The organism is Fictibacillus nanhaiensis (assembly GCF_023715445.1).
GTDB classification, from domain to species: Bacteria; Bacillota; Bacilli; order Bacillales; family Fictibacillaceae; genus Fictibacillus; species Fictibacillus nanhaiensis_D.
This window is the reverse complement of sequence record NZ_JAMBOD010000013.1, coordinates 1-49033: the sequence shown is the minus strand read 5'-3', so window position 1 is coordinate 49033 and position 49033 is coordinate 1. Positions and strand designations below refer to the sequence as shown.

Below are 49033 nucleotides of genomic sequence, written 5' to 3'. Positions count from 1 at the left end.
CTTTCAATATCAAAGGACAATCATTTAGACTTCGTGAAAAGCAAAAAGCCGGCATACAACCGGCAGTTAATTAGTAATAGGGAATTTTGGACCGTTGAAAATAGGGAAAATTAAACCGCTGTTGACACACCAAACCATATCAAAAAAACAACCTCATTCCTTAAACCAATTGAAGGCTAAGAATAAGGGTGCTTTTTTTTGCAGGCTAGTTTGTGGTTTTAGTTCAGTTAAAAAACGGGTTATAGTCGGTAAAATACTCGCGTTTCCATTTCCACATATCGTTAAATATTTATCAATTAAATTCTTAGCGTTTTCTTGTGCTTTTTCTAAGTTTGTATAACTAAGTGTATAAAGAATGTTTTGCAATTCAGCTTGTAAACCAATCACCATCAAATGATAGATTGTTTTATTTGCTTTAGTTGTATAACGGGTTTCATAGGAAGTCAGCAACTTTTTAATTTCTTTATTGTTAGCATTCATTTCTTTTCTCAACATTTTTGAATCTTTATGGTGCAGATCAAGTTCTATAATTGTATTTAAGACACCATCACCTAAAGATTGTTCCAGTACCTCTAGATCCTGTTCTATTACTGTAAAATCTACTGCATTAGGGAACTTTTCAATTAGTTCTTTAATTCCAACTGATTCACTTTTAAACTTTGCAGCAGCTTTTTTCAACTTCGTTATTTCCTTGTTTACTTTGTCTAGTTGTTCTTCAGTTTTCCTCGTTTCTTCTTCCATTTTTTCTTTTTCGTTAATTAAATCAGTTAAATCTCTTTCTGCATTAATTTTAATTTGTCCAGCTTCTTCTATTGCTGATTTTATTAATTGTTCTGATTCAGATTTAATAGATTCCCTTGCCTCAGTAATTGTATCCGCGTATAGTTTTTCTTTATCCTTTGTTTTTTCCTCCATCTCTTCCAAATATTTTTCTTTTTCATGAATAGTTTTATTCAAATTAAGTAGTTTCTTTATTTTACCAAACAAAATTACCGCCCCAATTTCCAATTTTATTTCATCAATTAAAATTATACCAAAATAGTCACTTTGTAGTAATATGTAAACTGTTCTCATTTTTCCTTCACGTGAGCTGCAATAAAAAAAGACCTTTAAACAGGTCTCGTGAAATTACTTCCCTATAAATTGTGCTTCTCTTTTTTCTAAAAAAGCTGTTGTCCCTTCTATTTTATCTTGAGTACTGAATAGAATTGCCTGTAACGATTTTTCAAGTGCCAATCCTGCATTTAAATCAGTTGTCACACTTTCATTTAATGCAATCTTAGCCAACATCAATGCTACAGGAGGCTTACTAGCTAGTGACTTAGCAAACTCCTTAATTCTGTCCTTGAAATTTTCTTTTGATGTTATCTCATTGATTAATCCATATTCATAAGCTTGCTGTGCATTAATTATTTTACCAGTTAAAATTAATTCTTTTGCTCTTGGAAGTCCAATCAATCTCGTTAATTGTTGAGTTCCTCCACCTGCTGGCAAGATACCTAGGGTGATCTCAGGCTGGCCAAATTTTGCATGCTCACTAGCGATCCTAAAGTCACATGCTGTTGCAAGCTCACAGCCCCCACCTAATGCATATCCATTTATAGCTGCAATAACTGGTTTTTTCGATTGATAGACACTAAGCAGGACATCTTGGACAGCAGATCCATAAATATCTAGAGGCTGACGATCTCTTAACCACTCAATATCAGCACCAGAAACAAATGACTGGTCACCTGCTCCTGTGATTACAATTACCCTTACTTCTTGCATCCTATTAAAATAACTCACTGCATCGCGAAGTTCAATCCAGCTTTCTGAATTCATCGCGTTTCTTTTTTCTGGTCGATTTACTGTGATCGTTCCAATATGATCTTCAACATTTAATAACAAATATTCAAAGTTCATAGACGTTCTCCTTCACATTATGTGTAATTATAAACGCCCTTTCCTGATTTTCTTCCTAGCCTTCCTGCCTTCACATATTTCACTAAAAGCGGGCTTGGTCTGTATTTTTCACCAAGAGTTTTATGAAGGTATTCCAGATTTTTCAGTCGCGTATCAAGACCTACTAAGTCTCCTAACTTAAATGGTCCCATTGGATAATTCAATCCAAGTTCGATGGCTTTATCAATTTCTTCTGGTGAACCTACCCCCTCCATCAGCATGTTAAAAGCTTCATTACCTACTAAACTGCTAATACGGCTTGTAACAAAACCGGGAAACTCATTTACACCAACGGTTTCTTTTCCCATTGCATGGGCTACTTCTTGAGTAACCCGCAGAGTTTCTTCACTTGTTTCAAGTCCTTTAATGATTTCAACAAGCTTCATCTTATGAACCGGGTTAAAAAAATGCATAGCGATTGTTTTGTCAGCCCTGTTCGTATAAGAACCTATTTCGGTTGGACTCATAGTGGAAGTATTGGTAGCCAAAATCGTCTCAGTCGACGTGTATTGATCTAACTTTTCAAAGATATCTTTCTTAATTGACATAACTTCCGGCACGGCTTCTATAACAAAATTTGCAGAAGATGCACTCTTTTCAAGTTCAGTAGAATAGTTTAATTTACTTGAAAAATGTTCTGCTTTTTCCGAGGTAAGCCTTTCGCTATCCACCGCCTTTAAAAATAAATGTCCAATTTCACTCTTTGCTTTTTCTATAGCGCTTTGAGAAATATCGCATAATGTTACTTGATATCCTCCTAATGCAGCTGAATAAGCAATACCCCTTCCCATTACACCTGATCCGACCACCAATATATGATTTACGTTCATATAGCCTTTTCCTCTTCATTCACTTTTAATACGATTTTTCCAATGTGTCTTTGTTCTTCCATCACTTGGTGTGCATCTCTAACTTCATCAAGACTATACGTCTTCCAAATGTAAGGTAAGTTTTCATTCACTTCAATAAATTGAACAACTTCTTTAAAATCATTCATGTCTCCCATCCATGATCCATGAATCGTTAACTGTTTACCTAAGATATAACGCAGGTCAGTAACAGCTTGATGACCAGTTGTCACTCCACAAAAGGCCAATCGTCCTCCACGCTTTAACATCTTCAAGCTTTCTTTCCATGTCTCTTGTCCTACATGGTCAAGAACGATATCAACACCCTGATTATCTGTTAGTTCCCTAATCTCTTTTTGTAAGTTCTCTGACCTTACAACGATATGTCCTTTATATCCTCTTTCTCTTAAAAACAGTTCCTTTTCTTTTGATCCGACTATCCCTATCGTTTTTGCACTGAATCCTTCAGCAATGGTTAGGGCTGCATATCCTAATCCGCCAGTAGCACCCCAAACAACTACTGTATCAAACATAGTTAGATTCCCTTTCGTCACTAAACCATTCCAGGCAGTTATATACGAAACGGGTACGGCAGCCCATGCGTCTAGATTTTGAGCTTCAATTTTAACTACGTTTTTTGCAGGAACATTTATATAGTCGGAATAACCGCCATCTATGTGATAACCGATTATCTTAAACTCCTTACAAAGAGTCTCTCTTCCTTTTTGACAGTACGTGCAATCCCCGCAAGATGTACCTGGATAAACTAATACCGTATCTCCTTTAGATAAATTAAAAACGCCTTCACCTTTCGACTCAATAATTCCGACGATATCACTTCCGGGTATACGAGGCAGCGTTATCTTATCCCCTGTTCCCCCTTTTCGAAGCCATAAGTCTAAATGATTCAAACCACAATACATAATCTTTAGTCTTATCTCTCCATATTGGAGGTCTTGTAAAGATTGGTCATTTGAAATGTTTAAATGTTCAATTGGTCCATGTGAGTTAAGTACAATGGCTTTCATACACCCATCCCCTCTTTTCGGCGATCCTCGAACCGTTTTAATTTTGCTCTATGGCCATGTCCCGTTAATTCCATTAATGAATCCGTATCTACAATTTGAACATGAATTTTTACACCAATTTTTCTTTTTAAGATCTCTTCTAAATCTTGTTTTAATGACTCATCATGTTGATCAACACTTCTTTTTTCAACCAATATCGTCATTTCGTCTTTTGCTGGTTTTCCATCTTGTATAACCTTTTCTACATAACAGTAATATTCACCATTTGTTCTGCTATCTTCAGAAACGATTTTCCCGCATGCTTCCGGCCATACATTAATACCGCGCAGTTTCACCATGGTGTCACTTCGACCTTGGAAATATTCCATCCGTTTATGCAGACTGCCGCAGGCACAAGGCACCATTTCATAGAGAGCAGAGATGTCTTGAATGTTATAACGGATCTGCTGGGTTCCTGTCTTATAAAGAGCTGTTACCACGATGTTTCCTCTATGACCTGGCGGAAGCGGTTTACCTGTCTCAAAATCAACGACTTCAACGATAAAGGAATCTTCAAAAATATGCAGTCCTTGTTTAGCTGGACATTCCGCTGCCACATATTGAACTTCATGAAACGCATATGAATCATAAACAGGGATTCCGAATGCTTCTTCTACTGGCACCGTATTCCCAAATGCGGATAGTGTTCTTAAATTAAAATCTGTCTTCGGGTCATACCCCATTTTCTTTGCAGTTTCAGCGATGTGTAATAAATAATCTGATGTTGCAATGATCGCTGAAGCACCAAAAGTCTTTGCAAATTCAACCTGTTTTTCAGTAGGCGTTACATTCCCTGTTCCTGTCGTTATGGGAGTACATCCTAACCAATGCCACAATGCATGATCCATTATCCAAGCTGCATTATGAGTTGAATAAGACCAAGCATTGATAACGGCATCACCAGGTTTAATACCCTGAAGGTAGAATGTTCGAGCACTTAGGATAGCCCCCACCTCTCTATCCCACTGGGAATAAATGGTCGGTCTAGGTGTACCAGTAGTTCCACCACTTGTAAAGAATCTCAAGGGTGTGTGAGTTCCATCAGAAAAATGATATTTTTGATAATCACCAAATGGCGGTTTTCGTTCGATGCTATCTCGAATATCTTCTATTGTATAAATGGGGATTTTGTACATATCATCAAGAGACTGTACATCTTCTGGGGAGAAACCATGTTTCTCCCACAGAATTTGATAAAAAGGAATCTCACTGCCTTTATTTAATGTTTCTTTTAACCGTTGGAGCTGTGTATACTCAATTCTGTCACGGCTCCATTTCCAAGTTCCCTCCATAAACTCGAGAGGAGGTTCATACTCAGAGACGAGCTTATTCCAGTCAATCGTTTTATGGTAGTACGGAAAACTCACTTTATAACCACCTTTCAACTATTGCTATTAACTAAATAGGAAGGAACATTAAAGCTACAATCCAAATTACACCTACAGCCAATAAGATGGGCAAACAGTATCCTAAGAAATCTCTTACCTGCAATCTAGTACCTGCAGCTAATATAGGGAAATATAACAATGTCCAAAATGGCTGAACTAAGTTCGTCCATATGTCTCCGTAAGTGATTGCCATAACTGCTCTAGGCATTTCTACTCCTAATGCTTGCGCAGCAGGAATAAAGAATGGAGCAGTTGCAGTAAACTGAGATCCTGCTGATGGAATGAATAAGTTTATAAACCCTGTTACAAGGAATGTCAGTATCGGAAAAGTGGTTTCTGTGGAAACGCTTACAATATAGTCTGTAAGTTTACCAGCTAAGCCTGATACCATCAGCACAGAAGCTATTCCTCCATATAGAGGGAATTGAAGTCCAATTGAACCCGTTGAAATTAAGTTTTTCGAGAAAGATTTCGAATAACTTACAGCATCTTTTTGTACAAGCAACCCCATCACAAGGGCAATAAAAGCAACTGTATTTAAATTTAAGCCAGCCATCCCTTTTTGTGAGAAGTAATAAAAAAGGTAAACGAATCCAATAAGACCTATTACTAAGATTGTTGGTCTAAAATCATTAATTTTGTCTGCAAATGATTTATCTGTTTTCAAAGTATTGGATATTTCCGGTTCGATACTGCTTGCGATTTCTTCATTCTCAATTGCCAGGTCTTGAAACGATGTAATCTTCTTTTTATTCTTTGCCACAAAATAATAGATTAGAGTTGTAACCGTAACAATCGCTAGACATGATACAATATTTAATGTAGAAAACGTAGTCTTGTCGAGGGAAATGATACCTCCAAATAATTGATTGTTCAGCTCACCCTCAGTTGAAACAAATAACGGAATCGTACCTGAAATACCTGTTAATGAAATAGTGAAAGATGAGTAAGCAATTGAAGCAAGAAGTGGATAGTCTACTCCTTTAATCTGCTTTCCGACCGTACGGGCAAATATAGAAGTAACAACTGGTCCGATATACCATCCTAAAAACGATGTTAATGCTCCAACCACTCCAGTAATTAAATAAGCCGCTGTCGGAGTTTTAATTGTTTTAGCAGCTTTTATAATCCACCGTTGAACAACCGGAGTGTCAACTAGCACTAATGCAGCTGCATAAGTAAACATGAGCTGAAAAGCGAAAGTAAATAACATGGGAATACCATTAAACCAAGCATCCAATACTTCTCCAATAGAACTTGCAGTAAATGCATATGCGCTGAGAATAGCTAAAAGGGTCAAAATTATTGCGAAAATAAAATCATGAGGAAAATACCTGCTGTACCAACTAGCAATTCTTTCTGATAAAGAAAGCCTCATTCATATAACCCCCTATACATTAATTGGTAATATTTACTACATTACTTTGTTAACGGACTTCCACATTTCCCACAATGATTAAAGTGTTCTGGCAGATCCTTTGTTCCGCACTCATGACACTCAACCATTGGTGCACCCCATAAATGTTCAGAAGAATCTCCATTGGCAGCTCTGTTTCTTAACATCATGTAATCAGGCTTTCTTTTCTCATTGAAGGCTCTCATTGCTTCATGTGTTTCAAATGCACTTGTATGAACCGTTAGCCAGTCACGGGCATGTCCTACCGTCTGGTTCAAAGACATCTTCTTCCAATAATTTGTTTGTTCTTTTGTATAACGAACACACTCAGGCAATTTATTTAATAATTTCTTCGCCATTCTATCTACCGCTTCATCCAGTTGACTCATAGGAACTACTTCATTCACTAATCCCCATTCAAGAGCTTTGTCTGCACTTATTTCTTCATTCAACCAAAGAATCTCTCTTGCTCTGCGATCCCCCACCATAATTGGCAACCACTGTGTTGCTCCACCAGCTGCTACACTTCCATGAGAGTTTCCAACTTGTCTGATGTAAGCATGATCTGCCATAACAGCTAAATCACAGTTCATGTTAAATTCATTTCCGCCACCTACAGTAATCCCATTAAGTCTAGCTATTGTAGGTTTTCCAATGTTCATAAGTTTTTCATGTGCTTCAATGAATACTCCCATCCATTTCCAATAGTTCCTTGGACGTTCCAAAATATCATTGTTTTGTTCCTTCATATCTGCACCCGTACAAAATGCTTTATCCCCAGCACCTGTTAATACAACTACTCCGACTTCATCATCCCAAGATGCTAGTTCGAATGCTCTTGTCATTTCTCTTAATGTCTGGAAGTTTAAACAGTTATAAACTTCCGGACGGTTGATTGTAATGGTGGCAACCATATCCTTTTTTTCATACTTTACTTTCTCAAAGTTAGCTTCGCCTGGCTGTGTTGGATGTAAAAAGTGATCTGAATTCATTAAAATCCCTCCATTTTTTTTAATACACTTATTTCATATGCAAGTTCTATGCCAACTTAAAAATCGCTTAAAAAAGCCTTCTCAAATGAGAAGACTTTTGTGATGTTAATTTTCGGAACATTCTGTGTTTATATAATGAACGTGATGTTTAAAAAGTTAACAAAAGTTACAGAATGTCTAATTTTTTGATTTTTTTCCAAAGTGTTGTGCGACTTAATCCTAGTTTTTCAGCCATTTCTTGCTTGTTTCCTTGATATGACTTTTGGAAATGATAAATAATCTGGTTCTCCATTTCTTCTAAAGTGCCTAATGTTAATTCTATACTTTCATTCCCATGATATTTCTTTTCTGTCTGTTTTAGAGTACCGATTGGATGGTCTAGTAATATCTTTTTCATATCATTTGAAACTTTTCCTACTGTTGTTATTCTTTCAATAACATTTTCTAATTCCCTGACGTTACCTGGCCAATCGTAACTTTTAATAAAATCAAGAAAGTCATCATCATATATATAATCCACTTCACCATTTTTGTGTAAAAAATGATTAACTAGCACAAAGAGATCTTCTTTTCGGTCTCTAAGCGGAGGTATAATAACTCGTAATATATTTAATCTAAAGTATAAATCTTCCCGAAAAGCATTCTCTTTTATAGAAGATTTAAGGTCTTTATTGGTAGCCGAAATAATTCGGACATTAATAGGTATTATTTTTTCTCCGCCGATTCTCATTACTTCTCTTTCTTGAAGTACACGAAGAAGCCTAGCTTGTAAATCAATTGGCAACTCTCCAATTTCATCTAAAAATAATGTTCCTTCATGTGCCATCTCAAAAAGCCCTGGCTTCCCACCTTTTTTTGCCCCAGTAAATGCTCCATCTTCATATCCAAACAATTCACTTTCAAGAAGATCTTTTGGAAGTGCTGCACAATTTATTGCAACAAAAGGTCCATTATTCCGCTTACTTTCATTATGGATACTTTGGGCGAACAATTCTTTTCCTGTCCCACTTTCTCCCGTAATTAACACACTCTTATCCGTTTTGCTGTAGAATCTTGCTATTTCAATCACTTGTTCCATTTCCGCGCTTTGATAAAGAATATCTGAAAAAGTGTATTTCGCGTAAAACCTTCTATTATGGAGGTTTCTTCTTAACTGTGAATCTTGCTCAATAACTTTATTGGTTTCTTGAAATGTAATCACTATGCTTTCGCCTTCTAAAGGAATTCTGTTAACTACATATCTTTGATTTCCGAAACTTGAAATCTTCTTTCTAACTTCAGAACCATCTCCATATAACTTTTTTAGCTTTGGATGATGTAACTTCCTCAATTCTCTTCCGATTAGTTCATTTGCTTTAACATCCAGCAGCTCGCTTGCAACATTATTAAACACACTTATGTTACCCTGGACATCTGTTGCAATAACACCATCAAATGCATGAGAAATAATAGTTTGAAGATGATTTTGTCTTAGTTTCTCTCTCTCATAAAGACGCGCAGTTTCAAATGCTCTATGTAAAGCATCTATCATAACTTCTTTAGTAGATTTAATAACAAAACACGACAATTCTAATTTCTTTGCTGTTCTTTCCATACAATGCGCTGTACCGACAATTACTTTGTGCTGTCCTTGATGTTTCATCTGATGCATTATATCAGAAATTTCTTGTTCGTCTTGGTATTGTTTTAATACTATTTTTACAGAATATAACTTCTCAATAAACGAAATATCATACAATGAATAATTCTCATAATGGTCGATAAAAACGATTTGGGATGAAATTTGTTTAGCAGCTTGGAAGGTTTTAAGTAGGTCAAAATTATTAACTGTTATTTTGATGATTGGAATTCTTAACTTACTCTCTAATAAATCGGCTGTGGCTCCTCTGGCAATAATAACACTTACATTCTCTTTCTCTATCATAAGATTTGCTGCTGCTAAACCGCGCTGTAACGCACCTTCTTTGACTATTAATGGAACGTCCATATCAACTGAAATATCTTTTACCAAATTTGTGAATTCTGGATATGGTGATATTACTCCTACTTTCATATCGATCCCCCCTAAAAGTCCTATATCGACTTCTCATCCACCCTAGTAAATACTTCTCTCTTTTTTATAACAAAACCTTTTTTACTAAAATATCTTTAAACCTCCTCCTAAATAGATCAATTTACCTATCATTTTTATTCAATGGATTTTTAGTATAGTTTTACAAATAAAGACAAAATCCTCTATTTTTCGAAAATAGAGGATTAAAGTCATATACATTTAAAATTAACTTCTATACAAACCTTGAAACTCTTTCCAACCATTCACTAATATGTCCATTGACTAATTCTGCCTGCTCAATCTGCAAGTTATGCCCTGCAGTGTCTAATACAGTATAAGTAGCTCTCGGATACTTCTTTAATATGTTAAAGGCATCACTATATCCTGTGACATTATCTTGTCTTCCAACTAAAAACAGACTCGGCTTTTCGAAAGTCCCTTCATCTATTGCAAAAGAATAACCATATGCTTTTTGGATCTTTTCAAGGAAAGATTGATCGGCTACTTTCATTCCTACCACGAGTTCATCCTTCGCTCTGTTCCAGTTGTTTTGATTCAACATCACAAAAGAGTTCTCATAGAATTCCTTCTCTTCAGCATTAAGAGTAGCTATAAACTCTTCATCCCTATGCATGACCTTATGCTCTGGTAAGGATCTCTTGGTTTTATCGGCTATAATGACCGGGCAAATAAACGCTGCGCCTAACACTCGTTCAGGCATATTTGCAATTACACCTCTTGTCAGATATCCACCATAAGAATAGCCTATGATTAAGAACGGTTGATCCGGTAATATGACATCAATAAAATCAGTGACCGTTTTCAACATGTCATCTGTGTTTCCTACTTCATCATAATCCTTTGTCAGACCCATCCCAGGGAGGTCAAGATAAATTCTTCTGTATCCTGTCCTTTCTTGGAATATCGGCTCCATACACCCTTTCATCGCACGGTGGTCCAAAGTGAATCCGTGAATCATAACAACCGGTGTCCCAGATCCGATTACTTCATAATAGATGTTTGCTTTTTTAACACGACAATATGGCATTATCTATCACTCCTTTTTCTACGGTTATTCGTTCGATAAAATGATCGCATACCCTGCAAGAATATGTATGTAAAAATGAATGCACAAATTAAGGAGCGACTATTTTGAAAGATTATCTGAATTAAAGAAGGAACTCAATCGAGTCCCTTCTACTTAGTTCATTTCTTAATTAGCGGTCACAGTAAATTCTCGAATTTGCGCCCAACTGGTCTGGTCAACTGTAACTCGAAATCTTACAAAACGCCCATCGATTGCTTCTGTGGGCTCAAAGTGGATTTCGGCCTGGTTCATGTATTCTGACAGCTTCGTCCATTTGGTACCATCCATTGAAACTTCCAGGCTGCCATTGTATATATAATCGTTCGGCCTTGCGACTGGTCCGGTTGTCGAAGCCATTAATAGGTCGATATTCTGTACTTTTTTCACCACTCCTAGATCAACTCCAATGTAATCACCTTCTTTTGCACCACTATTGGTCCAATAAAGCGTGGAAGGGTCACCATCTGTCATTTTTTCAAGGGTATATTCACTCCATGCTCCCAATGTGGAGAATGGTCCGGCTCCTTCTCTTTTTCCCAGCCAAAGATCATTTGTTTTAATTGCTTTATTAATGAAGGCTCTCATTACACCAGAACCCATTTCTTTTAGATTAGGAACTGTATATTCACCTTTATCAATATAAATGGTTACAACCTGATCCTTGATTTCTACCCTTGCGCCAACAAGTGAGTTATTCTCCAGCCACTTGCCGTCCCCTCCTGAATGGACACTTAACACATATCCATTTTCGGGGATTACAGAATTGTTGCCACCAACCGAAATAACCCTGCCATCCACAACCGTTATTTCGTAGCCCCATATATTTGTGCCTGTACGCTGTCCAAACTCAGTTGTATATTGAATCAACTCAGCTGCGCCCCTAGCCTTGTTGATTCCATCCAGTTTTCTTGAGGACTGCCTGTTTTCGGGAATCGTTAACGTGGTCGTATCATTTTTTACAGCCCGATCCAATTCGGCTCGGTATTTGGCTGTGTTTTCTTTATCACCCTTTAACTGGGACTCTAACATTTGGACGGCAATCTTTCCTGTTTTTCCATAGTAGGCTGTCTTATCAAGCCATGCCCGGGTTTCTTCTAGGAACGCTCTGTTCTCGAGCGTGTTTCTAAGCTCTGATGGAGCATCCTCGATTGCCTGAAACTCTGCTTGAAGCGCCTCCACCTCTGTTTTTCCTTCTCCCTGGTCAAACGCTTCCCAGAATGCTGATATTTTTTGTTTCAGGACTGGAGATTCCTCACTGTCCATCGGTGACGAAACCGTATTCTCTGCAAATTTTCTCAGTGGTCCATAACCGCTCCCGCCAAATTCTCGCAGGCTGTTCTCCCATGATTTTTGGGGATCGTACGCTTCCGGGTTCCATGTATAATCCGCGACTGTGTACAACGATATCTTCGAGGCTTCCGCTTCTTCCATCGGGTTTGCGGTAAGACCTGCAACTCCATTGTCAGTAAGATTTTTCCCCCTATTGCTGAGCGGTGCCAGGAAAAGCCGGCTACGGGCATAATCATTAACAGGGTAATTGTCCCATACTAATAGGTCATGCTTGAAAATCTTCGAAATTGAATCTGCGTCCGCTTCTGTAATTTGTTTGGAGGCAATTCCAATTCCAGTCCAGTACACCAATATGTCAGGGTTCACTTGGTCTGCAAAGGTTTTGCGATAAGGACTGGTCCCAGCCTGGTAATATTCGGTCGGAACAGTAATAAGCCGGTTGATGTCACCATGCTTCCTAACGAACTGTTCGTTAAATTTGTTCAGCAGGTATGCATGTGCAGACGCAAACGGACTTTCTGAATCACCAAACAGCTCCTCATCTTCCTGGCAATTCATATTCTGAAAGATATCATCCAGCAGGATCGCAAAATCACGAACACCTAAATCATACATTGCCTGAGCTTTATCTATGAGCAGCTTAAGCTCGCTCTCTTTTGAATAACAAACATCCAAACCTGGAGAAATAGTAAAAACAAAATTCACATGCTGCTCCTTTGCAGCACCTACTAAACTTCCTAAACGCTTCAGGTCCTTTTGAGGGTAAGGAAGCCGCCACTTGTCGCGATGATAAGGATCATCCTTTGGTGCATAAACATAAGTGTTCATCTTATGGTCCCCGTAAAATTGAAGCTGATTGAGTCTAGCTTCATGCGTCCATGGGGTACCATAGAATCCTTCAATCACTCCTCGGATTGGCATTTTCGGAAAATCCCGTACTTCTACCTCTGGCATCCATGCATTGCCCGAATGTGTTTCAATCAATTGGCTGAAGCTTTTCGAAGCGTAAAACGTCCCTGTTGCATCCTTCCCAGCCAAAACAATATTTTTCCCTTCTCCTTTTGCATGGCCAGATACCATTACATATCCTTCCGAAGGCAGGCCATCCGTTCCTTTCACACCCATTGATTGGAGAATTTGACTTGAAGCCGCATTTTCATTTGGCCCTCCTACAAAAACAGTTACTGGTGCAGTGGACTTTTCGTTGTCAGAAAAATGTATGATTGTTTTCACTCCGAAAGCCTTAAGAGAATTTTCTACTTCTCTCACTGCCGCTTTATCGGTACCTTCTCCTGAAACAATCCCAACAGGACCCAGCGGGAATCCGTTCCCAGTTACTTTTATAGATTGTGGTGTCGGCTGGACCACAGGAGGTGTATTATTTATAGAGCCATATGCTTTAGTCGAAAAACCAGGGAATGAAAAAATCGACAATAACAAAACAAACGTTATGCATAAAAGGGCACTTCTTGACCTTAATTTTAATAGCGTCATAACCTCAAAAATCCTCCTATTCGGTTTTTAGAATCCGAAACGCCTTCCTTACGTTAACAAAGAGTACGGTAGCGTCTCTTTGACGCGTTGCCGTACTCTATTCATTACTACTGATCTTCGCGAACCATTTTTATTAAACCTGGGATATGGTGTGGAGATTTCGATTCAGATGGCAATTCCTGTTCAAGAATATGCCACCAATCATACATTTCTAAATAAATCAAATCGAAGATCATTAGACCGTGAGTTTTATTCAAGGCCATTTGTATCGCACGTCTGAATCTTTCTGGGTCGTCGGCATACTGAAGAACGAACAGGCTGCCGTAGTTAAATGTGGACTCATTTAAGGCATCCATCACGATATCAGCTGAACCCTCTACACTGTACCAATCAGGATTGCCCGACGCGACCGCTTCTTCTTTTGTAACATCCTCAAAATAATTCCCTGTCATGATAAAGTCCAGCGTTTCGGAATAGCCTTTCTTGTGATAATCAGGACTAGTCCAGTCGTATTCAGGGTGATGGGTTTTGCTTGCCCAGTTTACACCTTCACTGTAATATAGCGGATACCATGAACCTACATACGTGCTGAAAAACGCTTTCGGTTCTTTGTTATGGACTAATTTTTCAGCCTTTTGGAAGAAAGATTGAATATTCCCGGCACGCCATTCAATCCATTTTTGGTATAAAGGTCCAGGGACATTGACCCTCTCATTATTTTTAAAATCAATCTTAAAGATGTCCGCCGGCCAGTTTTGTACTTGTTGACCAATATACTCCTCAAATTTTTCCCGTGAGAAGTCACTGAAATCTGCATATATACTGGAATATCTTGCGCGGTCAAGGACGATTCCATCAATCTCATAGTTATCGAGCAATTCGCTAATAATGCTTAACTCATATGCTTGTACATCTGAACGGATTGGGTTTACAAATGTAGATTCAGCAGCCTTATAGTCCTCGGCGCGGACAAATTTTGTTTCCATTTCGGAAATGCTGAATGGATCGCCTACTTTTACATTTTCCAATAACCATTGTCTTGAAGTTCCGTGTCCTGACACTACGTAGCCATTTTTAGGAATAATTAAGGACTCCGGATTTACAACTCCATCCACTATTTTTGTTACAATTCCGTCTGTTACCTGGATTTCCGCTCCCCACCGGTTCGCTGGAGAGACATCATATTGCGTCGGGGTGTAAAGTACAAGATGATTTTCATGCCTAGTAGAATTAACGCTGGTGAGCTCTAATGTTTCTCCATTGTGGGCTTTAACCTTTTGAACCGCTTGATAGTATGTAGTCTGCCATTCTGGATGTTCATAAGCTGGTCCATCTTTATCGGGTATGCTTCCCTCTGAAAAAACATTGATCGCTGCTTGTACTTTTATTCCGTATTTATTTGCTTCGTCTATCACGGTTTGCAACAGATCGTAGTCTGCCGGGTAGCCTTGATAGCTTGGTATTTTAGAAGTACTGATATGAGGAGCTAATTTACTTTTGTATGGTACAAAACCAGTTGAATTTTTTACATCCAGGACAATCGTGTCAAAATGAGCATCTGCTGTCTTTTTAACGATTTCTCTTACTTTTTTTGGCGTATTCAATCTGAACAGATTGGCAGAAAGGTCATACCATAAAATCCGTGCTTTCTTGTCTTGTTCATTTACAATATTCTGCAGTACTTGATGTCTTGATTGGTCGTTCCCTCCTGACCCGTATGCGGGTATAGCTAAGCCAAATACCAGTATCAATGTAAAAATACTGCTTAAAACCTTTTTCATACGTACACCTCCAAAGTGATTTGATTGATTTGTTACAAAAAATCCCGATTTTGGTAAATCACCTCCTTATATCCCCTGTCTATTGAACAGTTTTAAATTTAAATGACGCCATTAGCTTTCTTCAGATTAGTTTGATTATTGGGAGAAAGAGTTGTATGGGATGTAAAAAAAGAGATTGAACATATGAAGTACCACAAGAGGAGTTCCAAAAGGATTTATAAGTAAAGCGCTTTCAAATATAGGTTTAACTAACTAGTTAAACCTATTTTATTGGTATAAGTTCATAGAATTAGATGTGTATTAGTAATGCTAAAAATAGAAAATTATGTACATTAATTCCATAGAAAATTTTGTTAATAATGGATAAAACAATGTTAACACAATTTTCTGATATAATGAATATTTCCTCCTAAAAATAGGTATAAAAGAGGATAAAATCTTCAAATGAAACGTTATATTAAAGTGCGCCTATATATCCAGCCTTGGTATTTCCAATTATGGAATTTATGGTGTAGGTCTATCGGCTCAAGTAAAGGAAAAATAAAAAGCAACGTGCGACATTCGCATCGAGTGCTTTTCATTTAAACAATCAGGAAGATTTCTTATTCTATTAAGACATATTTCTACTATATAGTAGCCTTACCAAATATAATTTCTAACAAATAAAGAAGGGTGGTTATGGAAAAGAAGCTGGTTAACGTGGTTATGAGCGTAACATTTGCAACCATATCCGCCCCTGATTTGTATTCTGTTGCAATCATTGTCATGACTACAGCGGTCGGCATGGAGTTTAGCAGGATGATCACTTTTGCTATCGTTCCATCTATACCCGCTATCAAAACTATCACAAAAATCACGATTGGTGCAGCTATCATTTTTAATGCACTTGCTATAATTGCCGTGCTTACATGACCTTTGATATTTGTTTTTGAAAGCTGAATTCCTAAGAGGAGCAATGCGAGAGGAATCATAGATTCTCCTACCATTTTAACGGGGTCATAGATGAAGTTTGGGATTTCAATCGAGAACAAGTTTACTAGGATGGCTAGTATAGTAGCATACGTGGTTGGTAATTTTATGATCTTTGTTAACGCCTGTTTCCAGCTGTCTTTTGAAAGGATGGCAAAATAAATTCCTAGTGAGTACATTAAGATAAAGTTGATGACGACGATCACGACAGCTAAAGAAAACGCGCTTTCTCCGTAAGCAAATAATACAATGGGCAATCCATAATTCCCCGTGTTCGGAAAAACCGTTGATAATAAGGAAGGGATCAACCATTGGCCGCTGCCTGTCCACTTTATGATGATCACGGTCAAGAGGGTCATCATCAAGGTGAAGATCAATACGGAAAAAATGATCTGAAACAATTGTGACGATGAAAGTGTGTTCCGAACTAAAAAACTAAAGATCAGTGCCGGACTGAGTACGGTAATGGCAAGTTTTGAAATAGGAGAAAGGTCCACATCCGTGAACCTTCCGAATAAATATCCTACTAGCAGAACGAACAAGACGGGTAAGATTACGTTGATAACCATGCTACCACCTTATTTTTTGTTTAGACATTTTTTTATTAAAAAATCCTAGATCACGAGACCCCCATCAACACTCAGGATCGTTCCATTAATAAAACTGGCATCCTTTGAGGCTAAAAAGAGATAAGCAGCCGCGATATCTTCCGGTCTGCCAAGCTTTCGCAATGGTGTCTTAGATTCCATCATATCAAGGATCTTTTGAGGTACTTTGGCTGTCATATCCGTAACGATAAAGCCAGGAGCTACTGCGTTCACCCTGATCCCTTTTGGGCCGAACTCCTTAGCCCAGCTTTTAGTAAGTCCAATGACACCTGCCTTTGTGGCTGCGTAATTCGTCTGGCCGATATTGCCATGGATTCCTACGACAGAAGAGGCGTTTAGAATGACACCGGATCCTTGTTCTAGCATCACTGAAACTACTTCCTTCGTACATTTAAAAACCCCGGACAGGTTCACGGAGATCACCTTTTCCCAAGAATCTTCGTCCATTTTCGTAAGCAATCCATCGATCGTGATCCCTGCGTTGTTCACCAATATATCAATATTTCCATACTGTTCTAGTGTCTGTTGGACCATCGCTTTTATCTGATCCGTATTGGATACATCTGCTTGGATAAACGTTATGGAAGCAAACTTTTGAAGTTCCTGTACCGTCGCCTCTCCCGCTTCAGCATTATAATCACTGATGACGACCTTTGCTCCTTCTTCCAAAAACTTCTGTGCGGTTATTTTTCCGATACCATTGGCTCCACCTGTTATTAGAGCAACTTTTCCATCAAGCTTCATCATATCCCCCCACTTCTGCGTTTTTTGATTTATAAAGCAAACATCTACGAGTTAAAATTTCGGTGATCGATCACACGCTTTGCTTTAAACTGTGTTCTCTCGAGCGTCCCATGTGGCAGCAGGTCGATCTTAAAGGTAACGCCGACTTCCCTTTTCAGTTCCCTTGAAAGCTGCTCGATCAGTTCCTGCTCACTTCTCGTCCCTACGGTTTCACATTGAACGGTAACTTCATCCATAATGTTCTCACGGGTGACGATCATGACAAACTCTTCACCAAGACCATCGATCTTTCGAATGACATTCTCTAGTAAACTGGCATAAACGTTGACACCGCGGACCGTTACCATATCGTCGATCCTTCCGTAGATTCCTTTCGGTAAGCGTGGATATACTCGACCACATGGACAAGGTTCATCCGTCCATGTCGTCAGATCACCAGACCAGTAGCGGATTACGGGCTGTGAGGTTCGTTCTAATGGTGTATAGACGGGTACACCTTCTCCTCCAAACGGAACCAATTTTTTTGTATGCTGATCAACCACTTCCGTATAAACGACATCCTGCCAAAGATGGACACCCTGACGATGCTCACACTCTGTATTACTCATCCACGGGGTAACTTCTGCCATGGTCCCGGAATCAATGCAAATTCCACCGTATGTCTCTTCAATTTTTTTCTTTGTGGAAAGAACACCAGCTCCAGGTTCTCCAGAGAAGAATAAGATCCGAAAACCAAATTCTTTTGGATCAACCCCCAGCTCTTTTGCCTTTTCGGCAAGGTATAAAGCATAGGAAGGTGTTCCATAAAAAACGGTCGGTTTGATTTCTTTCAGCCAGGAAACGGCTTTTTCCGTTTGACCCGATTGCCCTGCGCCAAACGGAAATGTTTTAGCACCGAGCCGTTCCGCTCCAATTAACGCTCCCCAGCTGCCGATATATAAACTTAGCGGTGAAGCAATAAACACAAGATCGTCCGGTCTCATTCCAAAACTCCACATGATCCGGGCATGCTGATGGGCGATTCGTTCCCAATCTTCTTTCCCGAAAGAAAAGACCGTTGGTTTGCCTGTCGTTCCAGAGGTGCCTTGAATGCGGTGAACCTTTGAATATGGAATACATACATTCGATCCAAAAGGGGCATGTTCCTCCAGATCTTCTCTTACCTCAGCTTTTGTAGTGATGGGCACTTGATCATACTCCGTTAAACGTTGAATATCGTTCGGATGAAAGCCTGCTTTTTTCCATTTACGCTGGTAGAAGCCGGAATTCTCATACGCGTAATTCATGACATTTTTCAGTTTAGAAAAAACCAGTTCATCCAGTTCTTCTTTGGAAGCTGTTTCTACCTCTTTGTACCAGTACTTTTCATTTACGTCTGGAAGGTAGGTGCTATCATATTGTGGCGGCCATTGCTTTAATAAAGAAGTTTTAAGCATTATCTGGTTCCCCCAATTATTGATGGTTTAGTAGAAAAGTATAAAACATAGCAGCAGATTGGGATGTCCCCAGCTGCTGCTTCCTTTTACGCGATACTTTGGTTCACTTCTGAACGGATAAAGCTCGCGATGGATTCAATTCTCGTTTCAGGTCCGAACACTTCTGAGATTCCAGCTTCTTTCAGCAGAGGGATATCATCTTCTGGAATAACTCCACCCATGATGACGAGCGCGTCTACTCCTTTTTCCTTTGCGATCTGAACAACCTTAGGGCCGAGTGTTAGATGGTTTCCGCCTAACGTGCTCAGTCCGATCACGTCTGCCCCTTCTTGTATAGCAGCATCGACAATTTGTTCTGGAAACTGATTACCTAGATAGACAACCTCCATCCCTTCATCTCTCAGCATTCTAGAAACAACAAGGGCGCCACGCCAGTGTATATCCAACCCTAATTTGGCCATCACAACTTTTATTTGCATGAAGAAGTCCTCCTTTTATTTTTGATCAGGTTTCCCTCACTTAAGCTAATGGGAACTGCCAAAGCCCAAATTCTTCACGAAATACTTCTTCGATCTCTCCTAATGTCGCGTATTCCAGGACTGCTTCTTTTATATAAGGCATGAGATTCACATCTTCATGACACTTTTGTCTAAGGACCGCCAGTGCACGTTCTACTTTTTCTTTATCTCTCTTCTTGCGGAGTTTTTCTAATTTTTCCTTCTGTCGGCTCTCTGCCGTTTCCGGATATCGGAAGACTTCTACTTTTGTCTGGCTCTGTTCCGTAGGGAAGTAGTTAAGCCCAACGATCTTATGTTTGCCGTCTTCAATGTCTTTTTGCATCTGATAGGCGAAATCAGATATCTCGCGATGCAGCCAGCCGGACTCTACAGCAGCAACTAATCCGCCTTTGGATTCAATCTCGGCGATATAATCACGGATACGCTGTGCCATGTCCTGTGTTAATTTCTCAACAAAATAAGAGCCAGCTAACGGATCGACTGTATTCACGACATTTGTCTCCGCCTGTATGATCTGCTGTGTACGAATCGAAATTAACGCGGATTCTTCGGTTGGTGCTGAATAAGCCTCATCATACGAGTCAACATGCAAGGATTGTGCTCCTCCAAGAACGGCAGCCAGACCTTGAATGGCTGATCGGGCGATGTTGTTGAGCGGTTCCACTTTGGTCAGGGTGATTCCTGCTGTTTGGACATGGAATCTCATGAGATGTGACTTAGGATGCTGGGCATTGAATCTGTCCTTCATGACCTCATGCCAGACCAATCTTGAAGCTCTGCATTTCGCGATTTCTTCAAAAAAGTCATTAAACAGGTTCCAGAAGAAGGAAAGACGCTTCGCAAAATCATCAATCTTATTTCCTCGTCTGATCAATTCCTCCGAAGTGCCGATCGCATTCGCGATGGCGCAAGCAACTTCCTGAACAGCTGTAGTCCCTGCCTCCCGCAGGTTATATCCGTTATAGCTGACTGGATTCCAACGCGGCATATTCTTACTCGCATATTCGATGGCATCACATTGTAAGCGGAAAGAGGCCTTCGGCGGCAGTACTTCGAGCGAGCTCCCAATGGCTGTCTCCATTAAGAAGTCGTTTTGATTCGTGCCTGACAGCTTTTCGAGTGGTATGCCCTTCTTTTCTGCATGGGCTGCAAACATGGCCATGACTACCACCGTTGTACTAGGCAGATGGGTAACGATATTACTGGAGACTTCTTCGATCGGAATCCCATCATATAGGGCTTCTATGTCTTCTATTGAATCAATAGCTACTCCCGCTGCCCCGACATGTCCTTCTGCTTCAGGGTCATCTGAGTCATATCCGCGAATGGTTGGCAGATCAAGAACAACACTCGTCCCTGTTGCTCCATTTTTCAATAGGAACTTAAAGCGTTCATTCGTATCTTCTGGTGTTCCAAATCCTGCGATCTGACGCACCGTAAAAAGTCTTCCTCTGTACATATTCGGATAGACACCACGCACATAAGGCGCCTCGCCAGAAAAACCAATATCTTTTAGATAATCCACATCTTTAATGTCATCAGGAGTATATAGTAGATTAATAGGTATACCGGAGTCAGAATAATACTGTCCTTCACCGTCTTTACCTTTTAATGTGTTTTCCTGCCAGCGTTTCTTCTGTGCCTCAATTTCTTGAACCACCTCATGATCAAAGAGCTTTTTTTCTTGATTCGTCGTATTGTTTGCCATGTTAACCTCCATATTGATATGAATTATGTTTGGCTATTAAACGATCCACAATTTCATGGGAAGTGGTATAAGGATCTCTTTCTCCCTTCATGACATCCTGTACCTTTGCTTTTAATGATTCTTCCCTATTTATGTGGTCTTCCACTCTTTGGGCTAGTAAGCTCTCAATCATGCTGTATAATCTAGTAACGTTTCTCGTTTGACGCTTTTCTTTCCAAAGCCCTGAACGTTCGAGATATTTTTTATGCGCAGTTATGTCATGGATTAATTCATCGATACCTGAATCTTGTGTAGCTACGGTTTTATGAATCGGGGGACTCCATTCTCTTTTGCCGGATTCCTTTACCATTAAATTTAAATCTTTCACACTTTCATCAGCACCTGGACGATCCGCCTGGTTGATGACATAGATATCTGCAATCTCCATGATTCCGGCTTTTAAGGTTTGGAGGGTATCTCCCAGACCTGGAACACTAACCAGCAGAACCGTGTCTGCTACTCCAAGGACGTCGAACTCGATTTGTCCGACTCCCACTGTTTCGATCAGGATGACGTCCATCTCATAAGCATCCAGCACTTGAACAATATCTGCTGTCGATGATGCAAGGCCACCCAGGTTCCCTCTTGTAGCCAGGCTTTTAATAAAGACGTTAGGCAGTTTCGCTAGCTCCTGCATCCTGATCCTGTCACCTAAAAGCGCACCTTTTGTAAAGGGACTTGTCGGGTCAACACAAACGACTCCAATTCGCAGATCCATCGTCGCGAGTTTTTTACACATTTTGCCGACCAGCGTGCTTTTTCCTGATCCAGGCGGGCCGGTTACCCCGATGATATGTGCTTTGCCTTTACGGAACGAACTTAGTTTAAGAATCTCAAGACTTAACGGTGTCTGATTCTCTACTTCTTTCAGCATCTTACCTAAAGAAACATTGTCTTTTTTCTCGAAGGATCCTATTAAATCTTCCAAAGAAACACTTCCTTATAAAGATTAAATTTTACTCCTCTTTTAATAGACCAAGTTCTGCCCTCGCAAGCGTTAAATGATCGGAAACGATCTGCTGTGCCAAGTGTGAGTTTTGGCTGCTGATCGCATGATAGATCGACCAGTGTTCTTCCTGAAAGCGTTTCAAAACTTTTGGTGAAGTGGCTAACTCACTTCTGGTTGTACGAATTTGCTCACTAAGCAGATCAGAAATGACCTCTACCAAAATTAACAGCATTTTATTTTGTGATGCGCTAACAATGGCGTGGTGAAATAGAAAATCATAATGGGACTGTTCTTCTTCATTACCTTTTAAATACTGCTCATCCATCTCTACGAGAATATTTTTTATGGTCTGCAGATCCTCATCCGTTCTCCTCGCTGCTGTATAACCAGCTGCCGCCATTTCCAGTATGGTCCGGACTTCAAACAGCTCGTTCGTATCCAGCCCCTTTGATATGGCAACAAGAGACATGATGCTCTTTAGGTTTTCAGGATCCGCCTGTTTGATTACAGTACCTTCACCTGACTTTCCTTCTATAATTCCCAGCACACTCAGGACTTTCAAAGCCTCTCTTAAGGAAGCCCTGCTGATTCCCATCGACTCAGAAAGCTCAATTTCATTGGGAAGTTTCTGGCCGATCCTTAATTTCTTTGTGATAAGTAATTTCTTTATTTGATCTAACACTTCTTCAAATTTTTTCTTCTTTTTAATGACAGTAAACATACAGATTCCCTTCCTTCTTATGTTGGATAACAAAAATGGCTAATCTCACATTTTCTATGAACAGCGCTCAATTTCCTTTCGGATCTGTTGAAAAGCCGTTGATAAATGCTTTGTAACCATTGATTGTGAACAACCAATAATCGTTGAGACTTCCTTTTTGCTGTATCCTCTAAAATAATGAAGGTGAATCACTTTACGTTGTTTATCATTCACATAATCCAGATACATTTTTATCATAATGTTATTGATGGCTTGATCCTCGATACTCTGTGTTCTTGTTTCCAATGGCTTAAACGACAGCATATCCAGCTTGCCTTTTGATGTCATGCTCTCCTGGTAGATGATTTCCTGCATTCCATATACAAGGTCAAATGCATCATCTTTGCTTATTTGAAAGTGCTGCATTGTTTCAGCAATGGTTGGGTCCTTTTGGTTTTCGATCCAATACTCTTCATGAAATTTCTTATATTTTGGGTACAACTCCCGAATTCGTTGGGAGATAACCACCATATTAGAATCATTTGAACGTGAAAAATTTCGCAGTTCACCCTTAATGGACAGATACGAAAACCTTATCCATTCATTCGGTGATAAATTCAAATCGATTCGCTGAATCGCGTTAAACAGCCCAATGTAAGAGGACTGCAGGAGGTCTTCCCATTCTACTTTGTTTACTGCCATGAATTTAGAGGGGGATTTTGTATACTCTTTGATACAGTATTTTACAAATTTATGGGCTTCTTCACTTTGAATCAGATCATTTAAGAATCCTTTGTCTCTCTGCGCATTCTTCAGGATTTCTTTATTCTTTAAAAACATGGTTTCTCTCCTACTTTCTATATAGGGTCAAGAGTTTGTGTCATCCCGCCACTTTAATAGGTAAGGTGGGTAAGCGGCGCTTGACTTATGCTACCCTTGACTGAAGACCTTGGTGGAGGTCTTCTAATCTAATACTTGTTTTGCTGAAATCATAAAACGTGTTAACAGGGCCCCCATGAGTGCAAGTGCCGCACCTAAGAACAAAACGTATTGCCATGATCCGAGACTGACGATCAGGAATCCAGTTAATGCAGGAGCGATAATCCCTGCGACTGTTCCGGAAGTATTCATAATTCCAGAGAGAGTCCCGGCAGTTTTAGGTCCAATATCAATGGGCAATGTCCAAAACATAGTGAAGTTAATTCCCAGGCAGGTTACGGATAATGTGATATAAGTCAGTGCCGCCCATTCATTTGGGGTGTATGCACCTAATGCCATGAAAATCGCTGTTCCAAGAAAGGAAATATACATTGGTATTCTTCTGGAAGTGCTCAGGCTGTACTTTTTTGAAAGTTGGTCTGAGAGGATACCAGCAACGTTCATCGCGATAAATGCCCCTAGCCATGGCAGTGCTCCGTATATCCCTACTTTCAATAAAGTGAACCCTCTTTCTTTCATAAAGTAAGCGGGAAGCCATGTCAGATATAAATACCAGTTATAGTTCTGAAAAAAGTAGATCAGGGTAAGACCCCATACTTCTTTTACACGAAATATTTTTGACCAAGGGATTTTGACTTCTTTTGTTGCTGTTGATTCTTTAGCTTCACTTCCATCTTCCATTTCATCTAACTCTTGCTTTGAAATAAAGGGATGATCCTTTGGGTTATCAGTAGCAATCTTGATCCATATAATGGCCCAAATAATACCAAGTGCACCAAAGAAATAAAAAGAAGCGTGCCAATTAAATTTGGCGGTCAGCCATGTGGTGATCGGTGCTGTTATCATTACCCCAACAGCCATACCTGACATATTCAATCCCTGCCAACGCCCTCTCATGTGAAGAGGTGACCATTTAGAAACAACAGAAGTGTGAGACGGGAAATTTACTGCTTCACCAACACCTAATAAAAATCGAATGACCAACATTGAAGCAAAACTCCATGCCAATGGAGTAAAAATAGTAAATAGCGACCAAAGGAATACCCCTATCGCTAAAAATTTTACTCCACCCCATTTATCGGACATCCATCCTGCAGGAATTCCCAGTAACAGATACCCTACAAAAAAAGCTGAGGCAAGAAGGCCAAACTGTTGTTCATTCCACCCAAACTCCTCCATCATCGTCACGGCAACAATTGAAATGTTGGATCGGTCAGTATAAGCTAGGACTGTACTTAAGAAGATAAAAAACATGACCCACCACCGTGCTTTAATCTTTCGTGGAGTCTTTGGAACGTTCGGAACATTGACCTCTGTATTTTTTAACAGTGGTTTTTCCATTAACAATACCCTCTCCTTTTATAAGAAAATGGCTTGCTGTCCTAAATACTAGATGGAAAAATGGATTTAACTTTACCTCCTTTCATTTAAAATGAAAGCGCTAACAATTTTTCTGTGAATTGAGTCTAGATGAATAGAATAATAGAAGTAGAATCTAGGTGAGTAAAAAAGAGGAGATTAAAATAGGTTCATCTGTTTGTCTGACAAACAAACCGTATTTTAAATTTTATGTTAAGGGACATAAATATAATTGTCAACTTAATATTCTAAATTTTCTTATAATTAATTCTCTTAATGATGTTTGTTCTATAAAACAAAGTGGCAGTCATTTAGTTATGTCTTTAAACAAATGTTATTATTTGAACAAAAAAAGAGCTAAGACCATAAAAAATGGTCTTAGCTCTTTTTGCATATTTTCTATTTCGGATTCAACGACGTTAGTTCGAATTCTGGCTTTTGCTTATCTTGCTCAGAAATTGGTTTTTCATTGAGTACGTATCGTGGTACTGGCAGATCTAAAGGCTTGGTAGTTAGCTGGTCATGGTTTGTCATTGAAAGCATAACTCATACCTCCTTTACCAGGTTTTGACTTTATTTTACCCTAAATATTATTTAAATAAACTTTTTTCGACAAAAACGGTTCATTGGTCCCGATGATTTGTCTTTCACGTGACGAAAGGAGTAGAATACATAATATGAAAACGGTAAGGCTTTTGCCTACCTTATTTTGAAGGGAATGAACATTTTTGAAATTTGGTGTAATTGGAACGAACTGGATTACGGAAAGCTTTATTAATGCAGCAAGTGAAGTTGAGGGATTTACGCTATCAGCAGTATACTCCCGTACTAAAGAGAAAGCAAAAGAATTTGCAGAGAAAAATGGTGCTGAATATACGTTTACTGATATAGAAGAAATGGCAGCGAGTGATGTGATCGACGCGGTCTATATCGCGAGTCCGAACTCGTTTCATGCCGAACAAGCCATTACGTTGATGAACCATGGCAAGCATGTGATCTGTGAAAAACCGATGGCCTCTAATGTAAAAGAAATGGAAAGCATGATTGCGACTGCAAAAGATAACAACGTCCTCTTGATGGAAGCGATGCGATCAACAGTGACGCCGAACTTTAAGAGCATCCAAGAGAACATACATAAGATCGGATCTATCCGCCGGTATTTTGCAAGCTCGTGTCAGTACTCTTCCCGCTACGACAAGTACAAAGAAGGAACGGTTCTTAACGCGTTCAGTCCAAAGTTTTCGAACGGATCGATGATGGACATCGGCATCTACTGTCTGTACCCGATGGTCGTTCTATTTGGACAGCCTGATTCGGTAAAAGCGAATGGACTTCTTATAGAGTCTGGTGTGGATGGTGAAGGCAGCATCCTTCTGAACTACGGGGACAAAGACGCGGTCGTGATGTACTCAAAAATCTCAAACTCCTACGTTCCGTCTGAAATCCAAGGCGAGAACGGAAGCATCTTGATCGACCATATTCAGGACATGACGAAGATCGAGATTCGGTATAAAGACGGAACAACGGAAGATATTACCGTCGAGCAGAATAAGCCGAAGATGTATTACGAAGCGAAAGAATTTATCGAGTTGATCGAGCGTGGTGAGCTGGAGTCTAAGGTGAACTCGCATGCGAATAGCCTTGCTGTGATGGAGATTATGGTTGAGGCGAGAAGACAAATCGGACTGGTGTATCCAGCGGATAACAAGTAACCATTCCTTGTTGCCTTGACTATTCTTTAGTAGAATTAGACGCAGTACGAAGCTTTGAGTCTAATATATCAGGAGGGCATAACATCATGATTATTGCGATTGATATGGACGGAACCTTACTTCATTCAGACGGGAAGATCAGTGAACGAAATCAAAGGAGTATCTTGCAGTGCCAAAAAAATAATCATCAGGTCGTCATCGCAACTGGGAGGGCGTACAAAGACGCCGACCGGCAGTTAAAAGCTGTCGGTCTTGAATGTCCGATAATCAGCCTCAATGGAGCAGCGATCAACCTGCCGGATCTGACATCCCTACATGATCTTCCTTTAGATAAAGAGAGCCTTATACCTGTGCTGGAATGGGTACGAGATCAGAATGATTTATATTGTGAAGTTTATTGTGAGGATAACGTGTACGTAGGTTTACACAATCGTGAACATTTAGAGGGCCTCACATCAATTCTTACAGATGATTCAGAGTTAAAAGAGATTGTGGAGAAGCAATTTCAACAGGCTGTGGTTACCTATATTGACGATATCAGGCAGGTTTGGTCAGGAGACAAGGAAATTTATAAAGTCCTCATCTTCTCCCTTAATAAGAATGCGTTACATGAGGCTCAAAGTAAATTTTCAGAACTGAGCGGTTATGCCATCACCTCCTCCCATCCAAATAATATTGAGATTAATCATGAGAAAGCCACCAAAGGCCACGCTTTGGTCAAATTAGCTTCTTATCTCAAAACTGATATGAAAGATACACTCGTAATCGGTGACAGCTTCAATGACCTGCCCATGTTTGAGGTTGCGGGTACAAGTATTGCCATGGAAAACGCCGCTCCACTAGTAAAAGAGAAAAGCGACCATATCACACTGTCCAATGATGAACATGGGGTCTCTGTCGTATTAGAAAAGATCCTCTCAAAAGAGTCCTTAGAAGTAAAGAGCCCATCAGCAGAGTTGCCATTATAAACAAAAAATAAAAACATGCCATAAAAAGAAACTACCCTGACGAGCATAACAGGTTCTCTTTTGAGTAAAAAACAGTACAAATCGCATACTAATAAGCAGCTGAAATAACACTGAATCGGATATGTAAATAACAACAAAAATGAGCAGATTTTTGTCCGGGCTCCCGTTTGTGGAACAGTGGTAAAAAATCTTCTTTTACCATCTCCAATCTGCTAAGAATAAAGAAATGAGTACGAAAAATTTAGTTATATGAAACAAGCATCCCGTTATATTTAGGGATGCTTTTGTTTTATGAACCAGAAGAAGTACTGCCGGAACCAAAACCTGAACCAGCATTTGTACTACTTGATGAAGGTGATGTCGTAACGTTTGTGCTCGGCTTAGGTGATGGCTTGACTGTTGATGGTGCAGATGTAGCCGGTTTAGTTAATGTAACTTTACCTCCTGGCTTTGTTTTTGCTGCATTTGCTACAAAGAAACTCCACCACGGAAACGAACTTTCATTAGCGTAATAGTTTGATGTTAAGGTAGATTCTCCATTTTCATAAATGTCATCTAAAAAGGCAATCAGTTCTTCTTCTTGGTACTCCAAATTGTTTTCTTCCATGTAACCTTCCATAGCTTCTAAATCCATACCAGGATATTGAGATTGTAAAAGGTCTAATTCAATTTCATCTTCTACCTCTGCTTTTTCATCAGTGTATGTTGAAGTGTTTATTACATTATCAGAAAAAGCCGGTTCCTCTTGTACTACTATTTCTTCCTTTGTACTGCAAGCACTCAATGCAACGGCTACTTCTCTTTTTTGAAGAAGTCGAGTAGAAGGGAGCCTTTCTACCTTACTGTAAATTGAACTCCATCCCCTCCCAGAACCGTGCTTGCACTATTAATGCACACGGCTCCTCCTAATCATCATTCACAGAATATAGTTAATCTCTTTTCTTAATTCATATATATTCACTTTAATTCTTGGTGAAGGTAGTGGATATTTATCAAGAAATAGTCTGAATTTATCCCATGTAAAGGACTTTCTTTGACTTCTTCTGTTGAGCCATTTAAACAGTAAGTCTTCGATTTTGCACTTGAAGTTGCTAACATTTAGGATATTATCAGTGATGCAATAATAGTTGTAATAACCTATAAGCGAGCGTCTAAATCTATCCATGATCATATGAATATCTTTATTCCTATTCTTCTTCAACCATTCTTTAGACTCTTTTAATTTACCTTGGACTTTCTTCCGATTTGATTTCCGTTTCACTCTAAATTTTCCTTGTTTACTTTTACTGCAATAGTGAGTAAAACCTAGGAAATCAAAGGTTGCCGGTTTACTGTTTCCCTTTTGTTTTGCAACTTTTCCCGCAAAACGACCAAAGGGAATAATTTTGGTTTTATCCTCGGCTATTTCCAAGTTGAATTTCTTTAATCTCAATTTTAAAGAATGGAAGAATTCCTGCGCTTCGCTCTGATATTGGAAACAGCACACAAAATCATCTGCATACCTCACAATGTACGCCTGTCCTTTGCACTGATTCTTCACCTTTTTCTCAAACCATAAGTCGAGGACATAATGAAGGTATACATTGGCTAGTACCGGAGATATTACTCCACCTTGCGGTGTACCATTGTCTGTTGTGTATTTCTTTCCATCCTCCATGTACCCACCTTTAAGAAACCTACCAATTAGCCTTAGTAGGTTGGGGTCGGCAATTCGCAGTTTTAAGAACTCCATCATCCATTTATGGTCAACGTTGTCAAAGAACCCTTTAATATCAACATCTACTACATAATTTACTGTTCTCTTTTCAATATAGAAGTTCAGTATTTTCAAAGCATCATGGCAACTACGGTTTGGGCGGAATCCGAAGGAACAGTCTAGAAAATCATTTTCATAGATGGTATTCAGTATCTTCGTAATGCCTTTTTGAACAACCTTGTCTTCATGTTCCGGTATTCCTAGTGGTCTCTTCTTGTTTGAATTAAGCTTTGGAATATACATTCTCTTTACTGGAACAGGACGATAACTTTTGCTCTTAAGTCTACTTACTAAATCCTCTATATGTTCTTCTAAATTTTCATTGTATTGCTCTTTGGTTGTACCGTTGATCCCTGTTGCCTTCTTATTAGGTAGTTCATGATGACATTGAACTAGTGCTTGCTTATTTAATAAATGTGCAAGAGATGTAAATTTCATTTTAGGATCAGACTTTGCTGATTCTGCTATCCTTAGTAGTTTTGTTTCCATTTAGTGTACCTACCTCTGTGTGTAGTAAATGTGTCCCTAGCAAGGGTGATAACTGGTAGCAGCCTTTCCTCCATCGGCATTACCCAACTTCATTGGTACTACGCTACTATCCGACTCCCTACATCGGCATTTGGTTTCCTTGCTTTTTATCGCTTGTACACCATACTCTTCTAAAAAAAAGAAAAGACCGATAGGGTCTCCCGAGTTGCCGTATCATATCAATGTGTAACGTGCCAAGGTCTCTGACTCCAGAGAGGTTTTACCCTTCTTGCCTTTAACGAAGGGTAAAATGTAGCTTTCTGCTGTGCATAAAGCATCAGCCCTCTCGATTTACAATCATTATGGAGCTCAATCCCTTCAACCATTTGGCTTTCGGCCCGCCACCTAACTGTCTACGCTTAAAGACTAAAGTTACCTTTAGTCCTCCAAGACTCGCTACGAGCGAATGGCTAGTTCTTACTCGACGGGAATCCCACCCGTTATATGATACGACCTAGGCTCGGCCGCACATGCACCCGATTGGAGTAATAGTTCTTTGACCTATAATATTAGGTTTCTTTTTATTTAATAGGTTCAAAGGAGATTAGAAAAATCAATTACGGGTATAAAGATTGTGTAAAACAAACTTAAAAAGGAGTGAAGCATATTGGCAACAAAAGAGTTAGCAATGCATGAGAAACTAGAGGTTCACGAAATCTTAATCATGAAAACAGCCTGTGCTACAAAATCAAAAGCAACATTAGATCTCATAAAAGATGAAAAACTAAAAAAATTGGTAGAAGAGGACATAAAATTATCTAGTGCAGCTATTAAAGAATTAAAAGGTATCTTAGAAAAAGTTTAATATCATAGGAGGTAATAATATGGCCAAAACAGAGACAACACCGACAATAGAAAATATAACGAATACCCTGGATGATTTAGCCATTGCTACTGATTTTTTATTATCTGCCAAAGCAGCTGTTAGAAACTATGCAGTAGCAATTACCGAAACTGCTACGCCTGAAGTTCGCAAAATTTTAAAGAAGCAGTTAGAAACAGCTATTGATACTCATGAAAAAATTGCTCAATACATGATTGATAACGAAATGTATCATGCTTATGATCTAAAGGAGCAAATCAATCACGACATTAAAAAAGCGGACAATGCATTGGATTTGATCAAAAAATAATTCAACTTGAAGATAAAATAAAGAAATCCTAGGGAATCCTAGGATTTCTTTAGTGGAATTAATTGCTTACATCTGTTGGATTCTCCTTGTTATTTCTATTTATAAATTGCACCCAGGAGAGATATCAAATCCGGGATATTTTCATTCGTCATTTGTTTTCTCAGAGTATGGATTAAATATTGGGGATCATTTTGGATGTTTTTTTCGGCCGGCTTATATTGATCAAGTTCACTTTTCCACCATACATAGCATAGAAGGAAAGTTTTCAAGAAACAAGGTCATTGAAAATCATTTTCTTTTGGTAAGGAAGATTGTTTTAAAAGAGAAGAATACTGACCACAATAGGTATATTTGATTCTATTAATAATGGGGAGTCATTGGATGTACTTTCTATACATATAGCATCCCCTACCTACATAAGATATGGTATTAAAACATAGAGGTGATCGGCCGTGAAGCTTACGAAAAATCAATATAAAGAGCAACTTCTAAAGCGACTGAGCAACTATGAACAACCGGATTTCAAGATAGAGAAAATTTCTTACCCTTCCCATATGGAAACGATTAAACACCTAATCCCTTCTTTATTTTCCATAATAAAAAGCCCTAAAATATAGGGCTTTTTTATTTCATGGACGTCAGAATGTTGTTAACCGTACTAAGAACAGGGTCGTTTTTAGATACGTTTACTTTATTGATATCAAATTCAAAGTTATCTTTTTCCGCATAGTTGCGTAATAACATATCTCTATATTGTTCTTTCGTAAGCTTCTTTTTTTTCATAGGTTTTCCTGTTAAGTGCGGAGCTGGTTTAGATAAAGTCTTCATTGTTATACACACTCCTTTGTATCTATTTTATACCCATTTTCAAGCCGGTGCAAACGGTCAGACGAGTCTACTATTTATCATCTATTTCCTCTGATGCTTTAACAATTATTCCTTTTAATGGACCATTCTCATCTAAATCAAGTTCGTTTACAGATAATAGCATAATGCTATCTGTAATCATTTTACTATATTCGAAGATACCATTCAGCACCTCTTTATCATAATCCGTAAAAATGTGATCTTTGCTTTCTATTAAGACTATGTAATCCCCAGCCATTTCTCTTCTAGCTGCAAGCATAAAGTTTGTTTCGCCAAACATTTTCTTTCTAGTGTGGATCTTTGTGAGAATTTCTGAATCGAGTTCATTCATTAGTAAGTTGGTCAATCGATTATATTCTGGAGACAAGAAGGAGTCTTTTTGTTCCTGGTACTCTAATACCTGTGTCGATAGGCTTATTTGAAGCTCAGTGTCAAAGAACTCCTCATATTTCATAAGCAGCTCCCTTAAAACTAGTTCATAGGGGATATCATCTGAGTTCTTAAATTTTTTTATAAAGTAATCGTTTTGTCTTAACACACTTGAGATAAAATGGAATTGGTTAAGCTGCTTTTCTTGAACCTTTGCTAGTTCTGCAAATTCCACTTCAAACTGCATTACTTTTATGCGTTTGAGCGGGTTTGCAATAAGGTTCATCGCTACAAAAATGCCTAATAACATCACTAAGACAAATCTTAAGACTGCAAGTATGAAGGGGCTGAATATTCTTTCGATAAGATCATTTCCATCTTTAACTGCTGCTATCGATTGGTGATAGTAGTATCCTTTTATAGCATAAATAACACCAACGATAAAAAACAGCATAATCACTGCGTAGTAGATCTTATCTTTGTTTTGTTGCATCCTTTCCCATATGGGATTCACCTTATTGGCCAGTCTGTCCCAAAAGATCGAAAATTTTTCTTTCATTCAACTGTCTCCCTCGCAACAACTTATTCATCATTCTTCTATACGGGAGTACTTAATACCTGCAAAATTTGGACAAGTCATAATGAGCAATTTATTAGATGGATTAAACATTGTAATATAGTAGTCCGCTAATTGTTCTCCTAATCAAATAAAAAAGTAACTATCCCATTACAGATAATTACTTTTTTAAACTAAAGGCGTTTTAACCTCTTTGCTTTTATCAACTAAAAGGCAAGACTGAATATCCAGTGACCACAGACCCTCGTTCAATATGATTTCGAATTGCGTAATTTCTAATTTCTTATTAAATAGAGGACCATTCAAAACAAACGTATGGTATTCACCTAATTCTCCCATAACGCAGCATCCTGTCTGATGGATATCTTCATAAAAGCGCCAATCTAACTCTCGGCCCGTCCATGTTTGGTCAAGGTAATGAGAAGATGCTCGGCAAACAACAGACTGAAAACCTGATGAAATAAAAGTATGTAGCAGCTCTGAAGATTGATCCTGTTTGATCCATACCGGAAACAGTGGTTCCAATCCTGCTTGAATGGCTACTTGCCCGTTCCACTCGCGGTCTTGTTTCATATACAAGCTCCCAAAAGCGATGGATTCCACCCCGAATTTTTCTTTTAACTCTATAAGGGACTTCTTTAACGATAGTTCATATTCTCCTGCAGAATCTACTAAAATCAATGGCAATCCCAAAGCTTCAGCTTGCAATCTTAATATCTCTAATGGAATGCCATGTGCGTGATTGCGAGCATGCTCTTCAGATATCATGGAGATCAAACAAACGACTTCATGATTTTCTTGTATCAACTTATGTAAAGCCAGACAACTGTCTTTCCCGCCACTCCAGCAAACCGCTACTTTTTTCATCCCATTCTCCTAACCATTTGTTATTGGACTTCTAATAAAAATCTGCATAATTTATGTCAATTATTATAAAGCGAAAACGCCCTGTGTCAATTTACAGGACGTTTCTTATGTCATTCAGGCTCAATATGCACTTTTTCACCCCTATTACCTTTTTCCTTTGGAAGATTAAAATAAAAGTCTTCTAATTGATTAAAACAAAAGTCAACAGGAGACCGCATTATATGACTATGTGCCCTTCTTTGCTATTATTGGTTTCGGTTGACCTAATTATTGGTATGTAAATCTCAACTTCTTCTCCCTCCTCACATGGATGATAAGTCTCTATAAAATAGGATTCCTGTGTTGGGAGAAATCCTTGTTCTTTAGACCATTTTAGTAATGAAGCGTGAAGATCAGCAACAAAGTTCATACTTCCTCTTGTTGAAACAAATTCACCCGTTATTTCTAGATACTCCATACCAGATGGAACTTTTTCTATCTTATCCTCTACTAGGACCCCAACATAATAGTGTCCTTCTTTATGATTTCCGCTTTTTTTCGGTTCGAATATCGAAACCTCTATCCCTGAGTGGTTCTTTATTTCATTAATTCTGCTCATGAATCTTTGAGCGTTCATGGGAACCTCATTTTCGTAGTTGCTGTATGCGCCTTTGTTCTTCATCCCCACTAATTTAAATACTTTTTTTATCCTTCTATTAACCATCTCATGAACTTCCTTTCCAAAATAACTTTAAATTTCATTTCTTCTTGGACTATCTATGGTGTGATCATGTGTAACTCTTTAAATTTCGAGCTCAACTCACTCCATATATCGAATTTGTTTCCATCTGGATCCTGAAAAACAAAATTCCTTCCTTCATGACCTCTGTTTTCGATTTTCCCAACGATTATCTCTTTTTTAATAAAATCCAAGTGAATGTGCTCTAGCGCTCCTATCCCGTTTACTTCAAACGTTAACGAGAAACGCTCTTCCCCGTATATATCCTTAAAGTTAGAAGTTTGACCTCGGTGTGATCTAACTAAAAAAAAGCTCTGATCTGCTAGGTTAAGTATCGCCTTATCTTCATCTATATAGCTTAACTCTGCACCTAGTTTTTCAACATACCAATCTTTGGAGCTTTCAATGTCCGTAACTGGAATATACGTTGTACCCACTCTTTGTAACTTTTCTCTCATTTACATCTACCTCGCTTTAATATCAGCTTTATTCCACAGTATCCAGCAACTCCACCTTAAGGTTATTCGGATCTTCCCAAGATTGGAAAATCTCGACGTGCCAGGTGTTCTTTACCCTTTTATGGCCGTTATTCTCAGCCCATTGATGCAATTCATCATATGCTTCAAAAATTTGTTGATTTGATCCTCGAAAGTTCGCTGCAGCATACCTTTGAGATGGAATCATTATCGTGACCATGTCTTTTGGAATATCTTCAAACTTTTTCACTTCCACACAGACCCAATATCCATCTTCTTCTTCTTTTTTCGTGTCAACGAAAAAAGCTCCAAACTGAATACCTTTGTTCAACAGGTGTTTAATCTCTATTGTCCGATTCTCCAAGGATTTTGCTGCTTTAGGAATCTCGTCTTTGTATTGATCGCCTTGACATAGTACTCTAAACCCAACAAGCTTGAGTTCTCTAACCTCTTTCACTGATATGTTCTGTAACAACTGAAGCTTCATATGATTCCTCCTAAATTAATTGATCCACTTCTCTGCATAATAGTTCTTCATAAAGTTATGTAGTGTCTCTAAACACTTCACCCCTTCTGTTTCAGCTTCTTTTGCTTTGCTTAAGAGGTGGACAGCGATACTTGCATTTTCTTCCTTTGACGGCTCACCACCATCTGGAAAAGGAAACAATTCCCGAAGTTCAACAAGTGAATCGACGACTATTGCGTAATGTTTCAGTGCGTCTGACGCGAACTTTCTGACACCTCGCTCCACTATGTTCGTACCGTCCCATTTTATTGTAAGGTCGTGCAAGAACTTCATCGCAAACTCTCTTGCATCAGATACTACAAGTGCATTAAAGGCGTTACCGTGCGGGTCGGCATTTCCATTTTCCAACACCTCCATCCAAGCATCATACGCTTTTAATCCGATGATGTACTTACCTTCTAAGACATGCTGCCACTCTCTTCCATGGGCATGATCTAAGATTGTATCTAGACTCATCCGAAGCATCTCGTATTTAGAGTGAGGAAGACTCTCGCCAATTGTAGTTGTATAGAGAACACCGTTTACATCTGCAAAATTTTCATAAGTGACTTCTCCATCTTTTGAACAATCCTTGGCATAAAACACTTTTTTATCGTCATCATAGCCATAGATTAATCCAAACTCTGGTGTGAACATATCGAATACGATCGCTGGTATCCCTCTATCGACAGATTCTTGAATGAGTTCGATGGTCTCTTCTAACTTTTTAGGTTGCACCGGTGCTAGAGAGTCTGCGAGGTTGCTCGTAAAGCCTAAGTTACATAAGTTCTTTCGTAAGATGTATCCTCCAGGTATTGCAGTCGGTCCAGCTACGTTGATTTCTTTTGGATCGATGTTAATGCGAAAAGCATGACCTGAAATCCCCATGACATCAACAAGATTCAGATGCTTCTTATCTGTGTATTTGATCGCTCCGTGAAGCGCCGCTGCTGCTGAAGTCTGCGTTCTTAACCAACACTCCTCTTTGTCTTTATACTTACGTTCCAACAGTTATTCCTCCTAGATCTCTGGCTTCAAAAGGACCTTTCGTTTACAAGTACCAAGTTCAGTCTTTCTCTGTACATATTGATTGATCGTGATACGAAGTCTTTCTTTTTGTACTTTTACCCTAGAGCGGGAAATGGTATTATACACATTTGCTTTGTTCGTATTGAAGAGCTTAGCAATTTCAAGCGGAGGAAGATCCTCAAAGAAATACGCTTCAAAATATGCTTTTTCTCGTTTGGTCAGGCACTTCAATAAAGTACAAATCCCCTCCACCACGCTTAACCGCATCACATGTTCTTCGGGGTTATCTTCTTTTGACCTCTTAGAAGCGGAAGACGAAATAAAATATAAGATTTGGTCAATTTCCGTCCAGTCCACCGATGACGGTGAGAGCTTACTCTCGTTTCCTGCAGTTAGTGAAGTTATTGAACTCTCCATTCGATAGCTGGCACTTCGTACTTTCATGTAAGCTTGATTACGTACGATCTGTTTGAGCCAGGGAGTAAACCTGCTAGTCTCTATAAGTGTGCCGATCTTTATAAAAGCCCGGTACAACGCTTCTTGAACGATGTCTTCAGCTAAAAAGGTATCCTTAGTGACAGAATACGCCCACCCATGAGCCTTTGCACGATGTAACCTCACCAGTTCATTGAAGGCTTCTTGATCCCCACTCCTCGCCTGATCAACCAACTTTTCTTTTTCCATCTTTTGAATACGAGACTCAGATTTTTCATCTCGCTTGTTAATAAAAGTTTGCTCTCTTCCTTTAGTCAGAGTTCCTGTCATAAAAAAAGACTCCTTTCAACACCTCCAATACTAGAGATGCATCTAGAAACAAAAATCTATCAAAAACTAAAAAAAATATTATATCTTCTTTAAACTCATAGATTATTTTGAGTAGAATCGGAGATTTATATAGTGCAATTTGTAGATTTAGTTACAATTAATAATCTACTTTTTCAATGTTACAAACTTCGACAAAAAAATGGTAACACCTTCCTTTTTAGGTGTTTAATAGATACAACACTCTCATTTTTGCTATAAAAAGAGTACACTTCATCTTATTGAAGAAATGCACCCTTTAATGGAATAAAAATGAAGCTTCTATTGGCTCGACAATTTGATCAATAGTTTTAAGTTAATAGTCAGAAATATAAGACCTTTCAACAATACCAGTCTCGGCATTGATATAAACCCAATTTTCCTGACCTTCAAAAATATGGACAAGTACGTAGTCGGCAGTTACGGTGGAATAAATTATGCCCTTTCCTATTGATTTACCTTTGATACCTGAAATCTGTTCGGCCTTGGTTTCAATTGCTTCTGGAGTAAGCACTTCCTTATATTCTTTTAAGAAAAATTCGTTTGTTATCATAGGTCTCTTTGCTGAAAATGTGCTGAATTTACCCGTTCCCGCATCAAATTGAATGTAGTACGGATCAGATAACTGAAAGTGCAGTCTATATTCTCCGGCAAGAGGAACAAACCTGAATCTGTAGATGCTTGGCTGTCCGCCAATATTTTCATGCCATATTTCAAAGTTTGCGTTTTTCCCGTATATTTTCTTAAGTAATTGTTTTGCCTTTTCCATAACTTCTTTCTTATCTTTAGGCTTTTTATCAATTAATCTCAATGAGCTATTATCCGCCTGAAAAATTATTCCAGAATACCCATTAATCACACCATGAATGCCATTGATTTCAAAACGATAAACACCAGGAGCATCATTAGTAGTCTTATCTAGTTTTACCTTGCCATCCTCTGCTTTGAATACTGTTCTAATTTTCTTCTTCAACTCCTTCTCATCCAACAGTTTCATCTCAGAAGGCAGCTTATGATAGGTGTTATAAAAGTAAGCGAGCTCCTCTATTTTGTTAATCGGTTCTCCTATCTCATCAATATCCAGAATCTCTAAGTAAGAACTATAGCCATGATGGAAGCTATCATACTCGCTTCTGACGTGCTGAAATAATGTATTAGAATGCTTTTTCAACAGTTCGATTGCCTTCACATCTGTTTCATCCTGCAGCCCCTGACTTTTTCGTTCTTTTAAACTATAGAGCATTTCATCAAGAACCTGTGTATTTACAAAAAGATGGTAAGAGGTATTGTTAAATGAATTTCTTTCGAACCAATTCAATTCGTTGTCCAGATCAATAATAACGTCAATGGAAGAAGATAAGAATTCACTGTTTGAATCATATGGATTTTTTGCTATTCCGTTCAGCGTTTCACTATATAAATACATCCCGTTTAACAGGGTAGCTACTTGCTCACGGTTTGCAGCATATCGGTTAATTCCCGTAACGATAATTATTGCTGCAAGAAGTAGGGCAATTACTTTCATTCGTCTCAATCGAAAGTTCAGCCTGATCCGGTCATCCAATTCCTTCGGCAGTTTTTCTTCCTCTTTTTCGGAAAAAAAAGTTACATCTGAAAATCCGCTGCCATTCTGATACAACTCATTGCATTGGCTGCATCCCTTTAAATGCTCTTCCACTGCATGCCTGTTTTCCGGCTTTAATTCATTTTCTTCATATAATGGATACAGATCTTCTACAAGACTACAATCAATTTTCATCTTCTTCCCTCCTCTCCTTCGAGATAAAATTCCTTGAACTTCTTTTTTGCCCGATGAATGCCGACCTTTATGTTTCCTTCCGTCTGGTTTAGAATCTCTGCCATCTCGTTGAGTGAAAAACCTTGTTCTCTTAAAACCAGCAGCGATCTCTCTTTTTCTGTTAGCCTTTGAAGGGTTTGCTTTATCATCATTTCTGCTTCTATATTCCGGGTCGTGCCCTGTGATTGAAGTTCAGGTTCTGCAAAAGGAATCTCATTCTTCCGTGAAAATTTACCCGCTTCATTCAAATAAGTATTCCTCGCGATTTAAAAAGCCACGTTTTCAGAGAGGACTCACCACGAAAACGGCCATATCCCTTGAAAGCCTTAATGAATGTATCATGCGTTAATTCCTCAGCAATCGTACGGCTTCGGCACATATTGCGGAGATAACGGAAGATGGGTTCTTTATATGCCTGATACATCTCTTCAAGCGGATCTTCCATGTTCTTCTCTCCTCCCACTGATAATGACAAACGAAAATGAAAAAGGTTACAAAAAAATTAAAACCTCTTCTTTATTTTCGGAAATCATTAGAAGAAGGTTAATTTTACTAAATAAAAAGGTACACTCTCCTTCATGAAGAAATGCACCTTTTAATTAAACTAGTAGGGTCTAGCAATTTTAACGATTCTATGAATAACAGATTGAACTTCATCAGGGTGGTTGATAACAAATAAATGATTCGCCTCACCATTAATTGGAGCTATTACATCTTTATTGATCTCTTTCTCTTGGCGAGTGAGCACTTCCTCAAAAGTTAAAGCCGTTCTTAATATAGTTGTACTTCGATTACTTTTTGCAATCCTCTCTTTAAGAATATGCTCTGAAATATCGAAATCAACTAGTATACTTGTAAATCCTTTTTCGTGATAATGTTCGAGACGCTTCATACGAGCTGCTCGACTTCGGTTCGAGTTACAAAGGATTAGATGGCAATCCGTTTCATTAACTGCATACTCAACAATCGTTTGTGTGAGAGCATACTTAATTAGATTAGGTCCGTTCTTCGGTAATAATGTCTGGTAATAGGTATGTAAGAATTCAGCATGGTTATCTTGGTCGATCACGACTGAGTTATGCAATTCTTTTTCTAAAGCTTTGGCAAATGTAGTCTTTCCACTATGTGTTTTGCCGACTGTCATAATTACGAGTCTATTCATCATTGAACACCATTCCTTGGCATTGGACATTACCTTTTTATTTTCTTGATCACCAACAAAATTATAAAAAGTACAATAGGGAATAGGATTAATAGTCTTACAGGTATCTCCGAATTGTTATCTTCCGAATCCGCTGCGGCAGTAACGCCAAATGTATACTCTTTCTCTCTCACTGCCTTTTTGTATTTACCGTTGCTGTCTTCCACCGCAATGGCTTCATCTTGACTAATCTCTTTAATAGAGTAATATTTCGTTCCTTTTTCATAAGCATTTGAAAAGTTTCCAGGTTGCTGGTACATATCTGAATACTTCGTAACCTGCCCGATCTCCTTATCTATATCTGTAACATACTCATCATTCACAATATAAATATAACCATCCCAAACGACAAACGGATACGCCCATGACGTAGCCGATGATTGAGTGGGAACTATTAAGGTACATAAGAAAACAGCTACGATTAGAAAAGAGAGTACTTGTTTAATAGTAATACCTCCCCTTAGTAGTCTTCTTGTAATAGTCCATAAACGGCGCAGTCCTTATATTGATTCTTGGAATTGCGAATCATATGTCTGATTATTCCTTCTTGCTCCATCCCGACTTTCATCATAATTCTTCCTGAAGCTGGGTTATCGGTGTTATGAGCTGCTGATATTTTATGAATATTCATAGTCCTGAAACCAAATTCCACAACCGCTCTCAGCGCTTCCGTTCCATACCCCTGATTCCACCATTGGTAACCAAGTGAGTAACTTACCTCACAGTTTTCAGTGGCCTTATCAAAATCATATAAATCGATTTCTCCAATGAGTTCACCGGTATCTTTCAGTTCAATAGCCCAATAACAAAAATCTTCACTTCCATATTGACTTATAATCTTTTGTACTCTCTCAACTGTTTCCGAAACTGTCTTGTGTGCTGGATTGATTCGATTGTCAGTAACCCGTTCGTCTGAAAGCCAATGGTCAAAAACACTTTGAGCATCTGTCATTTCAAACTTCCTCAGGATCAGCCGGTCAGTTTCTATTTTGGGAGTTCCGGAATAGTTAATCATTTTATCACCTCAACGGCAACGAAATAATCCTTAGCCATAAAATAAGCATTTGCTGTGAACAGTTGTGTTTTTATTTGATTCGTTCTGATTAACTCTCCTAGATCAGTAAAATCGAATAAGTGAACCTCTATATCTTCTGTTGGATCTAATTTTTGTTCAAATTCTTTATAGGCATCCATTATGAGATAAGTAATGACTTTGTTGTTTTGTGTAGCAGGATTAACCATAATTTCTCCTAATTTAATTGGTTTCATTATTGAAGTATATCCTGTTTCTTCACGAACTTCTCTAAGTATCCCTTCCTCGTATGTTTCATCCTCTTCCATTTTTCCAGCAGGTATTTCTAAAAAAAGATCATCTCCTGCGTAACGATATTGTTCCACAAGTACAATTTTCTTTTCTTGAGTAATCACAATTGCATTAACCCAATCAGAATACTCATTTATGTAATATTCATTTATAACATCTCCGTTTGGAAGTTCACATGTGTCTTTTCTCAGATTCCCAAATGGAGTCTTATAAAAATATTCCGAGTTTAATGTCTTCCATTTTTTCATATGCAGCCTCTCCATAAAATTGATTTTCTTTAAGAATCCTGTCCCATAATTCAATAAAAAAAGCATTTCTCCTTCATGAAGAAATGCACTCAATTGTTGAATAAAAAGCAGAGTCTGTTAAATAGATTCCATTCCTTTATTATTTGCGAATCCCAACACCCAATACCTTTTTCGAGTTTTCGTCAATATAAACGTTAATTGGACCTAGCTCTGCATTGTCGGTTGTTTTAAAACTAACTTTCAATGTCTTAAATCCTTTAATATTGATATACTTGTTTTTTTCTTCATCCTTTACTTCTAATTCTCCAGTGGGTATGTATTTCTCCACACTGGCTTTTTCCCAATTCTTAATCGTTTCTTGAGAAATTGGATCGACATAGTTATATGCACTCTCTATTTCATTAGAATATGCTGAATTTGAATTGCAACCACTTAAGAAAATGGCAAAGAACAAACTAAATGTCATAAAAAATGTTCTCATCCAGCACCTCTGCCCTTATTTAACTAAACGGCTATAATTAGTCAAAGAAATGAATTCATTTTGGAATATCTTTTATATTGGAATGCTGTTTAAATTTGTTCTGCCTTTTCTTTAACGTAAAGACCGGCTTTGATTAAGCCAACAGCTATAAGAGAAAGAATCCCATTATAAACAGTTGCAAACCACGCTATATCTGGGGCCTCAAATAGAAACGCATATAAATAACCTGCAAACATACTTAAAAAAATAACAAAGATAAAGTGAAGGCGTTTTATGAAGAAAGTTATAAGTCCGCTAATCAATAAAACAAATGAACCCATTATGAAAAAATGAAGGCTGAATACCAACAAAAACTCCATCAAGATATCCTCCTTATCCTTTTATTGGTACTTCGCCAACGTGTCTTTTCATCCCTTCCTCAACAATTCTGCTGGGTTTGTTAATAATGGAATATATTTTTCTCATGGCCCAGTACCTGCAGACATAACTTTATACCCGCGATCTGCCTTCTTCACATAGAATATGGTTGGTGTCATTCCTGTTACACTATTGAAATCATGCCAGGTTACGTCGAACCTTTCACCATATTCGGGATCATTGCCATTCTCTTCGATGTACGCTATGAAACTCTGATAGGGATGTCCTCTTTCTGTTAACTCCGCCCGAATGGCCGATTCTTGGGTCTAGCCGTTATGTACAGAAGGTGCCAGCAGCGGAGGAAAGATCATCAAGCCTACAATGATAAATGTTAATAGATACAGTTTTCTCTTCACCTATACGGTTCTCTCCAGTTTCATTTCAAAATCCGGTTTTGTCACATAGTCCTTGTAATGAATGCCGCCATTTTTTTTTAAGAAATCTTTAAAACGGGTTCGGATCGCTTCCTCTGTAATGAAATCTAATACTTGATCTATTGCCACCCAGCGGCTTTCCGTCGTTTCCTCTTCTTGTATAGCCAATTCTCCTCCGATTGGTTTGCAAACAAAATCAAACATCACTTTGGTTGGTATCTTCGTAATCCCATCGTACCCTATGTATTCACCCGTGTTGGAATAGACTCCTGATAGATGTGAAACCTCAATGTCGATCCCGCTTTCTTCCTTCGTTTCTCTAATTACTGCATCCATAAGGCTTTCCCCGTTTTCCACCTGTCCACCTGGGAACACCCAGCCTTCATGATGAGTTTTAACGAGCAGAATGCTTCCCTGATTATCTTCGACCCATGCACCTACTGCTACAATATGAGTTGGCATTGCCATAATTGTTACCTCCTTATGATTCATTGATTCTTTTATCATCATAGTATGAATTTGAATTTATTTACATAACAGGAAAATGATAGATCCATGATAAAAAACAGCCTTCATCAAGAAGGCTGTTTGGAGTCTTGCATGTTTACATGTATATTCTTGGACCATTCATCTGCTAAAAGACCATATATGATATGGTTCACGTAGTGGTCATATAACCATTCCGCTTGTCTGATTTTCCCCTCTTCGGTAAATCCTAGTCTTTCAGGGATCGCACGGCTTTTCCTATTTTCTTCTGCAACCCTTATTTCAATACGGTTTAGATCCAGTTCATTAAATCCATAATCGATAAAACCTTTACAAGCTTTTGTCATGATTCCTTTACCTTGAAACTCTTTCCCTAACCAATAGCCCATAACCCCAATTTTATGGAGTTTGTTTATTTCGTTAAATCCAATCGTACCAGCTATTCTTCCTTGGTATAAAATGGCTGCCGATTTTGGATAACCGCCAGTCTCCATAACACCTTTTAAAGTTGCTTGAATAAACTCTGTCGTATCTTCTACTTTATTTGTATAATCAAGCCAACCTAACCATTCTTTAAGATACTCTTTAGAATTGATGGTTAAATTAAAAAGCTCCTCTGAATCCCCAACATTTAATAATCGTAATGAAATATTTTCATCAATTTTATAGAAAAACATAGAGAAACCCCCTTTTTTTAATGTTACCATAAATACCCATTGAATAAATCCAAGAAGGCGAAGATATCTATTCAGCTTTTACTTCAAATGAGATGGTTCTTTTCATCAAGTATTTATTAATAAGATTGTTTAAAGAATAATGGCATGACTCGCTATAGCATTTCTCTTAATTTACTAGTTATTTCTTCTAAAGCTTGTTTTGCTCCGTCTGTCGTTCCTATTATATTTTACAAAACAAAAAAGTAACTATCCTCGTTTAAGAGGTAGTTACTTTTTTTGACAACTATTGAATGGATATTATTTTTTCAGCTGTCGTGCCGTTTGATTCTACCTTTAGGAGAATCTCTCCTTGCTGAAGGCCAGTCAGTTCTTGTGTGGCGGTGTCAAAGACAGCAATGTATTGATTTGATTCTTTTGCCTTATCTAGAGCTTCACCAGTTCCCATAAAGAGATTGTTACTTCCACTCCAGTTGACGCTTGCTGGATAGCGCAATGGGAAGTTAACGTTTCCTGCCTGATGTCCGGTCGCGTCCACTTTTACTGTCTCACCTGCCGAAACCGTTTCTGGTGCATCCATCGTTACATCTTCAAGAAGCGGATTGACCTCTGCCCGTACCCATTCTGTATCACGAATCGGGCTCTGTTCACTGGATCTTTCTGGTCCGTTCGCTTTTGACGGAATTGGCGTTGGATCGATTCCGAACATGGTCCACTCATGGAAACCGCCAGCATCAGGAGGACCATACGGGGCTTTTCCTGTCGGACCGACAACCATATACGGTACGCCGTCTACTCGTTCAACATTTACCGTATGAGCGTGACCGGAAACATGAAGAACGCCTTTTCCTTTGGATTCTTCTCTAAATTCGGTCAGCCACTTCTCCAACAGTTCAGCTTCTTTCCGGTCTGTCAGCTGGCTGTTTTGTGTTGAAAGCGGATCCCTTGTCGGATGATGCTCCAGCACAACAAGATTTTTGATGGCCGGATCTTTCGCTGCTTTTTCGAGCATGTTTTTAAATTTCACCAACTGGCCGAAATCCGATGTACGTAAACTGCCGGTTGATGAATCCATAAGCGCAAACTGTGTGCCTTTATGGGTGAAGAAGTAATTGTTTTCTTTAAATTCGTGCAAGAAGTTGTCCAGGTTTCCGGTACCCATGATTTCGTGATTACCTGGGATATAATATACCGGAATCTGATCTCCTATTTCTTCTTCCAGGATCTGCTGGGCCAGATCGAAATCTTTGGTATAAGCTGTATCCACAAAATCCCCGCCGATGATTAAGAAGTCAGGTTTTTCCTTCACAATCTGTCGCAAGCTTTCTCTTGCCATACGTACTTGCTGGCTGTTTGGATTGGCGGCGATAAACTGGCTATCCGCCATGACAGCGAACTTCCAGCGGTCTCCTCCAATTTCTGCATTTTGCAAGATGATCGGGTCTGCCTTTTCCAGTACTACCGGGACTTCCACAGTCGGGCTTAATTTTACCGTTAGATCATCGTACACGAGTTCATCCGTGTATTGTTTCGACTTATTGGTTTCAATCGCTCCTATTGTCCTTAGCTCGAGCGGATATTTCACACCGGACGGGACAGGAATCTCAATTTTCTTCCAGCCTGTCCACGTGACATATGGTCCGTAAAGGTAATGATTGCTTCCGTCAGACCCTTTTGTTGTAAATGACATCCATTCCCCTTTGCCGTTCCCTTTTACCCAAAGACCGATCGATTGCGGTTCTCCTGGCAGGAAAAGTGGGTTGACCGGATGAACATTTGCCGTACGCGTCCCCGTTGACTTCGTAAAGTCGAAGCTGACTTTAATCCCGTTGCCGTTTTTACCTTCCCCGGTCTGTATCACACCAGAACCGCGGGCCGAAGAGAATCGCCACTCAGGCAGTGTTTCCATCGTTGAAACATTTTCTGTCTTTAATCCGACGGTAACCGGAAGAAAGGCTACTTTTCCTTTTACCGTGACTTTCACTAGAGTAGAACCTTCGTCGGTTTTTGTGAGGACAGAGAAGGACCCGTCAGTTTCTGGTTTTACTTTAATAACCGTTGAATCATACTCCAATTCCACATCTTGAGGTTCAATGGGTGCGGAATATCCGTTCTTGTCATATCCCTTTAAATAAAACTCTCCGGTGGCCCCTTCTGCAAGACCAAGTCTCGGAACATTCGCTTCTATTCTTTCTAACTCGTCCAAAACCGTAACCGGATTGGTTCCTTTAATATGTGTGTTTTGGGCTTCTATATTTGCTTTTCCGGATTGAGCGGCATGAAATAAACCATCATCATCCAGTTTCCCGACCGATCCGGGAATGGCTTGCCAGTTTACTTCTCCCGTTTGTACGGGATCATATACATTGTCAAAGCCTTTCGCTGAAAACTTTCTTGTAAGCCCCGGGAAGACCCGATCCGAATTTTCAATCTCTGACTCAGTCGACACGTTCATTCCGAAAAGTTCACCCGTCCCCTTTTCGGTAAAAAGGCCAATTCCGTTCGGTACGGATCGTTCGATTCCATCAGACGGATTGTTGACGATGTCCACTTGTTTCTCACCAGGAGTTCGAACGACCATCGTTGTCGAACCGCCGCCATCCAGATTAAGTGCCTGATAAGCTCCAAACTCTTTCATCAGCTCTCCTAATTCATAGAGAGTCAGCCCACGGCTGCTTGTCTGCCTGCCATCGACTGTCACGAGGTACATCTGTTTCCCGTCAGCCGAATAGCCGACTGCCGTTCGTGGAGCAACAACAGAATTGTCCACCTCTTGCACCTCACCATCTTTTACAAGAACAGGGTTACCTCCGATGGCGAAGTTGAATGGGTTGCCGTTAGAGACTTTCGGTGCATATTGAACCGCGATTTCCTGCCCTGCGGTTAGCTGCTGCAAGATCGCAGCCCCTGCTTCACGTCCGATCAAGACAAGTGTATCTTCAGGAATAGGTTCATCAGAAATACCCGGTCGGCTTTCTATGACTTTTCCATTTTGAACTCTTACTTCATGTACGGATTTACTGCTGCCAGCGACTCCGCTTCTCGAAGCACTTCCCCAAATGGAAGAATACAAGCCGATTCCATTTGCCGGTATGCCGTACTGGTTAAAGGAAGTCAGTGTATAGGAGGTTTCATTAAAAGTCATCGTTCCTTCCAAGAGGACATCTGCAATCTGCCCGATTCCGTCTGCATCTACTCCGGCAGATTTCTCTCTGCCCGTCGCTGCCCCTTTTAATAGATTCCCATCCTGAACCTCTGCGCCGACCGTTGCTTTCGTTCCATTGATGTCAAAAAAGTCGCCGTTCACACCTGCTATCGCGCCTTCACGATTTGCTGTTTCCGATAAAGGTTCAGCTTTAGACACAACGCCAGGGTGCAGAATATCAGCAAAAACCGAGCCATCCGCTAAATCTACTTTCATCATTTCACCGTTCAGCCACCCGCGGGCATCGAAACGTTCGAAGGTCGTTAATCGGACACCATCCCCGATCGTTTCCGTATGATGATTGGTGACAAGCGTGATCCCTTTTTCACTTTCAATTACCGTATGCGGCTCATCATGTTTGGATGATTGCGCCGGCCGCTCGTCTAGAATGCGAATATGGTCTGCATCAGATGGCGGTTCTGCATAAACAGACTGCATCATGCCGGCTGCCATAAAGACCGAGAGAGAGACAATGAGGAAACACCGTAACTTATTCACAAATACTCCTCCTAGAAAAAATAGATTTATAATTCTATTAAAACAAATATCTATTAATTTCTAATGAGGCTTTTGTAAAGTTTTGAATAAATTGAAAATATAGGTATTAACTCCTTTCTTGTTTAAATCCATGGAAGGAAATACCTACAACCCTTCTTACACAAATTTTTGGAAGTAAGTTTTGATTTAGATAAAAAAGAGAGTTTTCCCATTACACCACGAAAAAGGCGAATGTACGTCGATCATAGCAATTGTCACTTATCAAGAAGGCGGCCTAAAACAAAGTAACCCTTACTTGTTAGAAGATTTAAACACGATCTTTCACTTTTTCGATAAAACGATAAAACCCAAACGGAACTCTCTTTGCAAGAAGGCGGGCAATCAAATGAGATGGTCCGTTTTACTCAAGCAGAACGCAGCCAATATAAAACGACCGAAGACTTGATAAAAAGATTGTTTAAGAAACAATAAAAGGGGGGCCGACTAAAAAGTATTTAGTGAGCCTCTGGTTTTTACGGTACGTGTTCTTTTATTTATTACACGTTCGCTCAGTAAGGGCGAGTTTTCGCTCAAACGATTGCTCGTTTGTAAGCGTCAATTAAATGACACCTTCTTTCTGGATGTTCTTTCATGTGATAATCAAGTCATCTTTTATTCCAGAAGGGGGATATCATATGGATACATCAACTCGATTTTCTACATTTGGGACAGA

At 39.1% G+C, this 49033-nt stretch carries 46 protein-coding genes; 4 read left to right on the top strand and 42 right to left on the bottom strand.

The window, feature by feature from the left end:
- Positions 1-153: 153 nt before the first annotated feature.
- The 20 genes from M3196_RS20030 to M3196_RS19935 form a co-directional block, all read right to left on the bottom strand.
- Positions 154-1074, bottom strand: coding sequence for a hypothetical protein (locus M3196_RS20030; protein ID WP_251324114.1), 921 nt, complete (start codon positions 1072-1074; stop codon positions 154-156).
- A gap of 54 nt (positions 1075-1128) precedes the next feature.
- Positions 1129-1905: an enoyl-CoA hydratase/isomerase family protein gene (locus M3196_RS20025; RefSeq protein WP_251324113.1), complete on the bottom strand. Its 777-nt coding sequence runs from the start codon at positions 1903-1905 to the stop codon at positions 1129-1131.
- A 17-nt stretch (positions 1906-1922) separates the two neighbouring features.
- Positions 1923-2774: a 3-hydroxyacyl-CoA dehydrogenase gene (locus M3196_RS20020; RefSeq protein WP_251324112.1), complete on the bottom strand. Its 852-nt coding sequence runs from the start codon at positions 2772-2774 to the stop codon at positions 1923-1925.
- Entirely contained in the window at positions 2771-3820 is a 1050-nt protein-coding gene (locus tag M3196_RS20015) for a zinc-binding dehydrogenase (RefSeq protein WP_251324111.1), read from the bottom strand. The genes M3196_RS20020 and M3196_RS20015 overlap by 4 nt, the downstream gene beginning before the upstream one ends.
- On the bottom strand, positions 3817-5226 hold the full coding sequence (locus tag M3196_RS22130) for a phenylacetate--CoA ligase family protein (protein ID WP_251324110.1): 1410 nt from the start codon (positions 5224-5226) through the stop codon (positions 3817-3819). The genes M3196_RS20015 and M3196_RS22130 overlap by 4 nt, the downstream gene beginning before the upstream one ends.
- 31 nt (positions 5227-5257) lie before the next feature.
- The gene (locus M3196_RS20005; protein ID WP_251324109.1) at positions 5258-6625 is read right to left on the bottom strand and encodes a TIGR00366 family protein; all 1368 of its coding nucleotides are present in this window, start codon (positions 6623-6625) and stop codon (positions 5258-5260) included.
- A gap of 41 nt (positions 6626-6666) precedes the next feature.
- Entirely contained in the window at positions 6667-7635 is a 969-nt protein-coding gene (locus M3196_RS20000) for an enoyl-CoA hydratase/isomerase family protein (RefSeq protein ID WP_251324108.1), read from the bottom strand.
- 166 nt (positions 7636-7801) lie between these two features.
- Positions 7802-9688 (bottom strand): sigma 54-interacting transcriptional regulator, encoded by a 1887-nt coding sequence (locus tag M3196_RS19995; protein ID WP_251324107.1) that lies wholly within the window; start codon positions 9686-9688, stop codon positions 7802-7804.
- Between the two features lie 232 nt (positions 9689-9920).
- Entirely contained in the window at positions 9921-10736 is an 816-nt protein-coding gene (locus M3196_RS19990) for an alpha/beta fold hydrolase (RefSeq protein WP_251324106.1), read from the bottom strand.
- A 165-nt stretch (positions 10737-10901) separates the two neighbouring features.
- Positions 10902-13559 (bottom strand): beta-N-acetylglucosaminidase domain-containing protein, encoded by a 2658-nt coding sequence (locus M3196_RS19985; protein WP_251324105.1) that lies wholly within the window; start codon positions 13557-13559, stop codon positions 10902-10904.
- Between the two features lie 107 nt (positions 13560-13666).
- The gene (locus M3196_RS19980) at positions 13667-15340 is read right to left on the bottom strand and encodes an alpha amylase family protein (protein ID WP_251324104.1); all 1674 of its coding nucleotides are present in this window, start codon (positions 15338-15340) and stop codon (positions 13667-13669) included.
- A 626-nt stretch (positions 15341-15966) separates the two neighbouring features.
- Entirely contained in the window at positions 15967-16878 is a 912-nt protein-coding gene (locus M3196_RS19975; protein ID WP_251324103.1) for an AEC family transporter, read from the bottom strand.
- Positions 16879-16923: 45 nt separating this feature from the next.
- Positions 16924-17661 (bottom strand): 3-oxoacyl-ACP reductase FabG, encoded by a 738-nt coding sequence (gene fabG, locus M3196_RS19970; RefSeq protein ID WP_251324102.1) that lies wholly within the window; start codon positions 17659-17661, stop codon positions 16924-16926.
- Positions 17662-17705: 44 nt separating this feature from the next.
- Positions 17706-19097: a phenylacetate--CoA ligase family protein gene (locus M3196_RS19965; protein WP_251324101.1), complete on the bottom strand. Its 1392-nt coding sequence runs from the start codon at positions 19095-19097 to the stop codon at positions 17706-17708.
- An 86-nt stretch (positions 19098-19183) separates the two neighbouring features.
- Positions 19184-19576: a cobalamin B12-binding domain-containing protein gene (locus tag M3196_RS19960; protein WP_251324100.1), complete on the bottom strand. Its 393-nt coding sequence runs from the start codon at positions 19574-19576 to the stop codon at positions 19184-19186.
- Between the two features lie 40 nt (positions 19577-19616).
- Positions 19617-21323, bottom strand: coding sequence for an acyl-CoA mutase large subunit family protein (locus M3196_RS19955; protein ID WP_251324099.1), 1707 nt, complete (start codon positions 21321-21323; stop codon positions 19617-19619).
- A 1-nt stretch (position 21324) separates the two neighbouring features.
- Positions 21325-22290: a methylmalonyl Co-A mutase-associated GTPase MeaB gene (gene meaB, locus M3196_RS19950; protein WP_251324098.1), complete on the bottom strand. Its 966-nt coding sequence runs from the start codon at positions 22288-22290 to the stop codon at positions 21325-21327.
- A 28-nt stretch (positions 22291-22318) separates the two neighbouring features.
- Positions 22319-23032: a FadR/GntR family transcriptional regulator gene (locus tag M3196_RS19945; RefSeq protein ID WP_251324097.1), complete on the bottom strand. Its 714-nt coding sequence runs from the start codon at positions 23030-23032 to the stop codon at positions 22319-22321.
- Positions 23033-23086: 54 nt separating this feature from the next.
- Entirely contained in the window at positions 23087-23851 is a 765-nt protein-coding gene (locus M3196_RS19940; RefSeq protein WP_251324096.1) for a sigma-70 family RNA polymerase sigma factor, read from the bottom strand.
- A gap of 123 nt (positions 23852-23974) precedes the next feature.
- Entirely contained in the window at positions 23975-25291 is a 1317-nt protein-coding gene (locus M3196_RS19935; RefSeq protein ID WP_251324095.1) for an MFS transporter, read from the bottom strand.
- A 746-nt stretch (positions 25292-26037) separates the two neighbouring features.
- Here M3196_RS19935 and M3196_RS19930 point away from each other — a divergent pair.
- Both M3196_RS19930 and M3196_RS19925 read left to right on the top strand, forming a co-directional pair.
- Positions 26038-27021: a Gfo/Idh/MocA family protein gene (locus M3196_RS19930; protein ID WP_251324094.1), complete on the top strand. Its 984-nt coding sequence runs from the start codon at positions 26038-26040 to the stop codon at positions 27019-27021.
- An 86-nt stretch (positions 27022-27107) separates the two neighbouring features.
- Positions 27108-27989, top strand: a complete 882-nt coding sequence (locus tag M3196_RS19925; protein WP_251324093.1) for an HAD family hydrolase — start codon at positions 27108-27110, stop codon at positions 27987-27989.
- Positions 27990-28278: 289 nt separating this feature from the next.
- On the opposite strand, the gene M3196_RS19920 is transcribed toward M3196_RS19925, so the two are convergent.
- Together M3196_RS19920 and ltrA are read right to left on the bottom strand one after the other, a co-directional pair.
- Positions 28279-28773, bottom strand: coding sequence for a hypothetical protein (locus M3196_RS19920; RefSeq protein WP_251324092.1), 495 nt, complete (start codon positions 28771-28773; stop codon positions 28279-28281).
- Positions 28774-28905: 132 nt separating this feature from the next.
- Entirely contained in the window at positions 28906-30234 is a 1329-nt protein-coding gene (gene ltrA / locus M3196_RS19915) for a group II intron reverse transcriptase/maturase (protein WP_251324091.1), read from the bottom strand.
- A 646-nt stretch (positions 30235-30880) separates the two neighbouring features.
- Here ltrA and M3196_RS19910 point away from each other — a divergent pair.
- Complete coding sequence (locus tag M3196_RS19910) at positions 30881-31078, top strand: spore coat protein (protein ID WP_251324090.1); 198 nt, start codon at positions 30881-30883, stop codon at positions 31076-31078.
- A gap of 19 nt (positions 31079-31097) precedes the next feature.
- Positions 31098-31406 carry a spore coat protein gene (locus tag M3196_RS19905; protein WP_251324089.1) on the top strand — a complete coding sequence of 103 codons (309 nt, stop codon included), beginning with the start codon at positions 31098-31100 and terminating at the stop codon, positions 31404-31406.
- Between the two features lie 624 nt (positions 31407-32030).
- On the opposite strand, the gene M3196_RS19900 is transcribed toward M3196_RS19905, so the two are convergent.
- The 20 genes from M3196_RS19900 to M3196_RS19805 form a co-directional block, all read right to left on the bottom strand.
- Positions 32031-32234, bottom strand: a complete 204-nt coding sequence (locus tag M3196_RS19900) for a hypothetical protein (RefSeq protein ID WP_251324088.1) — start codon at positions 32232-32234, stop codon at positions 32031-32033.
- Positions 32235-32304: 70 nt separating this feature from the next.
- The gene (locus M3196_RS19895) at positions 32305-33201 is read right to left on the bottom strand and encodes a hypothetical protein (protein ID WP_251324087.1); all 897 of its coding nucleotides are present in this window, start codon (positions 33199-33201) and stop codon (positions 32305-32307) included.
- A gap of 186 nt (positions 33202-33387) precedes the next feature.
- Entirely contained in the window at positions 33388-34086 is a 699-nt protein-coding gene (locus M3196_RS19890) for a diphthine--ammonia ligase (RefSeq protein WP_251324086.1), read from the bottom strand.
- A 217-nt stretch (positions 34087-34303) separates the two neighbouring features.
- Positions 34304-34789: a GyrI-like domain-containing protein gene (locus tag M3196_RS19885; RefSeq protein WP_251324085.1), complete on the bottom strand. Its 486-nt coding sequence runs from the start codon at positions 34787-34789 to the stop codon at positions 34304-34306.
- A gap of 53 nt (positions 34790-34842) precedes the next feature.
- Complete coding sequence (locus M3196_RS19880; RefSeq protein WP_251324084.1) at positions 34843-35262, bottom strand: VOC family protein; 420 nt, start codon at positions 35260-35262, stop codon at positions 34843-34845.
- Between the two features lie 28 nt (positions 35263-35290).
- A complete protein-coding gene (locus M3196_RS19875) occupies positions 35291-35767 on the bottom strand; it encodes a GyrI-like domain-containing protein (protein WP_251324083.1) in 477 nt (158 codons plus the stop codon).
- A 15-nt stretch (positions 35768-35782) separates the two neighbouring features.
- Positions 35783-36793 carry a hypothetical protein gene (locus tag M3196_RS19870; protein ID WP_251324082.1) on the bottom strand — a complete coding sequence of 337 codons (1011 nt, stop codon included), beginning with the start codon at positions 36791-36793 and terminating at the stop codon, positions 35783-35785.
- Between the two features lie 12 nt (positions 36794-36805).
- The gene (locus M3196_RS19865) at positions 36806-37579 is read right to left on the bottom strand and encodes an RNA polymerase sigma factor (protein ID WP_251324081.1); all 774 of its coding nucleotides are present in this window, start codon (positions 37577-37579) and stop codon (positions 36806-36808) included.
- Positions 37580-37931: 352 nt separating this feature from the next.
- Entirely contained in the window at positions 37932-39374 is a 1443-nt protein-coding gene (locus tag M3196_RS19860) for a zf-HC2 domain-containing protein (protein ID WP_251324080.1), read from the bottom strand.
- The gene (locus tag M3196_RS19855; RefSeq protein ID WP_251324079.1) at positions 39371-39661 is read right to left on the bottom strand and encodes a sigma factor-like helix-turn-helix DNA-binding protein; all 291 of its coding nucleotides are present in this window, start codon (positions 39659-39661) and stop codon (positions 39371-39373) included. The genes M3196_RS19860 and M3196_RS19855 overlap by 4 nt, the downstream gene beginning before the upstream one ends.
- Positions 39658-39858, bottom strand: coding sequence for an RNA polymerase sigma factor (locus M3196_RS19850; RefSeq protein WP_251324078.1), 201 nt, complete (start codon positions 39856-39858; stop codon positions 39658-39660). The genes M3196_RS19855 and M3196_RS19850 overlap by 4 nt, the downstream gene beginning before the upstream one ends.
- Before the next feature lie 159 nt (positions 39859-40017).
- Complete coding sequence (locus M3196_RS19845; RefSeq protein ID WP_251324115.1) at positions 40018-40575, bottom strand: ATP-binding protein; 558 nt, start codon at positions 40573-40575, stop codon at positions 40018-40020.
- 29 nt (positions 40576-40604) lie between these two features.
- Positions 40605-40937 (bottom strand): hypothetical protein, encoded by a 333-nt coding sequence (locus tag M3196_RS19840; RefSeq protein WP_251324077.1) that lies wholly within the window; start codon positions 40935-40937, stop codon positions 40605-40607.
- 137 nt (positions 40938-41074) lie between these two features.
- On the bottom strand, positions 41075-41629 hold the full coding sequence (locus M3196_RS19835; RefSeq protein ID WP_276531450.1) for a GNAT family N-acetyltransferase: 555 nt from the start codon (positions 41627-41629) through the stop codon (positions 41075-41077).
- Positions 41626-42186 (bottom strand): NUDIX hydrolase, encoded by a 561-nt coding sequence (locus tag M3196_RS19830; protein ID WP_251324075.1) that lies wholly within the window; start codon positions 42184-42186, stop codon positions 41626-41628. Before M3196_RS19830 ends, M3196_RS19835 begins: the two co-directional genes overlap by 4 nt.
- Positions 42187-42325: 139 nt before the next feature.
- The gene (locus M3196_RS19825) at positions 42326-42667 is read right to left on the bottom strand and encodes a hypothetical protein (RefSeq protein WP_251324074.1); all 342 of its coding nucleotides are present in this window, start codon (positions 42665-42667) and stop codon (positions 42326-42328) included.
- Positions 42668-42756: 89 nt separating this feature from the next.
- Positions 42757-43026 carry a hypothetical protein gene (locus M3196_RS19820; protein WP_251324073.1) on the bottom strand — a complete coding sequence of 90 codons (270 nt, stop codon included), beginning with the start codon at positions 43024-43026 and terminating at the stop codon, positions 42757-42759.
- Positions 43027-43440: 414 nt separating this feature from the next.
- Positions 43441-43926 (bottom strand): NUDIX hydrolase, encoded by a 486-nt coding sequence (locus M3196_RS19815; protein WP_251324072.1) that lies wholly within the window; start codon positions 43924-43926, stop codon positions 43441-43443.
- Between the two features lie 107 nt (positions 43927-44033).
- Positions 44034-44621 carry a GNAT family N-acetyltransferase gene (locus M3196_RS19810; protein ID WP_251324071.1) on the bottom strand — a complete coding sequence of 196 codons (588 nt, stop codon included), beginning with the start codon at positions 44619-44621 and terminating at the stop codon, positions 44034-44036.
- 283 nt (positions 44622-44904) lie between these two features.
- Positions 44905-48321, bottom strand: coding sequence for a phosphodiester glycosidase family protein (locus tag M3196_RS19805; protein WP_251324070.1), 3417 nt, complete (start codon positions 48319-48321; stop codon positions 44905-44907).
- Between the last annotated feature and the right edge of the window lie 712 nt (positions 48322-49033).

Coding starts and splice junctions, on each gene's coding strand:
- M3196_RS20030 (WP_251324114.1), bottom strand. CDS start 1,074: ATGAGAACAGTTTACATATTACTACAAAGTGACTATTTTGGTATAATT.
- M3196_RS20025 (WP_251324113.1), bottom strand. CDS start 1,905: ATGAACTTTGAATATTTGTTATTAAATGTTGAAGATCATATTGGAACG.
- M3196_RS20020 (WP_251324112.1), bottom strand. CDS start 2,774: ATGAACGTAAATCATATATTGGTGGTCGGATCAGGTGTAATGGGAAGG.
- M3196_RS20015 (WP_251324111.1), bottom strand. CDS start 3,820: ATGAAAGCCATTGTACTTAACTCACATGGACCAATTGAACATTTAAAC.
- M3196_RS20005 (WP_251324109.1), bottom strand. CDS start 6,625: ATGAGGCTTTCTTTATCAGAAAGAATTGCTAGTTGGTACAGCAGGTAT.
- M3196_RS20000 (WP_251324108.1), bottom strand. CDS start 7,635: ATGAATTCAGATCACTTTTTACATCCAACACAGCCAGGCGAAGCTAAC.
- M3196_RS19995 (WP_251324107.1), bottom strand. CDS start 9,688: ATGAAAGTAGGAGTAATATCACCATATCCAGAATTCACAAATTTGGTA.
- M3196_RS19990 (WP_251324106.1), bottom strand. CDS start 10,736: ATGCCATATTGTCGTGTTAAAAAAGCAAACATCTATTATGAAGTAATC.
- M3196_RS19985 (WP_251324105.1), bottom strand. CDS start 13,559: ATGACGCTATTAAAATTAAGGTCAAGAAGTGCCCTTTTATGCATAACG.
- M3196_RS19980 (WP_251324104.1), bottom strand. CDS start 15,340: ATGAAAAAGGTTTTAAGCAGTATTTTTACATTGATACTGGTATTTGGC.
- M3196_RS19975 (WP_251324103.1), bottom strand. CDS start 16,878: ATGGTTATCAACGTAATCTTACCCGTCTTGTTCGTTCTGCTAGTAGGA.
- fabG (WP_251324102.1), bottom strand. CDS start 17,661: ATGAAGCTTGATGGAAAAGTTGCTCTAATAACAGGTGGAGCCAATGGT.
- M3196_RS19965 (WP_251324101.1), bottom strand. CDS start 19,097: ATGCTTAAAACTTCTTTATTAAAGCAATGGCCGCCACAATATGATAGC.
- M3196_RS19960 (WP_251324100.1), bottom strand. CDS start 19,576: ATGCAAATAAAAGTTGTGATGGCCAAATTAGGGTTGGATATACACTGG.
- M3196_RS19955 (WP_251324099.1), bottom strand. CDS start 21,323: ATGGCAAACAATACGACGAATCAAGAAAAAAAGCTCTTTGATCATGAG.
- M3196_RS19945 (WP_251324097.1), bottom strand. CDS start 23,032: ATGTTTACTGTCATTAAAAAGAAGAAAAAATTTGAAGAAGTGTTAGAT.
- M3196_RS19940 (WP_251324096.1), bottom strand. CDS start 23,851: ATGTTTTTAAAGAATAAAGAAATCCTGAAGAATGCGCAGAGAGACAAA.
- M3196_RS19935 (WP_251324095.1), bottom strand. CDS start 25,291: ATGGAAAAACCACTGTTAAAAAATACAGAGGTCAATGTTCCGAACGTT.
- M3196_RS19925 (WP_251324093.1), top strand. CDS start 27,108: ATGATTATTGCGATTGATATGGACGGAACCTTACTTCATTCAGACGGG.
- ltrA (WP_251324091.1), bottom strand. CDS start 30,234: ATGGAAACAAAACTACTAAGGATAGCAGAATCAGCAAAGTCTGATCCT.
- M3196_RS19905 (WP_251324089.1), top strand. CDS start 31,098: ATGGCCAAAACAGAGACAACACCGACAATAGAAAATATAACGAATACC.
- M3196_RS19900 (WP_251324088.1), bottom strand. CDS start 32,234: ATGAAGACTTTATCTAAACCAGCTCCGCACTTAACAGGAAAACCTATG.
- M3196_RS19895 (WP_251324087.1), bottom strand. CDS start 33,201: ATGAAAGAAAAATTTTCGATCTTTTGGGACAGACTGGCCAATAAGGTG.
- M3196_RS19890 (WP_251324086.1), bottom strand. CDS start 34,086: ATGAAAAAAGTAGCGGTTTGCTGGAGTGGCGGGAAAGACAGTTGTCTG.
- M3196_RS19885 (WP_251324085.1), bottom strand. CDS start 34,789: ATGGTTAATAGAAGGATAAAAAAAGTATTTAAATTAGTGGGGATGAAG.
- M3196_RS19880 (WP_251324084.1), bottom strand. CDS start 35,262: ATGAGAGAAAAGTTACAAAGAGTGGGTACAACGTATATTCCAGTTACG.
- M3196_RS19875 (WP_251324083.1), bottom strand. CDS start 35,767: ATGAAGCTTCAGTTGTTACAGAACATATCAGTGAAAGAGGTTAGAGAA.
- M3196_RS19865 (WP_251324081.1), bottom strand. CDS start 37,579: ATGACAGGAACTCTGACTAAAGGAAGAGAGCAAACTTTTATTAACAAG.
- M3196_RS19860 (WP_251324080.1), bottom strand. CDS start 39,374: ATGAAAATTGATTGTAGTCTTGTAGAAGATCTGTATCCATTATATGAA.
- M3196_RS19850 (WP_251324078.1), bottom strand. CDS start 39,858: ATGGAAGATCCGCTTGAAGAGATGTATCAGGCATATAAAGAACCCATC.
- M3196_RS19845 (WP_251324115.1), bottom strand. CDS start 40,575: ATGAATAGACTCGTAATTATGACAGTCGGCAAAACACATAGTGGAAAG.
- M3196_RS19835 (WP_276531450.1), bottom strand. CDS start 41,629: ATGATTAACTATTCCGGAACTCCCAAAATAGAAACTGACCGGCTGATC.
- M3196_RS19830 (WP_251324075.1), bottom strand. CDS start 42,186: ATGAAAAAATGGAAGACATTAAACTCGGAATATTTTTATAAGACTCCA.
- M3196_RS19825 (WP_251324074.1), bottom strand. CDS start 42,667: ATGAGAACATTTTTTATGACATTTAGTTTGTTCTTTGCCATTTTCTTA.
- M3196_RS19820 (WP_251324073.1), bottom strand. CDS start 43,026: ATGGAGTTTTTGTTGGTATTCAGCCTTCATTTTTTCATAATGGGTTCA.
- M3196_RS19815 (WP_251324072.1), bottom strand. CDS start 43,926: ATGGCAATGCCAACTCATATTGTAGCAGTAGGTGCATGGGTCGAAGAT.
- M3196_RS19810 (WP_251324071.1), bottom strand. CDS start 44,621: ATGTTTTTCTATAAAATTGATGAAAATATTTCATTACGATTATTAAAT.